Source organism: uncultured Photobacterium sp. (assembly GCF_947502415.1).
In the GTDB taxonomy this organism is placed as follows: Bacteria; Pseudomonadota; Gammaproteobacteria; order Enterobacterales; family Vibrionaceae; genus Photobacterium.
Genome location: NZ_CANMZV010000018.1, coordinates 57,672 through 99,644, shown reverse-complemented (window position 1 = coordinate 99,644; position 41,973 = coordinate 57,672). Strand labels below are relative to the sequence as shown.

The window sequence follows — 41,973 nt, the reverse complement described above, 5'->3', positions numbered from 1 at the left end:
TGAAGATTGTCGATAAGATGGTGCCAGATAAGCTTCAGCAAGCAATGGGGGAGTTTGATGACCTGTTTTCTCGAATTTTAGGAAAGAGCGAAAAAAAATATCCGGCGAAGACAAAACATAATACAGGTAAATCGTCACAGTCAGGTAGAAGTGAGGATACGGCTAATGAGGAAAATGATAAAAAGCCTAAGATATGTGAAATTTGTAAAAGAATTTCAGGTACGAAAAAAGGGCAGTGTAAAGATGCTCTTAAAAATAGAGCAAAAAAGAAATGATTAAAGAATTAGAAGGTATAATTCAGCGTGAAGCAGATTCTTATCTTTTAGCAAGTAAGGCCCTTCGTGAGAATAATCCGTTAAATCTTAAAACAGGAACTTTAGATGCTCACCATATTATTTCTGATATGGTGATTGATAGACTTGCAACTTTTAGACAGTATCAGTTAGAAAGAAAAGGGTGGAATTTAAATCATGGTAAAAACCTTGTATTGCTTTCATCTGATTCGGAGATCTGTTGTTACTATGAAACTCCTCAGCATTCATCGGGACATACAGAGATAGGTATCGAAGATTCATTTTACGGAAGAAAATCTAAAAAAATCACAGATCTGAAAGCAATTAGGCCTGGTGAGGACCGGCATGTTGTTAGCAAAACTAAAGGATATCATAAAGTTGTAGCTATCAAGTTGGCAATGGCTCTTAAACATCTTAACTGTGATACAGAATATAAACTTTATGTAAGTGAAGTCGATAAAGTGTCTGATAATTTGTTAGGTTTCATTTCAAGCTTTAAGTTATTGCTAAAAGCTGATGGACGTAGATTTAAATCGATGAAGGAAGGTTGTGGTGAGTGTTCTTCACGAGATTCTCATTTTGATGCAGGGCATTTTGTCTTTTTTAATAAAAGTTATGACAGAACAGAAACTGAAGTGTACACGAGTGGTAATGAAAAACCAATCATGAAGGTGGAAACTTATGTTAAAAAAGGAAAAGAGTACCAATCATCAGTTAATAAACAAAAGGTTTATGAAAATGTCTATAGAGAAGTATTGCCTAAAGATAAAGTTAGAAAAATGATTTATAATAGTCTCGAATTTCGATTGTTCAATGTAAGTGAACTAAAGAAAAAACTATCTTGAAGGTGTGCGTATGAGTCAGGAACCTTTGGCAATATTCAGTGAGGATATTTTTGCTAATGACATTATGGCTAAAAATGTAGATGCGAGAGAGTATCTTTATTCTCATAATGAAGTAATTCAATTGTCTTCTATTAACCCTATAGTTTGGGATGTTGAAGATACGCTCATTGAAGATATTCCAGATATTTTGGATAAGGGAGATCGTGTTGTCTCAAAAGTGATTATGGAATCTATAATGGCTTGGGATCCATATGGTTTGATTTTTATGCCTGCTGCATTAAAAAGTGAGCGAGGTTTGTCAGAAGCGCGCTATTTGATGTGTGTTAATAACATTATCGATGTTATGGATGAAGACGAGAGTATTGTTTATTGGCGTGACCGTTCAGACTATGACCTGCCTGATGAGCTTGTTGTTAGAGAACTATATATTAGTGAGAGTAAATATAACTTAATTCCGGAATGCAAACGTCATGTTTTTCGAGTGAAAGGCGCAGATGACAAGATTTTTTTCTCGACTGAATTGGTCAATAAAGTTTGGGATATTGCTGTTAGAGCGGGATGTAGGGATTTAGTTCAAGAAGCGTTTCATTTCCATGAAGAGACCCCAGGATATTAATATGAAAAGCGAATATTCCATTTTATCCAAGAGGGTGTTTGATCAGTTCCCATTTCAACAAACTCCTCAGCGTATCGTGCCTTCTGAGCCTGATTTACTACTCGAAATGACGTTTTCTCCAAAACTGTTCATTATCGATGATGTTGCTTCTAAAGTTGAAGCGCTAGTTAAACATGGTGTTGAGTGGTTAGATGCTCGAGTTGATTGTTCGCCAAGTCAGCCAGAAGATGATCAGATTAAAGTTTACGAAAATTTTCGTATGCCATATATTCATCAAACTTATCGTCTTACAAATGAACAAAAACAGTACGGTAAGCTGAATTGGCTAAATCTTGATGAAGTAGAACTGGATTTCTCAATACTTGAAAATGTTCCTCTTGATGAAAGGTTGATGTTTAAACTTGAAGAAGATTTTGGGTATGTGTTTATTCATAATAGTGTGATTGAATTGCTAAAAAATAACGTCAAAGATGTTTGGGTTCGCGATGTCTAATTAGTCTTTTTGTGATTATTTTATAACACCTCCATTAGGAGGTGTTTTTATATCATAGTTATATTTCTCAATATCCACTTCCTGTTTCTCTATATTGTGGTTACGGCGTAACACCTTTGTGTGGCTCAGTGTAGTTCACAAAGATTCTGGCGGCGAAGCAAACACAACGTTGCCCGATGTCTGCTAGTACAAAACCATGGTAACATTTTGATTTAAAGTGATTGTATTGAATTTCCAAGTGTGGTGTTTCCAAAGAGCATTTCTTAAATGCTGATTTGAAGTCTATTTATGCAATTGATTGGGTTCCAGTATCTGTCATAGATAACGAGAACTTTTCATGTTTGAACTTATTTTTATCCTAAACTTAGTCCTTTAAATTGCTCTGAAAATCTTGCAAGAGTTTCAGTTATCTCATTGTTGAACTGTGTTTTTTCTTCAGCAGAAAAGAAGCTCTGTATTTTATTTTGTTTAGAATAATAGTGTTCAAAATCTACGGCTTTTCCGTTGATAATAAGCTCGAAGTGTAGGTGAGGACCTGTTGAACGGCCTGTGTTTCCACTTAAAGCAATAATCTGACCTTGTTGTACGTGATCGTCTTTATTTACCAACCTCTTTGAAAGGTGTAAGTAGCGGGTTACATATCCGTTATCATGTAAAATTACAACATAGTCTCCAGCTACTGGATGGTAGCGAGAGGTGATAACCTTACCTGATGCAACTGTTATAACATCAGTACCAACTGGTGTCAGGTAGTCTGTTCCCAAATGAGCTCCCCTTCGACCTGTTATAGGGTGCTTTCTGCTATAGCAAAATGATGAGCTAATACCATAGCGACGTTTAGTGGGAAGTGATATTAAAGCTCCGTTAAGAGGGTCCCCTAATTCGTTGTAGAAACGCCCGTCACGATGGCGTTTGGCAATGAAAGTATCACTTTTGCCGAAATACGCGAATGTATCTATACGGGCTTTCTTTTCCTTGTCACCAGGCTGTATTCGGACGCCAAACTTGGCATTACTTTCTGGAGTCATTACAAAATTGAAGTGTTTGTTTAATGCAATGACCAAATTATTTACATCATTAGGACTCAATCCTGCTTCAAGAGCGGAGCTGAAAAATGATCCGCGTATAATGCCTGTGTAGTACTTAGATTCTGGTTGTATATCTGTCTTGGTGTCTGAAAAAGCAGCCTTTGTTTCACCAGATACAAAATTTGTATTCTCAGAAAGGAGTGGTATTTTATTTTCCGCTTCATAGTTTGAGAGGGCGCTAATGCAAACAATAACGAGCAGAGCGAATAATAGTGTGATCCATACCAGTCTATGAGCGATGTTTGTTTCACGAAGAAAGCTGTATATGTAGATAAGCTTGTTCATCTTGGTCTGAATTGGTTGATTTTTATCCAAAAACGGCGGTTAACGGCATGATTTCCTAGCCACGTTTCTGATTGTGAGCCCGTATGAATATGATTACAACTAAGAAGGGAAAAAAATACGACCATATTAAAACCTGATTTTCTTATATTTACCTGACGTCATGGTTAAGATAATTAGAAAAATTTACATATATTGGTTATTGCGTGTTTTTTGGTGGTTATTTTAACTAATTGGATGGTTATTTTGCCGCGTTGAGTTTTTTTTATTTGGAAATATAATTCGGTAACCTTTTACTCGATGTTAATACCATGATTTACCAAAACTATAATAAATCAAGGCTTTTCTATATTTTCCTGGCTATGTTTTTAACCTCTTGCGGAGGTGGTGGAGGCGGCGGAGGTGGAAAAGACTCATCTCCTCCTAAACGCAAAATAGGGGGTATTTCCGGTACTGTTTTCGACGCACCTATTTCTGGGGCTACTATATCGGCTTGGGAATATCGAAATGGGCAGTTAGGGCGTCAGCTAGGCCAAGCGAAGACTTCGCCTTCAGGTTATTACTCTATTGAGCTTGAATCGGCCAGTATGCCTGTGCTGATCCAAGCTAAGGGGGGCGCGTATCTGGATCCGCTGACTAATGAAACGGTCTTATCGAGTAATGGTAAAACGCTACGCCTTGATAGTGTAATTAATTATTCTGAAGGTAGTCAGAATACAGTTATGGTGACGCCTTTGTCTTATATGGTCAAAGGTCTGGCAGAGTATAAGATTAAGAAAGGACATTCTGCTCAATCTGCAATTGATGACTCTATTTCAACCATCAGTAATATGTATGGTTTTGATGTTAACACTACCCAACCTGTTGATATCACAAAAGGCGGACAAAGTAGTGAAGTAACTACCGGTCATCAATATGGCGCGTTGTTAACTGCTTACTCTTCGTATTCAAGTGATTTGATTAATCAGTTTGGTGGTGACGAGAGTAAGGATATTTATACATCTATTCACTTAGCAGATATCCAGTATCGCGATATCCGCTCAGATGGTTTGCTGGATGGTCGTGAAGTGGATGATTACTCGGGCCTGGAAAAGAATATCTCATTTGGTCAAATTAGGGTGACCAGTGATGTATACACTCATGCATTTGCACAGCATGTGCTTATTGTGGCGAATGATCCCAAGCTGAATTTCTCTGGCACAACTGGTAGCGATTATCAGGTTTTCAGTAATAAAATAAATAGGCTAGGCGGTGGTTCCGGAAGTGGTGGGGCGATTCCTCCTCGGGATATTACGCCGATTGATACTGCTGCGCCTGAGATGGTTCGCTTGGATAGTGATGTTCTTGCTAAGCGTGATCAAGTTGATGTAAGGGTATCAGATGCCCTTGGTGTAGATGCAATATCTGTGTCTTTGCAATACAAGAATAATGGCAATTGGAGTGATCTGGTTCCATGTCCTCAGCGACCAGCTGCCGATGATGTTTGTTCCCTTGATTATAAAAGTTTTGTATCAGGTGAGCGTCAGGGCGATGTTGTTGTCACAATTGATACTGAATATCTGGACCGCCAAAGCGTTAATATATCGGACCCGAATTTAGCGTCTTCTGTTACCGATGCTCGTTTGGTTGTGAATGCAACAGATGTTATTGGTAATACTTACGGTGCGCAAGACGGATATGGTGTGAATATTCCATTTAAATGGGATAATCATGCACCTGTAATAACTATTGTTTCTGCTGACACTCATAACATTACTTTGGGCCTTCCTTATAAATTGGAATTCAATATTAAAGAAGATTCAACCAAGATTGCAGAGACAACAGTTAGTGTAAACAGAGGTAAAGCTGAACCTGTTGATTGTACTCCGATCAGTACTGATACTGGTCAACATTGTTATTATGCTAAAGAGTATGGTGCAGAGGCATTTAATGGTGTTAATGTTGTTGATTTTGCGATCAAAACTAAAGATGAATATGGTAATGAGGCTGCTAAAACAAGTCGCGTGTTTTCTGATGCTGAGCCTCCGGTTATCACCGAGAGTTATCCTCCAGTAGAAGTCATGATGGACTTTATTGCGGTGAGAAACGGCAATGAAGAACATGAAAGTAAACCGTATACGGCAAGTTCATTTTCTAATATTAAGCAGAACGATCTGTATCTTAAGGTTGCGTATCAGTATGCCAAAGATGGTTTGTTGGCCCATCATTCTGATGTCGATTTCTCCAATTTTGATAAATCAGTATTGGATGAAAATAGAATTCCATACATAACTGTACGTTTAAGTGACAATGAGATCCCTGTTGGTAATGAGATAATCAGTACGAAGCCAGAAGAACTCACATTAAATATCCAGTATCAAGTTATTGAAGATGGTCAGTCTACTCCATTTATCAATCAAATAATTAGTTCAGATAAGACGGTAATTCCTCATCAGAAAGTCGAAGATGGATCAAACAGCATTGTTTATTACATACCGTATGTCAGAGAGTTTTTGGGCTCTAATTTTGTAAATGTTGGCAAAGGTCATACACAGACGCTTACCCTAACCGTAAAGGACAAGTCCGGAAACAGAAGTGCGCCTATAAGCAATATTAACTTCAGAACAACATTTGACCTACCTCGCGTAAAGGTTGTTTCTCCATATATAGGCGCTAAAGCGGAGTTTTATACCATTAAACAGGATGGTAGTTACTTTAATATTGGTAGCTGTGTAACACAAAGAAGTGACTATGAAGATGGAAGTGGAAAGCTTTCCTTTGACGTTGCAAGTTGCTCTAAAGAACTCCCATATACTGCCGAACTAATTCGAGTGGCGCTTGCTAGTGACAATAATACTCATTTTTATGGCTGGAATGAAGGTGAATCATACAGACAGCAGGTTATTCTGCAGGATAAAAAACTGAGTGCAATTTTTGTACTCGATAGTTCTTTAAATGTCTTTATTACTGAATTGGCTGTTTATCAAAGTGGCTTCTTCGATTACCTGTGGTCCAACTACGAAGGAGAGAAAAGTAGTAAAGCAGCCATAAGTGTCTTAAACACTGTAAACAAAGCTCTTGTAGACAATGGCGGCAGCGGTAATTTAACCACCTTTTTTGGGTTTAATCCGGTGCTGACCCGATACGCTACAAATGAAGATCTAGCCAAAGGTTTGCCTGCAATCCCTGATACAACGTATCAGCATCGTTTTTTACTTGAATCAGTTAATTTGCTTTCAGCTAAGAGCCAAATGCAATCAAGCATAGATTATGCCCAAGCATTTTATGATGACTTTAGAGCAGATGGTAAAGCCGATGGTCTTGGGGAAAATGGTCAGAAGCTATCCTTAGAAAATTACGTATTAAGTGCGGATACTTATCGTAAAGAACTTGCTGATTATTACTATCAATATACAACTATAAAACAAAGTATGGATGTGAGCCTTGCTATGGCATGGGCTGACCGCTATGCATTGATTAATCCGGTATTGGTTTCAGGTGATAAGATACTTAATGTTTTTGATAAGCCGGGAATCTCTGTAGATAGTGATGCTCCTGATATCAAATTGACACCTATTGAAGGTCGAAGCGTAGTTGATGAACTCAATAAAACATATGTAGCTGGATTAATTAAGTCGCAGTTATCGATTAAAGATCCATCGGGTATTGATGATTTTGCATCTCCACCGCTTATGATTGCTTCTTGGAGCAACGCGGATGATGTGGAAAATGAAGCTAATGACATTAAGTTCTTGTCAGATCCAATGAACGTCAAGAATAAGTACAGTAAGAAGTATGATTTCACGTTAGATACTCAGTCATATCCGAATATTGTTGAATTTATTCTGGCAGTGAGTACAAAAGACACGAAAGGGAATGCTCATGGCTATGATGGTAATCAGGTACATTATGAGACCTATGCTGTTGACAACAATCCGCCAGAAGTAACTTTCAAGCCTCCTTTTGCATTGTTTAAACCGTCATTACCAGAAGACAGTTACTTAAATACAAATAGTAAGCAAGAGTTGAATTTTTCGGTTCGTGATTTGGTTGGTGATGATAAGGCTTTGCGTAAATTGGTTTTCTCTAAGGCTGGAGAAAACGGGGCATTGACGGTATTGCCAGAGTCTTTTTATTTAAATGATGAAAACCGAATTAAAGTTAACATCTGTAAAAAAGAAGCATGTGAAGGTGAAGGAAGTAAATTTGTCGATCTTGCTGATGGTCAATGGAAATTAGTGGTTGAAGCTACTGATTCGTTAGGTAACGTGCTTTCAGCACTGGATCCTGGTACACCAAAGTTTATTGTAAATGTTGATTCTGTTAGCCCTGAAGTGAATCAGCCGAGTAATCCTCAGGTATTGGGTGGGAACTCGATTTGGGATCCTCGAAACATTGTTATATGGGGAGATGGCGCAGCTGCAAAAGAATTGAATCTTTCGATGACTCCATCAAATGGTTCCAATAGGGTATTGGTTGAGTGTGAAACTCTAAATCAACCAATTTTAGAACCGGCTTGTTTGTTGGGTAAATCTCCTGATTATCGTGTTCAATTGATAGCTGATAATCTTGAGCACAACAAAAATAACGAAATCAAGTTGGAAGCACTTGATGCGGCATACCCATCAAATGTAGGGAAGGGCTCATTTTATTTTCGTGTTGATAAAAAAGGTCCATCTTTCAATTTTGCAGTGCCTGCTTTGACTGATGTAGAGACAGGTTCATCAAAAGTGCTTGGTAAAAAGTTCAATGTTAATTTTGCAAGTGTTGTTGATGACTCTGGAGTTAAACATTTACAGCTATATCAGGCTCTGAGTAATGGTTCATTAATTCCACTTTTGAATGAAGAGTTTGAACCATCTGATTCAACTAAGCCATTTGCTGTCAATTTACTAAGTGCAAATACTGACAAACTTAAAATAGATGATGGGACAGGAGATATTAAGTTGTTGGTTAAAGCAACGGATATCAATGACTTTGTCTCTGAGTCGAACTCTTTAGATGCCATTTTTGACAAGGAAGGGCCTAGCTTATCATTGAGTGGTTACAACAAAGAGAACTATTACAAAGGTAACTATAAGTTTCAGCTGAATGCTGTTGACTATGATAAGGCTGGTTCGATGTCTTCGGATGGTATTGATAGTTCTTCACTTAAGTATTGGGTTTACCCAGGTGATACACCTCCTCAAGATAATGGATATACTCCGACAGATGACGGTAAGGTTTCGTTAAACAATGCCAATAGTGATGTAAATGTAAAAATATATGCCAAAGATATTAGGAAGAATGAGAATAGCTACATTGTTCCAGTTAAAGTCCGAAATGAAGGGCCAACAGTTTCATTAAAGCTATCGTATCTGAGTGGCAGCCCTGTTTCTGATACAACAGTAACTAAAAATGAACCTTTGCTACTTACTTTAGTCGCTAATGATATTAGTGGTGTTTCGTCTGTTAATGCAAATTTAACTTTTGCTGGTACGAAAAAAGAGATTAAGTTAAGTCAAGCCACAGAGTCAGATACATGGACTGCTTTATTAAATACTGATGGTCAGTTGAAAGATGGCGCTTATATAATTAATGCAAAAGCATACAACAATGTGGTTGTTAATGATGGTGAAGAGCGAGTTTCAGGACAGGCAACTTTACCGTTCAATATGCAGCTTCGTGGGGTTGACCTTCAGGTTGTAGAGCCAGAAAATTTCACAGCCCATGTATCGGGAAGTGTATTGAATGTAACATTCAAAAAGCTAAGCGATACAAGGCTGAAAAAAATCGAGTGCTGGTTAAGAGAGAGCTATTCAGGAGATGAAGTGCCTGAAGGTGATACGTACAAGGTGACAACCCTGACACCATCTGAACCTATAACTTGCTCGTTTGATGGTATTAACAAACTAGATAAAAACTTTGTTAAAAACCCAGCGTTAATAACTCGTACAACTATCAGTAATCGTACTGAAAGTATTCAGGCGTTTAACTTTAAGATGATAGATATTGAACCACCATATATCGATCATGTAGGTGGATACAAATTGAACCCTGAAAATGTAGCAACTGTTGAGGGTGTCAAAAAGCTTACCTTACAAGTGAATCTCAAAGACGATGACTCTGGTATTAATTTAGCGGAAAAACCCAAGCTTGTTACTTATGCCGGTGTACAGGTTGAGCCTGTCGGTCAGTGTGAACATGCGCCTGGAAATACAACCAGTGTTACTTGTACGTACTCCTTAGACTATAGTCAGGTTATTAACCCGGTTGATAGTAATCAGTTCGTACGTATCGTTGGTATAACAGATATGGCTGGAAACTCGCCAACGGATTCAAAGATGATTCTTGTAAAACCGAGAGTGGATTTGGGTACAAAGATTACATCACCGAAGATGAATGGTTATATTTATGGGGATAACATTTCGATTGACTTTCGCGTTAAGCACTTGCAAGAAACAAGTTTGTCAAAAGTTCAGATTTTTGTCGGTGGTAAAGAGGTTGAACAAGCTTTTGATCCGTTCGAGGATTGTGTTGTTTGGAAAGAAGTTAACTATGGAAAGGGTTCAGTTGAGGAAAGCGATAAAGGGTATGACTGTTCACGAGTCCGGACCAGGTATGATGATACTGAAGATAATAAACAGGTAAATATTGTTGTTAAGGTAACGGATGTCTGGGGTGTTTATAAAGACGATAATATTTCAGTTCGCTTTGATAACCAACCTCCATATATTGGTGATTCGGTTGATGTGAAAGCATCTCCTGAAAATCCAGGGAAAGTACGATTTACATTTGACATATCGGACTCAGCAAGCGGTATAGATAGTGTTCAATATCAAATTGCAACCCCTCGTTTTTCGGAAACAAAAAGAGGTGATGATAGCTATAACTTTATAGAGTTAGATGCGTCAGAGCTTGAGTCTGTATCTATCCTTAAAGTCAATGTTACGGCTAAGGATAAAGTAGTCGCTCAGCTAGGTTATGTGGGTGAGGTAACGGATAAAGAATTTCAGGTTAACATCACTAAACCTGAATTGATTTTGGAGCTTGAAGGTGAATCAGAGCTTATTGGTAATAAGATTGCCTTTAAAGAACGTAAACAAGACTATACGTTGATCGCTAAACCTGCTCCTTCATCTGTTGTTGGTGTTTCATCCTATCGCATGGTGTTTGATCATGGCGACATGGATATAACCCAGAATGGAGTATTCAACGCCAATACGGCAATTGGCAGTCAGGTGTTCACTGAAGATCAACAAGGATCGTATCAGTTTAAATTAACAGCCACTGATACTATTGGCCGTAAAATCGATAATTTTGCTTATGATAAAAAAATCTATGGTTTTGGCGGCGCTGAAGCTTATGTTGATTATTTAGCTCCAAAAATTACAGGAGTTATGGGGAAAAATATCAGTATGAAGCCTGAGGGGAATAAATATAAATATTCTGTTGAAGCCTTAATAACTGACGCAACCTTAATTCCTAGAACTGTCACAGCAACAATGACGCGGGGGGATCTTATAGAAATCATTCCGCCAAAAGAAAAGGGCAAACCTTACATTTTCAATTTCTTGGCATTACCTGGTGGCGACACTGTAACTATCGAGGCTTCGGATGAGATTGGACGTAAGACTCCTTCATCTGCAAGTGTAAATGTAGATGAAGCAACTGTGCCTGCACTTACTATTTCTTCTACGGCAAAACAAAACATGTTGGGTGGGGGAAAATTAACGATTTTAACGTTTGCTTTTTCAGAAGATGTCCAGAAATTTGATTTTTCAGATGTCACGTTAACTGCTAGTGATGGTGGGGATAGTGGTTCGCTTAATTCTTCAACCTGGACCAAAGTTAGCAATCATGAATGGAATGTTCAGTATACGTCGCCTTTAGACTTGGATAAAAACATCACAGTATCTGTAGAGGAGAATAGCTATGAGAGTATTAACACAATTCCTGGTACAGGAAATAACCTAGCTTTAAGTGTTAAAAGTGTGTTACCTAAGTTATCGCGAGTTGAGTTTGCTCCTTCACAGAGCAAAGTGGGGAAAGAAGTTGAGATCAAGTTATTTTTTGATAAGCCAGTGACTGGCGTTTCAGGTGATCTTGGCGGTGAAAGCTTTACGTTGAGTGATAGTGTAGCTAAGACTGACTGGATAGTTCATAAAAACGTCCCTTCTGTATCAGGCGATAAAGTAGTTCTTACCGTTGAGAATTACACTGATGAACTGGAAAATGTTGGTGAACCTAACTCAGAACATGCTTTGCCATATACGCCAACATTAGCGATTAATGTTGAAAATGGCGGCGTAATAAATAAAGCGCAAGCTCAGAATAATAAATTGTCGGGAACCAGTACTCATTTTTCAGTTGGTCAACCGATAAATTTGAAGTTTGTTCAAAAAGGTACCGAAGTTAGCGCAACCGCTTCGGTTAGTTCAGAAAATACCTGGACGATGGACTCTGGAACAGCAATGACTTCTTTGGCTAACGGACCAATTAAGGTAATTGTAAGTGGAACGAACCAACTTGGCGCAATTGCAGAGTCAGTAACGGAAACATTTGAGTTAGATCTAACTCTTCCTGAAGTAAATCATGTCGATTTGGGTCTTGAGCACGTTGCGCCGAAGACAACACTTGAGTTCAGTGTTGAGTTTACTAAGTCGGTATCTGACCTAGTGGGTTACTTGGGCAGCAGCGAAGTTGAGTGGACTACCTCCGGCTCGTCGCAGTTATGGCAGGGTAAGGTTAAGGTGCCAGAAGACGGATCGGCGACCACGGAAACGGTTACTCTGACCCTGAGTGGGTTCCGCGACGAGGCGGGCAACGAAGGGGATACCGACACCTCGGGTACCTTGAAGCTGACGCCGTCGCTGGAAGTGATGCCGGTGGGTGCGGTTAGCGAGGAAGATGCCAAGTCACTGCCGGTCAGCGGCCAGGCGAAGTATTTTGTTGTAGGAAGCAAGCTGGACGTGGAATTCCGTGATGTAGCCGACAAGCAGGTTACGGTGAAGGCGACGGTTGCTAGTGGCGGCAAGTGGGAGCTGGATCGCCCGGCTGACGTGGCGGGGCTGAAGGATGGTGACATTACGGTCACCGTCAGCGGCACGAATGGCCTGGGTGTAGATGTGAGCGGGTCAGATACTTTTACCCTGATGATAGCGAAGCCGGAAGTTGATGGTGATGTTATTTTAAGAGCCGCGGATGGTGGCGAGGATGAGGCACCGGGACAGGAAGTTGACGTTACCGTGCAATTTACCAAGTCGGTATCTGACCTCGAGGGTTACTTGGGCAGCAGCGAAGTTGAGTGGACTACCTCCGGCTCGTCGCAGTTATGGCAGGGTAAGGTTAAGGTGCCAGAAGACGCATCGGCGACCACGGAAACGGTTACTCTGACCCTGAGTGGGTTCCGCGACGAGGCGGGCAACGAAGGGGATACCGACACCTCGGGTACCTTGAAGCTGACGCCGTCGCTGGAAGTGATGCCGGTGGGTACAGTGAAAGAGGTTGATGCCAAGTCACTGATGGTTAGCGGCAAGGCGATGTATTTTGCCATTGGAAGCCAGCTGGAAGTGGTGTTCCGCGATGAAGGCACCAAGACGGTTGAGGGCCAGGCCATGGTGGCCAGCGGCGGTAGGTGGGAGCTGGATAGCCCGGCTGATGTGGCGTGGTTGAAAAACGGTGAGATTACGGTCACGGTCAGCGGCGAGAACGGACAGAAGGTCACGGCGAGTAAGTCAGGTATCTTTGAATTAGATAAAACGTCGCCAATTATATCAAAGCCTTCTGTGAACTTAGATATAGTTGCTGGTGATGATTTGATTGATAGTCGTGAGTCAATGAGTGTTCTAATCAGCGGAAGTTCAAAAGGGTTTGCTGAAGGGGATACTCTTAAGGTTACGGTTCAGTCTCAAGTGGAACTATCGCAGATGTTTGAGCAAGATGTAGTAGTTGGAAGTGGTGGCAATTGGGTGATCACTGCAGAAGACCTTTCTAGCTGGCAAGATTCTAAGTTAGATGTGATAGTTGAAGGTGCTAACCAGTTCGGTATCTCTGCAGATCGAGCGTTAAAGACAATAGAACTTAACCAAAGAATTGCGTATTTAAATAAGTCTTATAGTCAGAACTTGGCTTTAGCTGCTTAATTGAATCTTATAGTATCGTAGAAAATAAATCCCTTGCTAAAAGGCGAGGGATTTTCTCAATGATTATTTCTATTTAGTTATCTATTGGTTAGGTTCTACATTAGTTGGACAGTTGAATCAGGTAATGTGGGGGCTTATTTTTACTTTTGTTATTAATGGAAAGGCCGTTTTTACGGCCTTTTTTAATATATTCTTCTATGATTGGCTCATATAAATAGCGATTTAGCCTATTGTAATCTCGCCTTTGCGAACCATTTTACAAAAACGGGAGTAGTCGTGGCTGTATACACAAAAAGGAGCGGGCGCTGATGCATCTGCCATGAACTCATCAAATGCTTTACGAGTTTGCTCTGGTAATTCTAAAGGGTCTACGACTTTGAATTGAGTATCAGGAATCGAAAACTCTTTAAGTTCAGGCAGTAACGAGTCTAATTCAGTTGCCATATAACCATCTCCTTCCACTGCTGGTTTAATGATACTTACATCATTATAGTCAACGAAGAATAGAAACTAGCATGCGACCCCAAAGGGGCGCATGGTTTGTGATTTTATAGATTTCGACACAGCGTTCTTTTGTAACCATGTTTTGCTCCAATAAAGAAGGTTGTTTTAATAGCATGACAATCGCTTTTTGTTGCTGGCGTAACCTTTGAATTTCCCGTTCCAGGGCGTTGAACTGGTCATGCAGGATCTGCTCTTGTGTCATGTCATCATGATGGTTAAGGAGAGGTGCTAATTGCGTTATTGGCACACCAAAAGAGCGATAGGCAATGATTGCCTCAAGCCTTTGGTTTCATCATCACCATACCAACGATATCCGTTTTCTGAAGGGCAGCCTGGTAAAAGTAGCCCTGAGCATTCTGAACCCTGAACTTGTAGACGGGTCAACACTAAGTTAGGAAAAAATTTTGTGGGAGTAAAACAGAGCAAAAGCTATTTTTTCATCAGTAAGTAGATGGAAAGGAGCCACTGTTCAATATATCTGGCTTGGTCACATGATGTGATATTAAGGCGAGATAATATGACCGACTATTATTTTTGATCTCATTGAGCGATATTCAGGGGAAGGATTTTCAGTGAATATAACGAACGCAATAGGATGTGTAATATCAACAACTCTTGGTGAGCTTGAAATTATCAAATTTCTGGGTAAAGGCAAATCCGGCTACTCATATTTAGCTCAAAATTTAGAACATCAGTATGTCGTTAAGTTTATGCATTACGAACACTGCGCCTATTACTCTTTTGGAAATGCAAACAAGGTTGAGCTTGAAGTATCTGCGTATGGACAATTAAAGAGAGCTGGAATTAGGGTTCCGGAGCTTCTTGATGCTAATGGTGAAAGGAATTACCTGGTTAAAGAGTACATTGAAGGCGATCTTGTGACAGATTTAATCATAGGTGGTGTACTTCCTGAGTTATGTATTGAGCAGGTCTGCGGTATGTTTCAGGCTCTCAAGCCAATCAGATTAAACATCGATTACTTCCCGGATAATTTTGTCATGAGTAATGGTGTTCTCTATTATGTGGATTATGAGCACAATCCTTATGATGATAATTGGGATTTGGCCAACTGGGGGCTGTTCTACTGGGCTAATCCCCATGGTATGAAAGCGTATAGGCAAACCAAGGACCCTTTACATATTAATGAATCCGCTGAATCGGGTTTACCTATTAAGCAGCCATTTATCGAAACAGTGAATGGCTGGGTTAACGCTTATTGCGGATGACGAACAAAATGTATATTTAAACCATCATGAGGATGCTATGAAAATTACCACCCTGGTTGAAAATACCCGGCTTGAAAATCGACCTGATCTTTCGGTTGAAAAAGGATTGTCTTTTCATGTGAGTGCTATGGGAAAGCAAATATTGTTCGATGCTGGTAACGGTAGCAAGTTTTATGAGAACGCAGCCTTACTGGATGTAAATATTGAGGAGGTTGATGCTGCGGTTGTCTCCCATTGGCATCACGATCATGGTGGTGGCATTAGTCCTTTTCTGAAGAAAAATACTAAGGCAAAAGTGTATTTGCGACAGGCCGATAATCTCGGTTATGCATTTAAAGTGTTTGGATTGAAGTTTGATGTCGGCCTCAATACCAGCATGTTTTCTGAGGCACAGGAGCGATTTGATTACATTTCAAAGTTTACCGAAATTTATCCCAATATCTTCATCGTAACTGATTTGAGTAAAAAACATTCGCAGCCTAAGGGGAACCGATACCTATATACGAGAAATGATTCCGGCTATCAGTTAGATGCATTTGATCATGAGCTGATGATGGTTGTGAAGGAAGATGATGGCTTGGTTATTTTTACCGGCTGTGCGCATAACGGTGTGCTTAATATGCTTGAGACTGCGGTAGAGCTGTTTCCAGATACACGTATAAAGGCGGTGGTCGGTGGATTTCACCTTGTCGGTTTGCCAATGTTCAACACAATAGGTGGAACCAGAGAAGATATAGAGCAGATTGGGAGGCTGTTGATGCGTTTTCCGATTGATAAGCTCTATACCTGCCACTGTACTGGTTTGAAGGCATATGGGATCCTCAAAGATGTTCTTGGTGAGCAGATAGAATACTTACCAACGGGCCGAACAATAGAGATATAAATCAGTTGAGTAAGGTTTTATTAGAAGAGAGACACCTTCTAGGCTGTCCTGATATCATGTGCTTAATGAGATCAGGACAAACATCAATTGGCTCATATCACTGTTGTAAAGATCGTTTTATATTTCAAACGGGCAGTAAACATTGAAAATTTTAATCACAGGAACAGCGGGACGAGTAGGTCGCGCAATCTATATCAAGCTGATGAAGAAACACCAGGTTGTCGGCATTGACAGAACGCCATGTTCGACGGCGGATTATGTCGGCGATATTCGAGACACAGAATTACTGGAGAAAGCATTAGAAGGCGTTGAGGTAATTATTCATACCGCGGCGCTGCATGCGCCTCATGTCGGGTTGGTTTCTGATGATGAATTTGAGCAAATTAATGTTAAAGCGACTGAGCAACTGGCTTTGCAGGGGCTTAAAAAGGGCGTGAAACATTTTGTACTGACAAGTACAACTGCACTGTATGGTTATGCCTCCACACCAGAAGGGATTGCGGGCTGGGTTGATGAAACAACCAGCCCACAACCTAAAACGATTTACCACAGGTCAAAAATCAAAGCTGAAAATACGTTGGAAAGTATTTCTAATTTATTCAATTTACCTGTGACTGTACTTCAAATGTCACGCTGTTTTCCTGAACCAGCAGACTTAATGGCTGTTTATCGTTTAACGCGCGGTGTTGATGCTAGAGATGTTGCTGTTGCTCATGCCTGCGCCGTTGAAAAACGCCCGTCCGGATTCAGACGCTATATTATCTCTGGGCGAACACCTTTCAATAAAAATTGCTGTGAACTGCTTTTTCAGAATGCAGAGAAAGCGATACAGGAGTTTGCTCCGGAACTGGCTGAAGAGTTTACAAAAAGAGGATGGCGGTTACCTCAAATGCTTGATCGTGTTTATGACTCAAGCTTGGCGCAGAATGAGCTGGGCTGGCAGCCTAAATATGGTTATGACAGCGTATTAAGATATCTGGACAATGAAATAGCAGAAGTACTGCCTGTAATGGGTTATACATAATGACAACCCCCACGCTATACATTTTTTCGGGTCTGCCTGCTTCAGGTAAATCAACCTTGGCTCAATATCTGGCACAATACACAAAGGCTGTATATCTGAGGATAGATACGGTTGAGCAGGCACTGAGAGACTTATGCGATTTTAAAGTTGAAGGTGAGGGGGATAGGCTTAGTTATCGCTTGGCATCAGATAACCTAAACCTTGGCAACAGTGTTATCGCGGATTCCTGCAATCCGATTAAACTCACGCGTGATGAGTGGCGTGATGTCGCTTTGTCCGCCAATGTGAGGTATGTCGATATTGAGATTTATTGTTCGGATTCAGAAGAGCACAAAAGCCGTGTAGAGCAGCGCAGAACGGTAGTGAAGAACTTAAGGTTGCCAACTTGGGGACAGGTTAAAAACAGGGAGTATCACCGGTGGAATGATAACGTAATTCGAATTGATACTGCCGGAAAAACACCAGATGAGTCTTTTAAGGAACTGCTTTTTAAACTTGAAAAGCGATATCCCCTTTAATTTGTTCTATGACTTGGGCTGTTGTTTCCGCGCAAGCCTTTCCATTTCCCAAAAACGAAATTCTTCTTTGCCGGACAAAACTTGTCCACTTTCTGCCTGTTGATAATCCAATAACTAGCAAAATAGTCAGTTATGCATAACAAAACGCATTGATATTGGCACTTATATTCATCCTGATGATATTATTGCGTGCGCATTTGGGGAGATCATGGTTGATAGTCATGCTTATGGGTTAAGTAATAAAATTCGAAAGCAGAAGAAGAACTCCTCTCTGACTCTGAATGCAACATAGTTGCGTATTTATAAAAATAACTCACAACAATAAATAGATATTATTGCGTCAATCGCTACAAATGGAGTAAAAATGAAATTTAAGGCATTACTAATGTCATTGTGTTTTTTTGTCTTTCCACAGTTGGTTTTGGCTGAGAATACAACTGATACATCTGAAGCAGATGACTACTATGAGTGGGCAAGAAATGTATGGAACTCTCTTGAACGTCAGACTGGCGAGATCAAATTATCTGGTGCCACAGCAACATTAAACATACCAGAAGATTTTTATTACCTTTCATCAAGTGATGCTGAAACTGTTTTGGTTGATGTATGGGGCAATCCTCCAGGCCAAAATACTTTGGGTATGATCTTCCCGGCAGATATGACTCCTTTTGATAATGATTCATGGGCAGTAACCATCCGATACGAAGAAGATGGCTATGTTTCTGATGATGATGCTAACGACATTGATTACACGGAGCTTTTGAATCAGATGAAATCTGATACCAGAGAGGAAAGTGAGGCTCGTGTCAGTCAGGGCTATGAGGCTATAGAGCTGGTAGGTTGGGCAGCAGCGCCATATTATGATGCTCAGACTCATAAGCTGCACTGGGCGAAAGAGATTAAGTTTGGTGAAGATGATGTCAACACGCTAAATTACAATATTCGAGTTTTAGGTCGTCAAGGTGTGTTGGTTCTTAATTTCATTGCTAATATGGATCAAAAAGATATCATCGAATCAAAGCTGGAGTCTGTATTGGCACTTGCTGAATTCGAGCAGGGATCCAAATATACAGATTTCGATTCAAGCACCGATAAAATGGCGGCTTATGGTTTGGGAGCGCTGGTGGCAGGTAAAGTTGCTGCAAAGACCGGATTTCTGGCTGCTGCAATTCTGTTTCTGAAGAAGTTCGGCGTGATTATTTTTGTTGGTATTGGCGCCTTTTTCAAAAAGTTTTTCAAAAAAAAGAAAGCTGATTAATTAGACTTCAAGCGGCTTTAGTTACATTTTTATGTTACTGAAGTCGCTTTAACCTACCTTCATCTTATCCAAGCTACTTTCTTCATTAAATTCTATTTTCATTAAACAGCTTGTTGATTTAGTTTTAACTTAATGTCATAAGTTGTATTGCGTTAATGATATTACGGTTGTTTTTTTATATGGCGCTGTCTGGAATAGAAAAAGTCATCAACTTTCCATCATATCATCTTCTATGGGGCAATCAATGAAGCAAGAGAAAATTGAAACCAATCGGTTAATACTCAGAGCTTTTGAACTTAGTGACGCTGAGCGAGTTGCCATATTAGTTGGTGATAAGCGTGTTTCAGATATGACAGCCAATATCCCTTATCCTTATTCACTAGAAATGGCTGCTGAATGGATAAGTCTTCATAAGGATGTTTATGTCCAAAAAATCGCACTTGTTTATGCAATTGAACTGAAGGACAGTGGCGAACTTATTGGCGCGATTAGCTTTCCATCGTGGACTGATGATGAAGCGGTTCTCGGCTACTGGTTAGGGGTCGAATATTGGGGGAAAGGTTATATGGCAGAGGCTGGTACAGCGCTAATTGATTTTGCTACTGCTCAACTTGGTATCAGGAAAATAACAGCGCTGCATTTTGTCGAAAACGAACAGTCTCGTTCAGTCATTAAAAAACTAGGTCTTTCATATATTGAAAATCGATTTGATATTATCGGTGGTGAACGACGGGAAGTGTGTTGTTATGAAGGCCAAACAGAAAGAGTTGTATGAAAGATTATTAAATCTCAATAGCTTTCAGTTTTAAAGGTAATGCAAATCGGCTAACCGCGTCATAAGTGTGGTATTGATTAATTAGATCAAGGAGTGTTATATGAACATACTTATTGAGCAGGAAATAGCCCTGCATCAGCATGACATTCGCTCAAATAAAGTAAAAGCTGAAAGGTTTTTACATCCGGATTTTCGCGAAGTTGGAATATCGGGCATGTGTTTTGACTACAACAGTATTATGGCGATGATGGGAGAAGAAGAACCATCTTCACTGCGCATTCATTCTCAGGATTTTGAGTGTGTTGAGTTAGAACCAACTGTAATCTTGTTACTTTATAAATCAGCATTTATCGATGATTCAGGCGATTACAATCATTTTGCGAAGCGTTCTTCAATCTGGGTTTTAAACGGGCAGCAATGGCAAATGAAGTATCATCAGGGTACTGTGTGTGAGCCTTTTGAGATAAAAACAGAGTAGTTTAATTGCAGCCCTCGATGGTTAACTGAGTGTTCTGTGCTATAAGTTTTCACTATATTTACCCACATCCAAATATGACGTCTCCATTGTTGCCTTGCCATTTGGGATGTTGGACCATTGCTTTTGAATATAATGGGGTTTGATAATGCTTGGTAAGCCAGCGTTGGAGGTTTGGATATGGGGCTTTTAAGTACCATTTTCTGTCAACTCGGGAAAATTGACGAATAAAGGGGAGTATAGCGTAGTCTGCCAGGCTTGGGTGATTACCCATCAAGTAATCATTTTCAGTTAACCGTTGTTCTAAATGATAAGTAAACGGTTCACATTGCTGTCGGTAATTAATTTCGGCGTTGTCGTGATAACGCGCTGCAGCTTTATATTTTTCCAGCCGCGGGATGAATTCATTATCATTACGTGTTATCAGGTTTAACATACCAGGAAGCGCATTAGGCTGTTCTTGTAAAAGTAAGTTGTGTGGGTCATTCTGCTTTAGTGCCCAGATTATAATGTCTATGCTCTCATCTATTACTGATGAATCATTAAGTAGCAGTACAGGTACTGTTCCTTTGGGGGATATGGCTAACATTTCTGGAGGTATGTTGCTTATAACAACTTCTCGAAGTATTACCGGCTGTTTAGCTAGCAATAATACTAATCTTGCCCGTATGCAATAAGGACATCGCTGTAGAGAATATAGTATTGGTAGTGACATGAATTAAACCTAGAATAGTTATGACCTTAATGCCTGGGTAGTTTGAACTACGTTTATTGTGATATGGAACTTAGTTGTCTGAGATAAATAATATTAGTTGTAGGAGTATTTGGTGAAAAATGAAAGGATAAAGTTGGTTCCGCCTTCATTAGAGCTCGTTAATCAGATGCTCGAAGCTATTCTTGAGAGCCAGATGGAGCTGGAGCAATATCTTACCTGGGTTCCCAATACATTGACGTTGGAAGGTGCAACCCAAAGCATGGAAGAAGCAATTGATAATTTTACGCATTTTAATGCCTCGCTCCGTTTTTTTATCATCCATCAAGTAACCGGACGCTTGTTGGGCGCGGTTGGTTTAATTATCCGCGATAAATCGGTGCCATATTTTGAGGTTGGCTACTGGTTGAGAACTTCTGAGTTGGGTAATGGCTACGTTACAGAGGCTATCGTTCTACTTGAAAAGTATGCTTTTGATGAACTGGAAGCAATTGTAATGAATGAGCGCAGGTTGCCATCTGGTCAGTTAAGTAATACTGCTGTTTATCGTAAACTCAGTTTAGACTTGCATCAGTAAATTTCACAATTAGGAGAAAATAGTGGTTGTCAGACTTGAAACAGAACGCTTGGTTTTGCGGCAATGGAGGTTGTCTGATTACGCACCATTTGCAGCAATGACTGCAAACCCTAAAGTAATGAGGTTCTTTCCATCTGTTTTATCAAGGGAAGAAAGTGATCAAGTTGCGAATAAAATTGAATCTTTAATAGCCCAAAAAGGTTGGGGATTTTGGGCTGTTGAGCTTAAAAAAACGTCAGAGTTTATAGGCTTTGTTGGATTGCATTATCAAGATCAAGCTATACCTGATGCCCCTTTTGTCGAGATTGGCTGGCGACTTTCCGAAAAACATTGGGGGTTAGGGTATGCACCGGAAGCGGCAAACGAAGCGATGAGGTTTGCGTTTGATATACTCAATGAGTCCGCAGTTTATGCGTTTACAACACTTCAAAATGTGCCGTCCCGGAAGGTTATGTCGAAGATAGGTATGATGGATACTAATATGAACTTCAATCATCCGGCTTTGGACGCCGAACATCCATTGAGCCGCCACTGCTTGTACAAAATCACAGATGATATGTGGCGAAAATCAATGTCAGGTAGTTTGGCGAATGAATAAGATACTTGCGTCTGGATCCTCCTTTGAGCATAGAAAGGAGAACTTAGAGTAAAAAAACGCCTTGTAACAGTAACAAGGCGGTTTTTATTTTCAGCGTTAAATTAGAAGAAGCATCAAGCTATTTTTATCCAAGGGCCCCATTGGCCTGATTTTTCAGGATCGTCACCCTTTGTCCAATGTTTTGCTTCATAGGTAACCCCGTTGACGACAACACGATCACCAGTGTTATACGGTTTATTCGCGTCCCAGCTGTTTGGGTTCGGATTTGGGTTTGGACCTGGAGTCGGTTCAACTTTATCTACAACACGCACCTCAGGCCACCCAGGGTGAGACTCATAGACATTGGTTATACATTTCTCGTAGTCACCCGGAATCAATGCAGAATAAGCAGTTTGGTAGGCAACCAGCTTACATTCAAACGACTTACCTTCAGGACGATCAGCATGATGTGTCCAGTCACCATCCCAGTTGGTGTATAGAACATCTGTGGCACCTTCAAGGTTCAGGCTTCCATACGGCGTTTGTTGCCAGCAAGTGTTCTTTTCGTCGGCTTCAATCGGGATCTGATAGTGAGCCGCTAAGCCTTCCCAGTAACGGATACGGTTAACGGGCTGTCCTTTATTCTTGTTGTGTTCACCACACTCGATACCACCGTTAATGATGTTAATGGTGGTGCCAAAGCCATAACCTATACCAGCATCGATTTCACGCTGCGAAGGTTTCCAGGTTCTATCTATTACATGTAGCATGGCAGGTTTTGGTGCCTGAGGAGTCAGGAAGAACCAGATAGCAGAAGCAAGGTTCAGCCAGGAATCGGCTACACGGCCTGGATCGTTCAGCAATACTGATGCGTCGCCATCGAACATGACCTCAGAGAAAGGCCCGTAGTTGAAGTGATAAGATAGCTGCTTCGCACCTCGGCCAAAATAGCCCTGACCGGCAGCACAAGGCCAACGTTTGTTTTGCCAGTCATTCTGACCGCAGCCTGTTGTATAACCAACCTGACCTTCAGACCAACCCATTTCGCGAACGTGTACCAGTGCCTGTTGCCATTCCTCTAAACCTAACGGGTTATCCCATACGTTATCCTTCGCTATATGACCACCTGTTTCCTGTGCGAAATGCGCAAATGCAGTGACGATAGATTTTTTACAGATTGCATCGGAATCCCTGCCATCGGTGTACTCGCCGCAGAATGCCGGGAATTTACCGATGGCGCGCAGAAAGCGAGTATATGTGTATTCCGGCGCTGCCATTTGAGTCAAGAAGTCCCACTCTGATTGGGAAAAGACTCGTTCAGCGCGTTTAACGTTATTTGGGTTGCTTGCAAGGCCTGGTTCAATGGCTTCAACAACACTGTTTGGACTAGTTACCAGGGCTTTTGCCCAGATCGCATACATAGGGTCGGAAGTTTTAGCTTTTTCTGAGGCTTCAACGTCAGCGCGTGAAACTATGTATCCAGTGGGGTTTTGAGGATCTGGTTGGGGATTCATTGCAAAGCTGTTGGCAGCTAAGGTGCAACCTATCAGTGTTGTTAGTACTCCTAGCTTAAACATGAGAGAAACTCCTTGTTATTTTGAGGTTTCCGGCAATCTGCCAGAATTCAGATGTCCCACGCTTTGACAGTACAATGCCAACTTAAGAAAGCCGCTAGAGGCAGTGATATACGAAGGAGTATGATGTATCCCAGCTCAGTAAATGGTTACAGATAAAGGGAAAAACCATCGTATTTTGCACAATAGCCATTGTTGTCAGCGAAACTGTCTAACAAAAACCAGCGCAGCAGGTTGACTATAAAATGTTCGTCAAGGTTGGCTCAACGATAATTTCTCAGAGAGAATTATCTATTTAATCAACAAGATCTAGTTTAATCATCTGATTTCTTCATATTATTGGAGCTTAAACTTATTCTTGGTCTGTATGGATCGTAAATTCAGGATTAAAATCTAAATTGTAGCCTGATGAGAAGTGAAAGTATCTGCGAGGCACTTCAAAGCATTGAAGTAACTATCTCAGGGGGAGGTTATATTCCTGGAAGATATATAACGATTTAAAATATAAAATAAAGAGTTTGAAAGTTTGCTAATTGGAGAAAATGAAAATAACGATTAGTTATTGTATTTAAATTAGTGATCTACGACAAGGATGAAATATATGAATGGGGCAGTTTTTTATTTTCAGGAAGAATAGAATGGAATCTATAGTATATATAATAGAGTTCAGGGACCTGGCTTGAGATGAAAAGAGTTATCCAGTTTCTGCTTTTATTTTTCGCTCTGGTAACAGGTTGTGGAGCGTACTTCAAAACTGAGCTGACACAGCTTTATCATACGGTTCGTTTATTTGATGAAGATGTGATTGTCAGTAATTTTTCCAACATGCAAAAAATTGCTCCGACTAAAACCGTCAAGCGTTCTGGTGATGTATCTAAATTTGGCCAGCAACACCGCTTATTACCCCCTTATTTTTCTTATAACGGTAAATATGTAGAAACCGATCGCTGGCTGAAAGAGACAAACACAACAGCAATGATAGTGCTTAAAGCTAATGATATCAGCTATGAAGAGTATTACCTGGGGACTGGTGAATTTGATTATCGGATTTCATGGTCAGTAGCTAAGTCATTTCTGAGTGCCATTTTTGGTATTGCGGTAGATGAGGGGGTGATTGCAGATCTTGATACTCCGGTAACTGATTTTGTTCCAGAACTCATTGGCTCGGGTTATGAAGGTGTTAGTATCAAGAACGTGTTACAGATGTCGAGTGGCATTTACTTCAATGAAGATTATGGAGACTTCTTTAGTGATATTAACCGGATGGGACGTATTCTTGCTCTTGGTGGCAGCTTCGACGAGTTTGCGACAACTCTAACCCGATACCATGAGCAGGGGACATACATGCACTATGTCAGTATCGATACACATGTACTTGGTATGGTGTTGCGAGCGGCGACAGGTCGTGAGTTCGTTGATTACTTTAATGAAAAGTTATGGTCGAAGCTCAAGACAGAGCGGGATGCCATCTATATTACAGATAGTGTGGGCGAACCTATGGTACTGGGCGGACTTAATCTAATCAGCCGTGACTACCTGCGACTGGGTAAGCTGTATCGCGATGATGGCAGTCTGGACGGAAAACAGATTATTCCCGCACATTGGATTGAGGAGAGTATTACCCCGGATGCGCCACATCTAATACCTGGCCCGAGGAATAATGCTAAAACCCATTTTGGTTACGGCTACCAGTGGTGGATCCCTGAAAATGCTGATGAAGAATTCATGGCAATTGGTATTTATGGGCAATATATCTACATCAATCGAAAAGCTGATGTTGTGATTGTAAAAAACAGCGCAGATCTTCGCTTCATGGAAAATAATTATGAAAGCATGGATTATGCGGTTGCTGCTTTCAGGGGAATAGCTTACTCAGTAGCTGAAAATGCAACGACTAACTAACCTTTTAGTAATACTGTGTTTGCGATTAAGAGCGCCGTTCTTATTTTCCTGAGAATCCACTGAATAAGCCGGAATATCGTATTACACTTTGCTGATATATTTTATTAGCCGTAATCGAGAATCCCAATGAAAAAAATAACAAGTTTACTTGTTGAGCTAGATAAGCTTAAGTCTGTTTATCGGATGACTTACCTTTCGGATATCTCCCGAACTGAAAACTCTGCAGAGCATAGCTGGCACCTGGCGGTCGCTCTTATGGCACTGAAGGATTTTATACCTGAAACCGTCGATATTGATCACGCGATTAAAATGGCTTTGTTGCACGATGTGTGCGAAATCGGAGCCGGAGACATTTCTGTTTATGACCCGAAGCGTGGTGAAAAAGCAAAAGAAGAAGCTGAGTTTATGCAGGCTTTTGCGGAACGTCATGATGCCTTTGGTAAAGAAGCGTCTGCAATGTGGTATGAATATGAAGAACAGGTGACGGCAGAAAGTCGCTGGGTGAAGGTGGTCGACCGCTTATTGCCTTTTATTCTGAATCTGGCAACCGAAGGTAAGCGCTGGCAGGAGCAGGGCATTGCACGCAGTCAGGTGTTGGGTATTAATCACTGTATTGAAGAAATTGCACCTGAGTTATTTGAATGGATGAAGCGTGAGATTGATGAGGCTGTTAAAAACGGCTGGCTGAAAGATGCCTGATCACAGTACCAGAGTAAGGGAACTCATCTTTGCTTTTCTTTTACAGATGATATGTTATTGATTCTAATTAACTTAAGGTGAAACCTGAGGACGATCGCAAATCTCATCTGCTCTTTCTTGAGCAAAGCAATTAAAAGTAATAAGTCAGTCTGAATGCTGTACATTGAGGCTGAAAAAGAAAGGCTCACAAAAAATAAGAAGGATGAAATGTATAAGAAGGCGTTGACGTTGGCTGTCATAGTAGCACTTGCAGGTTGTGATACGCCTGCAGATCAAAAACTCACAAATAGTGACGTTCAGGAGCGTCAGGTTCAGGAAAATCTGACTCAGGAAAAGATAGGGCAGGCTCTGAAATACCCGACAACAAAACAAGTTGAGGTGGTTGATGAGTACTTCGGCACTAAAGTTGCGGATCCGTATCGTTGGCTTGAAGACGATATGAGCGAGGAAACAGCGAAATGGGTTGAGTCACAAAACAAAGTCACATTCGATTATCTGTCACACATTCCTTACCGCGAGCAGATTGAAGCACGCCTCACAAAGTTGATGGATTACGAAAAGGTCGGCCAGCCGTTTAAAGAAGGTAAGTATACCTATTTCTATAAAAATGACGGGCTGCAAAACCAGTATGTGCTTTATCGTCAGCTCGGTGATGGTAAAGAGGAGGTTTTCCTGGATCCGAATTTATTCAGCGAAGACGGAACGACGTCTTTGGCCGGAACCAGTTTCTCGAAAGATGGCTTCCTGATGGCTTATCAGATATCGGAAGGAGGTAGTGACTGGCGTAAAGTTATTGTGTTGGATACTGAAACTAAAAAGCAGGTCGGAGAAGTGCTGGTTGACGTCAAATTCAGCGAACTTTCCTGGCTGGGCAATGAAGGATTCTATTATTCCAGTTATGACAAACCGCAAGGCAGTGAACTGTCGGCAAAGACTGATCAGCATAAGCTTTATTATCACAAGTTAGGTACTCGCCAGAGTGAAGATAAGCTGATTTTTGGCGGTACTGAAGAGCAGAAGCACCGCTACGTGCAGGGATACACAAGTGAAGATGATCGTTATCTGGCAATATCGGCAAGTGTTTCGACTTCCGGTAATAAGTTGTATCTGAAAGATCTGAACAAACCGGATAGCCCGCTGATCACTGTGCTTGATGATACGAAGTCTGATACTTATGTGGTTGAAAATCAGGATTCAAAATTGTATCTGGTCACTAACCTGGATTCACCATATAAGCGACTGGTTAGTGTCGACGCCACGACCCCGACACCGGATAACTGGCAGGATGTTATTCCTGAAACTGATAGTGTGTTGAATGTTTCTACCGCTGGCGGTTATTTCTTTGCTCAGTATGAAGTCGATGCTGTTTCCAAAGTGAAGCAGTATGACATGGACGGTAAGCTGATCCGAGAGATTCAGTTGCCAGGTTTGGGGACTGCCAGCGGTTTTTATGGTGAGAAAGAAGACAAAGAGATTTACTACACTTTCACGAACTTCAAGACTCCGGGAACAACTTACAGTCTCGATGTAAATAATGGTGAAAGTCAGGTTTACTATAAGTCAGCAGCACCGTTCAATGCTGACGACTACCAGTCTCAACAGGTTTTCTATGCCTCAAAAGACGGTACGAAAGTACCGATGACGCTCACCTATAAGAAAGGCACGCCTCTGGACGGCACTACACCAACCATACTGTACGGCTATGGTGGCTTTAATGTCAGCCTGACACCATGGTTCAGTCCGACACGTGCCGCATGGATGGAGATGGGAGGTATCTATGCTGTTGCGAATATCCGTGGTGGTGGTGAATACGGTAAAGAGTGGCATAAAGCAGGTACTCAGCTGCATAAACAGAATGTCTTTGATGATTTTATTGCGGCAGCGCAGTATTTGATTGCTGAGGGGTATACTTCCAGTGAGAAGCTGGCAATTAACGGTGGTTCTAATGGTGGCTTACTGGTGGGAGCGGCGATGACGCAGCGTCCGGATTTGTTTAAGGTCGCCATTCCTTCTGTCGGTGTACTGGATATGCTTCGTTACCATACCTTCACTGCTGGTGCAGGCTGGGCCTATGACTATGGTACAGCTGAACAGAGTAAAGAGATGTTTGGTTACCTCAAAGCTTATTCACCTGTTCATAATGTAAAAGCTGGGATCCAATATCCTGCAACGCTTGTAACAACAGGCGATCATGATGACCGTGTAGTTCCTGCACATTCATATAAGTTTGCTGCTGAGCTGCAATCGAAACAAGCGGGGATTAATCCGACATTGATTCGTATCGAAACCAATGCAGGTCACGGCGCAGGCACGCCTACCAGTAAGATTATCGAACAATATGCCGATATATACAGCTTTACGTTGTATAACATGGGTGTTCAAAAGATTTAATATTTTCGAGTAATTTAATAATTAAGCGCAGCCAACAGGCTGCGCTTTTTTAGTGAATTTTTGATAAATGTAAACCTGAATCGCATTTTGATGTTATTTCAGTCAGTTTCATTGACTCACCTATGAATCGTCAGTAAATTGACGTCGATTAGAGTTATTACTCGAGGTTGTGCCTGGTGAAAAGAAACGGATTTACATTAATAGAGCTGGTTGTAGTGATCGTTGTGCTGGGTATTTTAGCGGTTACGGGGGCTCCTCGATTTTTAAACTTGCAAAGTGATGCGCGTAATTCGGCTTTAAAAGGATTGAAAGGTGCCGTCAAAGCCGGCCTCGAGGTGGGGTACGGAAAAATGACCATGGCTGGTTTAGAGAGTGTTCCTTACATTATTAATAAAGGTCAGGGCGAGCATGCGGATGCTGTGAGAGTAATTCCGATTAAGGGGTGCGAAGGAAACGCGAAACACTTATGTATTTTCCGCTACGGTTATCCTGAAGCAAATTTCTATACGATTACCACATTAGTTGATGGTATTAACAAAAACTATCAGCAAGATAAAGATTGGGGTATAACGAAGGTAACAGCCGAAGATAATGTAATTATTATCACGGATACATCGAACCTTGATTACACCAGTGAACCTCCGAAACTGGTGAATAATAACTGTTACCTCCGCTATACAGATGCGACTCTAAATAGTCATACTTACCGTGTCGATATTATTCCATGTCAATAATCTAGAATGCTCTTCAGGTGCGGCTTTGAATCGTTATTTATATGAGCACTCAAATTGATACAAAGGAGTTCCCGTTTTGAAGGGCCTTTTGCTAGTGAAAAACTTTTCTCCTTCCTTCTTCGTTCTCTCGCATGAATAAATATCTGATTGAAGTTATGGTTTTGTTTTGATGTTTTACCCATTTTAGTCAAGTAATAAATGACATTTAGGTTTACACTCAAAGTAGATGTTATGTGCTCTTAGTAACTAGTGATGGTGTATAACTCATGGCTAATACTGGCATTAAGCGTATTCCCAATATATTAACGACGATGCGGATGTTTCTGACAATACCGATATGTTGGTTCATCCTGGAAGAACGCTACGGGATTGTTTTAGTACTTGCTTTTATCGCCGGGATTAGCGATGGACTTGATGGCTGGCTGGCACGCAAACTCAATGCTCCGAGCGTCTATGGTTCGATTGCTGATCCGGCTTCCGATAAGGTCATGCTGGTCACTACTTATGTTACTTTCGCTTATGTGGGCCTGCTGTCTTGGTGGATCGCTGTAGTTGTTGTTATAAGGGATCTGGTTATTGTCAGTGGTGCTGTGACTTATTATTTTCTGTTTGGTCGATATGAAATGGCTCCTAGTTTTTGGGGTAAAGCCAGTACCGGTGTGCAGATCGTTTTTGCTTTGATGCTGTTGACCCAACAGGTCTTTCCTGTATTTCCTTCTTTTAGCTTACAAGCAGGGCTGTGGCTTGTGATCGTCCTGGCATGTATCAGCGGTGGTCATTATGTTTATGTGTGGAGTAGGAAGGCTCTGGTAGCGAAAAGGAAATAATGCCTTTGCTCATGCATTTGAGCTAAATTTGTACCTTGCTCGCATTGTTTGAGTGCAAGAGAGGTGTTGCTATTTATTTCTGGAAGTGCTGTTGTAAATATTGTTTTATATTAAATGATTAGGTACTGCTGAAATTATTCATACTACAATTGACTTTGCCAATTGATAGTTAAAAAAGGATGAAAACGATGAATAATATTGCTGGTGGCTGGACGCCTTATTCCACAAATATTGATGACGAGATGCGACATGTTTTCGACCAGGCAATGGAAGGATTGTTGGGTGTTAGTTACGAACCTTTCGCTGCATCTACCCAGATTGTTGCCGGCGTAAATTACCACTTCTTATGTAATGCAAAAGTGGCTGATCGTGAGGGTACAGAGTACGCAGTTATGGTTAGTATTTGCGAGCTGATTAACGCCAAACCGGTCATTAATGAAATTCACAAAATTTAGCTGAAACGTATTTTGTATATTTGTATATGGAGTGAGGCTGAGTAACAAAAAGTTACTCAGCCTTTTTTAGTTATGCTTGTCCTGGTTTCGTTCTGGTTGGGTTCCAGCCCATTGCATTGTAAACATGGTAGCGCGCGATACCGATATATTCATGAACTGCAAAATCGGTAATGGCGATGTTATAGGAAAGCGGCAATGTTGACGGGATGGCGTCAAGGTAATCAGCGCGTACCGCGATTGGGTTGATACCAAAGTGAGCGAAGTAAATCAGGCTTCGGCGCAAATGGATACCGGAAGATACCAAAACAACCTTATCGGCTTTTTCCTGTCGTAGCATTGTGCTGGTAAATTGAGCATTTTGCCATGTGTTCATGCTGTTAGGTTCAGGGATGATGTCATCTTTTAAAATACCCAGTTGAACCAATGTCTCTTGGTAAATCAGAGCCTCTGGAGAGCCGTTATATTTAGCATCACCGCCACTGATGATGATCTTACAATTAGCACCGGATTTCTTACAATCGTTATAAAGAGCGGCGGATTCGAAAAGGCGACCGAATGAAAACATTCCGGGTTCGATATTCTCTGTCTGGGCAATTTTTTCAGTACCGGCACCAAGTAGGACAATGGCGTTTTGTTTGCTCCATTGAATGGTTGGTTTCTTGTCATAGGGTGATTGTAGGTTATCTAACAGATAAGCCGGTACAAAGCCACAGCCTACAGCCAGAAAGAAAAGGGCTGATAAGGTGTACAACGTGGTACTTGTTTTACGCCATTTAAGTAAGCTGAAGGCTGTTGCAATGGTGATCACAAGAATAAGAAAGGTGATAATCATATGGTTTCTCGGGATTTATTATTTTGTTATTTATTTTAAGGGCGCGACAATAGCAAATCTGCTACTTAGAGGCGACTTTTAGTCATTTGAGCAACGGGAAGACAGACCAGTTTCAAGGTGTGTTCTATTTAAAAAGGAGTGAAGTTTTGGAACCAAGGATTAGTATTATTACGTTGGGTGTACGTGACTTAGAAAAGTCGTATCAGTTTTATAAGAACTTGGGTTTTCCGACAACGCGTAAACCTGAATCTGGTATTGTGTTTTTTCAAACGAGTGGCGTGTGCCTTGCTTTGTATCCTATTGAAGAGTTAGCCAAGGATGTCTCACCGGATATGTCTTTAGCTCGTAGTCAATTTTCAGGAATCACTCTGGCGCATAATACAAAGCGAAAAGATGAAGTGGATGAAATCCTTCAGTTAGCAGAGAAGGTGGGTGGAGTGATTGAGAAACAGGCGCAAGATGTATTTTGGGGTGGTTATAGTGGATATTTTTCTGATCCGGATGGTTATCTCTGGGAAGTGGCGTATGCGGATTGCTGGAAGTTTAACCCTGACGGCAGTCTCGTTATTGAGTAGCAAATCGATAGTGCTAAATTGATCCTATGCTTAAACAATTGAAGATACGTAACTGTATCGGTTTGTTTATGTCAATCGAGATAGGTAAGTATTCAGATAATGCTTAGTAACAGGTAATTTTACCAAGCACGATTGTTTAGATACTTATACTGGTTGGTATTGGATAGGAGATGAGTATGATCCACCATCTGGCTTTGCTATTGATGGCCCCGGTGTTTGTTGTCCAGGGCCAGTATGTCCGCAGAAATACGCCTAAGTTGGAAGAAGCCTGGGGGCCTAGAAGTGGTAGCATAGGCCAGGGGAAGCCCCTTCGATTATTGCTTATTGGTGATTCTGCGGCTGCTGGTGTGGGAGTGGAACATCAGTCTCAAGCTTTGTCCGGTCACTTAGTCAATGAGTTGGCTGATAGTTTCCAGTTGGAGTGGAATTTGGTCGCCGAGTCTGGAATGACGACAAAAGCCATGAGCCAGCAATTGGTATATCAACCCCGGTTACCTTATGACATCGTGATTGCTTCCCTTGGTGTTAATGATGTCACTCAACCAATTAGTTCAATGAAATGGATAGAGCAGCAAAAGGTGTTGGTCAATCAGCTTCGCCAGCGTTTTTCTTGCCAGCAAATTATTCTGACTAAAATTCCCCCGATGGAAAAGTTTCCGGCTTTGCCGCACCCGTTAGGATGGTACTTGGGAAATAAAGCAAAAAGCTTTAATCGCCAATTAGCACAATGGGTGATTAAGGAGAAGGATTGCGATTTGATTGATATTAACCACCAGTTAGGTGCACATCATATGGCAACAGATGGCTTTCATCCGGGGCCTGCTATCTACCAATACTGGGGGGAGGCTATCGCTCAGGTAATAAAATCACGTTGGATGTTGGAAGGTTAAATCGCCAGCAGGGATAGAGGTTTATCAGGTTGTTTAGTGAGGGCTGTCTATACTAATGAATAACATTTTTGTTAGGAGAAACTTATGACTGCCAAACCCTCGAAACAATATATCAAGATTAAGGAAAGACATCCTGATTTCGTCGATGCCGTGGAATTATTAGGTAAGGCGGTCAAGAAAGAAGGACCTTTAGACGAGAAAACAGCACAATTGATCCAATTGGCAGCAGCGGCTGCAATTCGCTCGGAAGGGGCTGTTCATAGCCACGCAAGAAGAGCATTTGAAGCAGGAGCCAGTGTAGAAGAAATTCGTCATGTCTTGCTGCTTCTAACAAGTACTATCGGTTTCCCCGGTGTTATGGCTGCGATTAGCTGGGTAGATGACAAGCTGGAATCTCTCAAACAGGCTAAAGCTGGCGAAGACTGGGAAGTGTAGGGTATTTTTTTAGTTCGTAGGCACGAAAATAATGAAACCCGCAATATCGGCGGGTTTCTGAATTACTTATCAAATTGACAGGAGTATGAAAAGCGCGTCGAGAGTTAGCTCATACAGGGTTCTGCTTCTCTCTCGTTGACCACGCTACAAGCCCAGAAACTTGCGTGGTTGCTACTCTTTCCCCTCATCTCAAAAGCTCTATTGGCAGAAAGATACGCTTTTCATTAACTAGTATAGATCAGCTTCCGAGGTCGTCCAGTTAATGGGAAGAAAAAGTCAACAGAAAGTGCGCATTTTAATCTTTGGGTGCTTTTGTAATTAAGGTATTGATAATAGAGATAATTTTATATAGTTGATGTGTCTCACGGCCTGTGAAGAAAGTTGTTGGTATTGTTCTTTTCTTTAAAGGGATTACTGGCTAGCACCATGAAAATTAAAACAATTTTATCTTTAATCGCCGTTATGACTGTGTTGCCGGGCTGTTCGTCTCGGATGGGGAAGCCTTATCTTCACGATATAACAACCTACCCGGAGAGAACCAAGGTAAGCCAAGAAAATTGGGATGAAGTTGTAAAAGTGAGTTATCTTGCCAATGCCCTTATGGAAAGTGATAACCGAGCTGATATTGTTGAAAGGGTTACAAAGTCTGATGTCGTTGGGGAGTGGAATGCTTTTCAGACATCAACTGTTGCGCAGATGTCGACAGATTTGGCGGTAGGTCAGTTTGATTCTGCCGCAGGGCATAGTGTAGGGGCTGCTGTATTAGCGGCTGATTTGCTTTTTGGCGAAATGTTTGACGGCAGCGAAGATGTTGCCACCAGCGCATGGCTGCCTGATACATACAACGGTCAAAAACTGGAGACAGAAGAGCAGGCGCAGGCTGCTTTAATTGATTTAACCTTAAATCAGGCTCAGAAAGTCGCGGATACGTTGGGGTGGGATGCAAGTTGCATCTATGGTTGTAGTGTAGGAACAGATTCAAAGCGCTTAGTTATCTATTTTAAAAACATCAAGCAGCGCTCGCTTCATGCAGACTACATATATAAACCTGCTGAGTTTGCAATGCAGATTTCGTTTAATTCATTAGTTAGGGTTGAGAAAGAAGATCCTGTCCACGCTTTATTAGGAGAACAGATCGGCTGGAAGACGCGTGGCCATAACTCTTATTATGTTGGTGTGTATTCGCACCTCATACATAACGGCAATGGCGAAGTTAAGCTGAATATTGACGAAGAAAGTGGAAAAAAATATGTTGCGGCTTATCGAGACATGGCTGAAACCCATCTTGGCCGCGATATTATGCGTACTTTTCACAACACACCATATACCTTGTTTGGCTCAAGTGCTGTTTATCCGAGAGTAATTTACTACCGTGGTGTTGCTTATACTTTCATAAGTAATAGCAATAGCATTATATCGGATCGTTTCCTTGATGAGCGATATTTGCTTGATGGCAAAGCGCCTGTTACCACGCCAATAGAGCTTCAGACTCCAGTTGTTGATGGTTCGTAACCAGACACACTATGAATAGACAGTTCTATGTCCGCATGTTTAAAGCCGTATCTTTGATATCAGTCATTCGATGGTGTCGGAATAATTTTAAGATTTTAGTGTTATTTTTATTTAATTTGAAAAAGGAATATCGCATGGCAAATATTCGAACAACTTCAGGTCACCCAAATGGTTTTTGTGGCTTACCTTGGTATGAGATTAGAGAAAACTTAATATATCCTACTGTAGCACATCCTCGTGGATGGAGTGGTTATGCATGGTTTGAAGTAAGAGAGGACAATAAAATATTCGCAACCGTTAATCATCCGGAAGGGCCATCAGAGTTGCCGTGGTTTGAGCTTGATAAGAAATACATTAGTTGCACAATAAATCATCCCAAAGGCTGGCATGGAATTCCATGGTACGAGATCGTTTAATTAAAAGTTTAATCTTCTAATGCTGTAAAAGCAGGGCAAAATAAATTTGCCCTGTCGGGTTTTTCAAATAGGCTCAGTCCAAATGCTGGCTTTACTTTAATCATTCATAGGCTGCTTCGGAGGGATTTTTGTACATGGAATTGAAAAGCAATGGAGCTGGAATATTTTACCAAGAAGAATAGTTTCGTATTAATTAATTGGGTATCAAGTGCTGAGCTTAACTATCTTTGGAGTGGGCCAGTTTTTGATTTTCCGTTGACAGCGCAACAGATTGCTTCACATATCGCCACACCGGAAGTGATTCCGTTTATATTAAGAAATGAAGGTAAGCCATTAGGCTATATTGAGCTTGTTCGCGAGTCTACGACTAAATACAGAATGTGTCGGGTCTTGATAGGTGATGAGTCTTATCGAGGAAAAGGTTATGGAAAAGGACTTGTTAAACTGGCGGTCCGGTATGCATGTGAAGTATTAAACGCAAAAGTCGTAACTCTGGCTGTTTTTGAAAATAACCCGGTAGCATTGCGATGTTACCAGTCATTGGGTTTTACGATCACAGGGAAAGAAATGAATATTCGGACATTCAATGGCGAAAGCTGGACGCTGCTTTACATGGAAAAGAAGATCGCAGCCTGAATCATTAATCATATTTCGTAACATATGTATGTTCTCGACTATTATGGAGGTAGATACGTAGCCGGTTTTCCCGGCTTAGCTTAAAGTCGGGAATCGTTTTTATGCTAGAGATTGATGCCGCTAAAGCTGTTGAAGCGATTGAACAGTATGTTTCTGATTTGCTAGATGAGAGAAACAAAAACTGTATTGTTATGGGGCTTAGTGGTGGTATAGATTCTGCGGTATTAATAACGCTTGCAGTTCGTGCTGTTGGTGCTAAGAGGGTGAAAGCTTTTTTCCTGAAAGATCGTGACAGTGAAAATGATTCAGAGATTAAAGCCAGAGTTATGGCCGACTGGCTTGGTATTGAATTGCAGGTACAGGATATCTCGTCAAAAATGAAGAGCAAAGGGGTTTATGACCCTTTTATTATGCGAGTCAGTAAGCTGTCAGGAGTAATGAAACGTTTTCTCTTAGCCTTATATTCATTCATTTTTCGAGAAACGGTGCACCTTTCCACGATAAAAGGAGGTTGTGGGCAGTTAGGCAGAAACCCCCTTAAAAAACTGATTTATTACTTTTTTATTGTCCCGCTGGTGCAAAGTTTTAATACTAGGCACATTTATCGGCGAACACTCATTGAGAAAGAGGCTGATAAGCTCAATGGTGTTGTGATTGGCGCTGCTAACTATACTGAAGCGCAGGCTGGCTGGTTTGTAAAAGAAGGGATTGATGATATGCCAATTCAGCCAATGGCAGGCCTTTTCAAAACTCAAATATGGCAACTCGCTGAATATTTAGGCCTTCCTTTGAATATTCGACAACAGCTACCTTCGCCAGATATGGTACAGGGGGTTACTTCGGAAATCAGTATTGGTATTGCTTACCGTCGTTTTGACATAATCTTTGATTATATTGAACGTGGAATCATGGAGAGTGAGATTATTGCCAAAGGAGTGTCGGAAGAGGAGCTTGATCATGTTAGGGATATCCAGCGTTTTTCTGCCTGGATGCGAGAGTCTCCTCACGAACCACCACCGATAACCGGGAAAGTCGGCAGCCCATATCGAACGGATTTATGTATTCCTGAATAATTTCCGGTCTTTTCTTATTTACCAGTGATATAACTCGATTATTGTCATTATTATGACACTGTTTATGCTTCTCATCGTATAGTATCTGAATCAACAGGTGTTAATGAATTAGGTGGACGTTATGGATAATAATCAGAAAGGGTTAATTTTTCTTGGTATATTTTTGGCGATTGGATTGAGTATCGCAGGATATTTTATTAGTCAGACAATATATAACTCCAAGGTTGCTTTAAATACCGCAGAGGCTAAAGGGTTGGCCGAGCGCCGTGTACGCGCAGATACTGCAACTTGGGAGTTGGTATTTAGTGTTACCGGAAAAAGCAAAGGGGAATTACCTAAGTTATATGCAGAAGCTGAACAACGACAGAAAGTAATTATTGACCTATTAAAAGAAAAGGGCTTTAAAGAGAGTGAAATTGAAATTGGTGTCATAGATTACTACCCTGAAGAATACAGAGATGATAAACAAAATTTAGTTGATCAAAAGCATTCATTGATTGGTTCAATTGTTGTAAATACCCATGATGTTGAGCTTGTTTCAAAAGTCAGGGCAAATGTGAATACCCTTATTGCACAGGGCATTGATATTGAAAACAGAGCGCCAGCTTATTTGTTTACCAAGCTAAATGACATCAAGCCTGAAATGTTGCGGGAAGCAACTAAAAACGCACGTGTTGCCGCCAATGAGTTTGCCCAGAATGCGGGCGTTAACGTTGGTGGGATCCGTAGTGCCCGTCAGGGAAGTTTCTTTATCAAAGATGCAGGCAATAGCTATGGTGATACGGAAAAAATTGAAAAAGATGTTCGTGTTGTAACAACGATTACCTTCTATCTAACCGATTAAGCACGGTTGCTCATAATAGGCACAAATCGACGTAATGGAGTGGCTCTTTTGTTTGCGCCACTTCTAACTGATCTTTTATCATTTTCCACCCCTTTATTTTGATAATGCGAACTATTCCGGATAATGGTTTTCTTGTCGGATGCAGGTTTGAGTATCTGGCAAAAAAATAATAAAAACCACATTTATAGACAAGGCTAAAATCTTACGCGTAAAATACGCCCCCTTGAAATAAAGTAAAATAGACAAGTGGGTTATGTCGCTATGAGAAACAAGTTTGAGTTATTGGCACCAGGTGGCGATATTGAGTCTATAAAAGCTGCGATTGTTGCAGGTGCAGATGCAATATATTGCGGACTTGATAACTTTAATGCCAGGAATCGCGCTACAAACTTAACATTTGATAACTTGAATGGTGTAGTCAGACTTGCTCACAAACACAACTGCAAAATATTTCTAACACTGAACATTATAATCTTGGAGAGTGAGATCCCGGCCATTGTTCGCTTATTGAATAAGTTGGTTAATACCAAGATTGATGGGGTTATTGTTCAGGATCTAGGTCTGTTTTATATCCTGAAAGAGCATTTTAAAGATCTAGATGTTCATGCTTCTACACAGGTTAATACCCACAATGTAGGGCAGATCTGTTTTTTCAGTAAGTTGACAGCTAGCCGCGTTAACTTATCACGTGAGTTAAACATCGATGAAATCAAACACTTGTCATATTTTGGCCTTGACCATAATGTGCTGACGGAAGTGTTTGTGCATGGCTCTTATTGTATCGGCTTTTCTGGCCTTTGTTACATCAGTTCAGTACGCAATGGCAGTTCAGGCAACCGTGGACGTTGTAGCCAACCATGCCGGGATCAATATCAAACCACGGCGGCAGGCAAGGACTATCCACTTAACATGAAGGATAATTCAGCGTTCTTCGATATGAAAGTGCTGGCCGATGCCGGCGTCTATTCATTTAAGGTAGAAGGCCGGATCAAAAAGTCTCACTATGTGTATACGGCAGTTGATAACTGGAATAAACAACTTAATAGTTATTGTAATAATGAAGAGCTGCTATCGGATAATACTGAGCTGTATACCGTGTTTAACCGTGATTTTTCAAATGGTTATTTGATGGGGGATATCAATAAGAATATGTTTATTGATAATCCTCGTGACAATTCGGCGAAACATTTTTCCAAGGTACACAACTGCACCAGTGAAGAAGACCTGAAGCAGGTTAAGAAAAAACTGTACGATGATAAAACGGATATCATTAAGACCGTCGAAGAGAAGATCCAAGACTTAAGTATCGATAAGCAACCGCTGACTGTTAGTTTGTCAGGTCAGTCGGATAGCAAGTTGAAGGTTACGGTTTCTTCGCCTGAGCATACTTTCGATGTTTATTCTGAGTCTGTTTTGTTCACTTCAGGCAAATACACAATTGATAATACATGTGATGAAAAATGGCTCAACTGTTTGAATAACGCTGAGTACTATATTGAATCATTCATCATTGACCCATCAGTTAGCCACCTGTTTGTACCTTTTAACGAGCTGGCGGCGATGAAGGAGCAGATTGCCATTATCATGAATGGCAATAAGCCGGTTATTGCGCCGATTGATACACCCGTGTTGGACAAAACAGGAAGCTTGGATACTAATCCGACATTGTCGGTACTGGTTTCATCGAAGGAAGATGTTGCACTGTGTGATTCGACAACAGCAGATATTTATTACCAGCTTCCTGAAGCTATGCAAGCTGAGTTGTCTCCGATGGTTGAGTTGTTTGCGCAAAATGAAACATTGATCCCATGGTTTCCGGCTATCTTGATAGGTGAAAACTATGAGGCTGCTGTTGAATTCTTAGCGTTGGTGAAACCTAAACTGATTGTGACAAACAATACAGGTGTCGCCTATGCGGCATATGAAAAAGGAATTGACTGGATTGCAGGCCCGCAGCTTAATGTCACGAATTCATTTAGCCTCAAGTGTATGAAAGAAGAGTTCAACTGCTGCGGCTCGTTTATCTCTAATGAAATAAAGAAGCTGCAGGTTAAGAACATCGTTAGGCCTGATAGCTTCAAGCTGTTTTACAGTATCTATCACCCACTTATGTTGCTGACCAGTCGCCAGTGCCTGTTTCACCAGACTGTAGGGTGTAAGAAGAAGCGCTTCGATCATAAATGCCTGAGAAAATGTGATAAATCAGCATCGATTTTAAGTTTGAAAGAAGCTTCGTTTGTGGTTGATAAACAAAAAGGCAGCCACAATACTATGTATAGTGAGCATAACTATCTCAATATGGATATCCTGTCGGATCTGCCAGGGAAGTTTTCGAGCTATTTCATTGATTTGAGAGATATTCAAACTCAGACCAATATTGGCTTGGATAAGGTTGGGGTTATTGGGTTGTTCCAGCAGCTATTAAATGGGGAACCGAATGCCAAAGCGGATATCGAATCGGTGATATCACCGACTATCAAGGCTCAATACATCAAAGGGCTGTAATTTCGAATATCGAACACCGAGCGCCGGATAGCAATATCCGGCGCTTTTTTTTGTACTTAAAGTGCAAACCTCTACGCAGTAATAGGGAGGCCTAACAGACACCTGTCGCTATAGGGTGTACTGTTTATTGCGATCAGCTGCATATAAATTGATCATCTTGTGATTGTATCAAATGGAACAAAATTGGCATCCGACATGGAGGTAGAATGGCTTATTTCTCGCTGACCAAAGCACTTTTAGATACCGAGCATATCTGCTGTGCTTTTTCGGATAAAAAATGTGCGGAAGGTTATCAATTAAAGAAAAATTGGTTAGCGAAAGAATTCGATAACGGTTATCGCTTCATTCGTTTGGATGAGCGAGCAAAGGTATTTATTGAATATGGTCCGGCTGAGGCGGGCTGGGTGCCGGTATCAGCGCCAAATTACTTGCTGATAAATTGCTTTTGGGTTTCCGGAAAATACAAAGGGCATGGTCATGGTAAAGCATTGCTTAACATGGCTATTAATGATGCCAGAGCGCAAGGCAAGGACGGTCTGGTGACGGTCGTCGGCGCAAAAAAATGTCACTTCATGAGCGATGGAAAGTGGCTATTACGACAAGGCATTGAAGTGTGTGCGACCACAGATCAGGGGTTCAACCTTTTGGTTCTGAAGATTAACCCTGAAGCCCCGACACCTAGTTTTAATGATAACGCGAGTGTGGGGAATAGCCTTGTTAGCGAAGACACAGAAACAGGCAATGAAGGCGAAGATAATAAAGGGATCGTTGTTTATTACTCTAATCGATGCCCGTTTACTGAGTACCATGTATCGACATCGTTGGTGGAAACTGCAAGTAACCGCGGTTTGCCTCTTAAGGTTATTAAGTTTGAAACAGCCGAGCAGGCGCAGTTATCACCGACACCGGCGACTATTTTTAGCCTTTTCTATAACGGGCAGTTTGTGACGACGGATGTTAGTGTTTGCATGGATAGTCGGTTCGACAAAGCGATCTCTAAAATTAAGCGGTCCTAAACATTCTTTCTACTTGTTTGGCGATTTGCCGCATTGGTAGGGGGGGGGGCAGGTTGTCAGAGTAACTGCATGATTTATAGGTAAAAATATACCAATTCATTGTCCGTAAGGATTTCTTTCGAAGTGTTTTATTTGTATGATAAAAGCTTGGTTCATATTTTTCTGCTTTGTTGATGTTTGATAATAGCGCTAACAATATCGAATTTTTTTGAAAGTCTACTAGGGCATCTTGTTCTTCTGAATTGCTACTACATGATAATTACTTATTGACTAACGATAAGTAATTACTGTTTAATGCTTTCAAAAGTTGAACTGTTTAGTACAAAACATGACAAATAAGTACAAAGAACATTTGTCGGTTTAGGCATAGTTTCGCTTCGATAGTCCGGTTGATGTCTGGTGGCTATT

Annotated in this window: 33 protein-coding genes and 3 pseudogenes; 30 read left to right on the top strand and 6 right to left on the bottom strand. The window is 41.0% G+C overall.

What is annotated here, in order from left to right:
• From Q0852_RS17585 to Q0852_RS17570, 4 genes and pseudogenes are all read left to right on the top strand, one after another.
• Positions 1-275: pseudogene (locus tag Q0852_RS17585) on the top strand (hypothetical protein); the annotation flags it as partial.
• A complete protein-coding gene (locus Q0852_RS17580) occupies positions 272-1,138 on the top strand; it encodes an AHH domain-containing protein (RefSeq protein WP_299020139.1) in 867 nt (288 codons plus the stop codon). The pseudogene Q0852_RS17585 and the gene Q0852_RS17580, both read left to right, overlap by 4 nt.
• 10 nt (positions 1,139-1,148) lie before the next feature.
• The gene (locus tag Q0852_RS17575; RefSeq protein ID WP_299020137.1) at positions 1,149-1,754 is read left to right on the top strand and encodes a DUF1629 domain-containing protein; all 606 of its coding nucleotides are present in this window, start codon (positions 1,149-1,151) and stop codon (positions 1,752-1,754) included.
• A 1-nt stretch (position 1,755) separates the two neighbouring features.
• On the top strand, positions 1,756-2,247 hold the full coding sequence (locus tag Q0852_RS17570; RefSeq protein WP_299020135.1) for a hypothetical protein: 492 nt from the start codon (positions 1,756-1,758) through the stop codon (positions 2,245-2,247).
• Between the two features lie 353 nt (positions 2,248-2,600).
• On the opposite strand, the gene Q0852_RS17565 is transcribed toward Q0852_RS17570, so the two are convergent.
• On the bottom strand, positions 2,601-3,620 hold the full coding sequence (locus tag Q0852_RS17565; protein ID WP_299020133.1) for a peptidoglycan DD-metalloendopeptidase family protein: 1,020 nt from the start codon (positions 3,618-3,620) through the stop codon (positions 2,601-2,603).
• Between the two features lie 308 nt (positions 3,621-3,928).
• On the opposite strand from Q0852_RS17565, the gene Q0852_RS17560 reads away from it, so the two are divergent.
• A complete protein-coding gene (locus Q0852_RS17560) occupies positions 3,929-13,720 on the top strand; it encodes a tandem large repeat (protein ID WP_299020131.1) in 9,792 nt (3,263 codons plus the stop codon).
• A gap of 222 nt (positions 13,721-13,942) precedes the next feature.
• On the opposite strand, the gene Q0852_RS17555 is transcribed toward Q0852_RS17560, so the two are convergent.
• Together Q0852_RS17555 and Q0852_RS23975 are read right to left on the bottom strand one after the other, a co-directional pair.
• A complete protein-coding gene (locus tag Q0852_RS17555) occupies positions 13,943-14,164 on the bottom strand; it encodes a hypothetical protein (RefSeq protein WP_299020130.1) in 222 nt (73 codons plus the stop codon).
• Between the two features lie 103 nt (positions 14,165-14,267).
• A pseudogene (locus Q0852_RS23975) lies at positions 14,268-14,581 on the bottom strand (MerR family transcriptional regulator); the annotation flags it as partial.
• Between the two features lie 215 nt (positions 14,582-14,796).
• Between Q0852_RS23975 and Q0852_RS17545 the strand changes: the two are divergent.
• The 7 genes from Q0852_RS17545 to Q0852_RS17515 all read left to right on the top strand — a co-directional run bounded on the left by Q0852_RS17545 (position 14,797) and on the right by Q0852_RS17515 (position 20,386).
• Positions 14,797-15,450 (top strand): serine/threonine-protein kinase, encoded by a 654-nt coding sequence (locus Q0852_RS17545; protein WP_299020126.1) that lies wholly within the window; start codon positions 14,797-14,799, stop codon positions 15,448-15,450.
• A gap of 37 nt (positions 15,451-15,487) precedes the next feature.
• Positions 15,488-16,333 carry an MBL fold metallo-hydrolase gene (locus Q0852_RS17540; RefSeq protein WP_299020144.1) on the top strand — a complete coding sequence of 282 codons (846 nt, stop codon included), beginning with the start codon at positions 15,488-15,490 and terminating at the stop codon, positions 16,331-16,333.
• A gap of 142 nt (positions 16,334-16,475) precedes the next feature.
• The gene (locus Q0852_RS17535) at positions 16,476-17,357 is read left to right on the top strand and encodes an NAD(P)-dependent oxidoreductase (RefSeq protein ID WP_299020124.1); all 882 of its coding nucleotides are present in this window, start codon (positions 16,476-16,478) and stop codon (positions 17,355-17,357) included.
• A complete protein-coding gene (locus Q0852_RS17530; RefSeq protein ID WP_299020122.1) occupies positions 17,357-17,875 on the top strand; it encodes an AAA family ATPase in 519 nt (172 codons plus the stop codon). The genes Q0852_RS17535 and Q0852_RS17530 overlap by 1 nt, the downstream gene beginning before the upstream one ends.
• 364 nt (positions 17,876-18,239) lie before the next feature.
• Positions 18,240-19,133: a DUF2167 domain-containing protein gene (locus Q0852_RS17525; RefSeq protein ID WP_299020120.1), complete on the top strand. Its 894-nt coding sequence runs from the start codon at positions 18,240-18,242 to the stop codon at positions 19,131-19,133.
• Positions 19,134-19,377: 244 nt separating this feature from the next.
• Positions 19,378-19,908 (top strand): GNAT family N-acetyltransferase, encoded by a 531-nt coding sequence (locus tag Q0852_RS17520; protein ID WP_299020118.1) that lies wholly within the window; start codon positions 19,378-19,380, stop codon positions 19,906-19,908.
• Between the two features lie 100 nt (positions 19,909-20,008).
• On the top strand, positions 20,009-20,386 hold the full coding sequence (locus Q0852_RS17515; protein ID WP_299020116.1) for a nuclear transport factor 2 family protein: 378 nt from the start codon (positions 20,009-20,011) through the stop codon (positions 20,384-20,386).
• Between the two features lie 58 nt (positions 20,387-20,444).
• Here Q0852_RS17515 and Q0852_RS17510 read toward each other — a convergent pair whose 3' ends face one another.
• Entirely contained in the window at positions 20,445-21,098 is a 654-nt protein-coding gene (locus Q0852_RS17510; protein ID WP_299020114.1) for a glutathione S-transferase, read from the bottom strand.
• Positions 21,099-21,210: 112 nt separating this feature from the next.
• Here Q0852_RS17510 and Q0852_RS17505 point away from each other — a divergent pair, with 112 nt between their 5' ends.
• Together Q0852_RS17505 and Q0852_RS17500 are read left to right on the top strand one after the other, a co-directional pair.
• Positions 21,211-21,672 (top strand): GNAT family N-acetyltransferase, encoded by a 462-nt coding sequence (locus Q0852_RS17505; protein WP_299020112.1) that lies wholly within the window; start codon positions 21,211-21,213, stop codon positions 21,670-21,672.
• 22 nt (positions 21,673-21,694) lie between these two features.
• Positions 21,695-22,270 carry a GNAT family N-acetyltransferase gene (locus Q0852_RS17500; RefSeq protein ID WP_299020110.1) on the top strand — a complete coding sequence of 192 codons (576 nt, stop codon included), beginning with the start codon at positions 21,695-21,697 and terminating at the stop codon, positions 22,268-22,270.
• A gap of 116 nt (positions 22,271-22,386) precedes the next feature.
• Here the strand turns inward: Q0852_RS17500 and Q0852_RS17495 are convergent.
• A pseudogene (locus Q0852_RS17495) lies at positions 22,387-23,826 on the bottom strand (chitinase); the annotation flags it as partial.
• A gap of 681 nt (positions 23,827-24,507) precedes the next feature.
• Here Q0852_RS17495 and Q0852_RS17490 point away from each other — a divergent pair.
• From Q0852_RS17490 to Q0852_RS17465, 6 genes are all read left to right on the top strand, one after another.
• Positions 24,508-25,725, top strand: a complete 1,218-nt coding sequence (locus tag Q0852_RS17490; protein ID WP_299020108.1) for a serine hydrolase — start codon at positions 24,508-24,510, stop codon at positions 25,723-25,725.
• 126 nt (positions 25,726-25,851) lie between these two features.
• Positions 25,852-26,424 (top strand): HD family hydrolase, encoded by a 573-nt coding sequence (locus Q0852_RS17485; RefSeq protein ID WP_299020106.1) that lies wholly within the window; start codon positions 25,852-25,854, stop codon positions 26,422-26,424.
• A 207-nt stretch (positions 26,425-26,631) separates the two neighbouring features.
• A complete protein-coding gene (locus Q0852_RS17480; RefSeq protein ID WP_299020104.1) occupies positions 26,632-28,815 on the top strand; it encodes a prolyl oligopeptidase family serine peptidase in 2,184 nt (727 codons plus the stop codon).
• Positions 28,816-28,991: 176 nt separating this feature from the next.
• Positions 28,992-29,549, top strand: a complete 558-nt coding sequence (locus Q0852_RS17475; protein ID WP_299020103.1) for a prepilin-type N-terminal cleavage/methylation domain-containing protein — start codon at positions 28,992-28,994, stop codon at positions 29,547-29,549.
• A 266-nt stretch (positions 29,550-29,815) separates the two neighbouring features.
• Complete coding sequence (locus Q0852_RS17470) at positions 29,816-30,376, top strand: CDP-alcohol phosphatidyltransferase family protein (RefSeq protein ID WP_299020101.1); 561 nt, start codon at positions 29,816-29,818, stop codon at positions 30,374-30,376.
• A 188-nt stretch (positions 30,377-30,564) separates the two neighbouring features.
• Positions 30,565-30,831, top strand: coding sequence for a hypothetical protein (locus Q0852_RS17465; RefSeq protein ID WP_299020099.1), 267 nt, complete (start codon positions 30,565-30,567; stop codon positions 30,829-30,831).
• A 70-nt stretch (positions 30,832-30,901) separates the two neighbouring features.
• Here the strand turns inward: Q0852_RS17465 and Q0852_RS17460 are convergent, their stop codons facing one another.
• Entirely contained in the window at positions 30,902-31,663 is a 762-nt protein-coding gene (locus Q0852_RS17460) for a YdcF family protein (RefSeq protein WP_299020097.1), read from the bottom strand.
• Positions 31,664-31,809: 146 nt separating this feature from the next.
• On the opposite strand from Q0852_RS17460, the gene Q0852_RS17455 reads away from it, so the two are divergent.
• The 10 genes from Q0852_RS17455 (at position 31,810) to Q0852_RS17410 (ending at position 41,565) form a co-directional block, all read left to right on the top strand.
• A complete protein-coding gene (locus tag Q0852_RS17455; RefSeq protein WP_299020095.1) occupies positions 31,810-32,238 on the top strand; it encodes a VOC family protein in 429 nt (142 codons plus the stop codon).
• A gap of 176 nt (positions 32,239-32,414) precedes the next feature.
• Positions 32,415-33,128: an SGNH/GDSL hydrolase family protein gene (locus tag Q0852_RS17450; protein WP_299020093.1), complete on the top strand. Its 714-nt coding sequence runs from the start codon at positions 32,415-32,417 to the stop codon at positions 33,126-33,128.
• An 84-nt stretch (positions 33,129-33,212) separates the two neighbouring features.
• Positions 33,213-33,563, top strand: coding sequence for a carboxymuconolactone decarboxylase family protein (locus Q0852_RS17445; RefSeq protein ID WP_299020092.1), 351 nt, complete (start codon positions 33,213-33,215; stop codon positions 33,561-33,563).
• Positions 33,564-33,989: 426 nt separating this feature from the next.
• Positions 33,990-35,075 (top strand): hypothetical protein, encoded by a 1,086-nt coding sequence (locus Q0852_RS17440; RefSeq protein WP_299020091.1) that lies wholly within the window; start codon positions 33,990-33,992, stop codon positions 35,073-35,075.
• Between the two features lie 134 nt (positions 35,076-35,209).
• Complete coding sequence (locus Q0852_RS17435) at positions 35,210-35,491, top strand: hypothetical protein (protein ID WP_299020089.1); 282 nt, start codon at positions 35,210-35,212, stop codon at positions 35,489-35,491.
• Between the two features lie 150 nt (positions 35,492-35,641).
• Positions 35,642-36,127, top strand: a complete 486-nt coding sequence (locus tag Q0852_RS17430) for a GNAT family protein (RefSeq protein WP_299020087.1) — start codon at positions 35,642-35,644, stop codon at positions 36,125-36,127.
• Positions 36,128-36,228: 101 nt separating this feature from the next.
• Positions 36,229-37,200 carry a hypothetical protein gene (locus Q0852_RS17425; protein WP_299020085.1) on the top strand — a complete coding sequence of 324 codons (972 nt, stop codon included), beginning with the start codon at positions 36,229-36,231 and terminating at the stop codon, positions 37,198-37,200.
• Between the two features lie 121 nt (positions 37,201-37,321).
• Complete coding sequence (locus Q0852_RS17420) at positions 37,322-38,044, top strand: SIMPL domain-containing protein (RefSeq protein ID WP_299020083.1); 723 nt, start codon at positions 37,322-37,324, stop codon at positions 38,042-38,044.
• Positions 38,045-38,305: 261 nt separating this feature from the next.
• Complete coding sequence (locus Q0852_RS17415; RefSeq protein WP_299020081.1) at positions 38,306-40,549, top strand: peptidase U32 family protein; 2,244 nt, start codon at positions 38,306-38,308, stop codon at positions 40,547-40,549.
• Between the two features lie 206 nt (positions 40,550-40,755).
• Entirely contained in the window at positions 40,756-41,565 is an 810-nt protein-coding gene (locus tag Q0852_RS17410) for an N-acetyltransferase (RefSeq protein ID WP_299020079.1), read from the top strand.
• Positions 41,566-41,973 lie beyond the last annotated feature (408 nt).

Bases quoted from the DNA above. Each gene is read 5' to 3' on its own strand.
- Q0852_RS17580 (WP_299020139.1), top strand. From the start codon at position 272: ATGATTAAAGAATTAGAAGGTATAATTCAGCGTGAAGCAGATTCTTAT.
- Q0852_RS17575 (WP_299020137.1), top strand. From the start codon at position 1,149: ATGAGTCAGGAACCTTTGGCAATATTCAGTGAGGATATTTTTGCTAAT.
- Q0852_RS17570 (WP_299020135.1), top strand. From the start codon at position 1,756: ATGAAAAGCGAATATTCCATTTTATCCAAGAGGGTGTTTGATCAGTTC.
- Q0852_RS17565 (WP_299020133.1), bottom strand. From the start codon at position 3,620: ATGAACAAGCTTATCTACATATACAGCTTTCTTCGTGAAACAAACATC.
- Q0852_RS17560 (WP_299020131.1), top strand. From the start codon at position 3,929: ATGATTTACCAAAACTATAATAAATCAAGGCTTTTCTATATTTTCCTG.
- Q0852_RS17555 (WP_299020130.1), bottom strand. From the start codon at position 14,164: ATGGCAACTGAATTAGACTCGTTACTGCCTGAACTTAAAGAGTTTTCG.
- Q0852_RS17540 (WP_299020144.1), top strand. From the start codon at position 15,488: ATGAAAATTACCACCCTGGTTGAAAATACCCGGCTTGAAAATCGACCT.
- Q0852_RS17530 (WP_299020122.1), top strand. From the start codon at position 17,357: ATGACAACCCCCACGCTATACATTTTTTCGGGTCTGCCTGCTTCAGGT.
- Q0852_RS17525 (WP_299020120.1), top strand. From the start codon at position 18,240: ATGAAATTTAAGGCATTACTAATGTCATTGTGTTTTTTTGTCTTTCCA.
- Q0852_RS17520 (WP_299020118.1), top strand. From the start codon at position 19,378: ATGAAGCAAGAGAAAATTGAAACCAATCGGTTAATACTCAGAGCTTTT.
- Q0852_RS17515 (WP_299020116.1), top strand. From the start codon at position 20,009: ATGAACATACTTATTGAGCAGGAAATAGCCCTGCATCAGCATGACATT.
- Q0852_RS17510 (WP_299020114.1), bottom strand. From the start codon at position 21,098: ATGTCACTACCAATACTATATTCTCTACAGCGATGTCCTTATTGCATA.
- Q0852_RS17490 (WP_299020108.1), top strand. From the start codon at position 24,508: ATGAAAAGAGTTATCCAGTTTCTGCTTTTATTTTTCGCTCTGGTAACA.
- Q0852_RS17485 (WP_299020106.1), top strand. From the start codon at position 25,852: ATGAAAAAAATAACAAGTTTACTTGTTGAGCTAGATAAGCTTAAGTCT.
- Q0852_RS17480 (WP_299020104.1), top strand. From the start codon at position 26,632: ATGTATAAGAAGGCGTTGACGTTGGCTGTCATAGTAGCACTTGCAGGT.
- Q0852_RS17470 (WP_299020101.1), top strand. From the start codon at position 29,816: ATGGCTAATACTGGCATTAAGCGTATTCCCAATATATTAACGACGATG.
- Q0852_RS17465 (WP_299020099.1), top strand. From the start codon at position 30,565: ATGAATAATATTGCTGGTGGCTGGACGCCTTATTCCACAAATATTGAT.
- Q0852_RS17460 (WP_299020097.1), bottom strand. From the start codon at position 31,663: ATGATTATCACCTTTCTTATTCTTGTGATCACCATTGCAACAGCCTTC.
- Q0852_RS17450 (WP_299020093.1), top strand. From the start codon at position 32,415: ATGATCCACCATCTGGCTTTGCTATTGATGGCCCCGGTGTTTGTTGTC.
- Q0852_RS17445 (WP_299020092.1), top strand. From the start codon at position 33,213: ATGACTGCCAAACCCTCGAAACAATATATCAAGATTAAGGAAAGACAT.
- Q0852_RS17440 (WP_299020091.1), top strand. From the start codon at position 33,990: ATGAAAATTAAAACAATTTTATCTTTAATCGCCGTTATGACTGTGTTG.
- Q0852_RS17435 (WP_299020089.1), top strand. From the start codon at position 35,210: ATGGCAAATATTCGAACAACTTCAGGTCACCCAAATGGTTTTTGTGGC.
- Q0852_RS17430 (WP_299020087.1), top strand. From the start codon at position 35,642: ATGGAGCTGGAATATTTTACCAAGAAGAATAGTTTCGTATTAATTAAT.
- Q0852_RS17425 (WP_299020085.1), top strand. From the start codon at position 36,229: ATGCTAGAGATTGATGCCGCTAAAGCTGTTGAAGCGATTGAACAGTAT.
- Q0852_RS17420 (WP_299020083.1), top strand. From the start codon at position 37,322: ATGGATAATAATCAGAAAGGGTTAATTTTTCTTGGTATATTTTTGGCG.
- Q0852_RS17415 (WP_299020081.1), top strand. From the start codon at position 38,306: ATGAGAAACAAGTTTGAGTTATTGGCACCAGGTGGCGATATTGAGTCT.
- Q0852_RS17410 (WP_299020079.1), top strand. From the start codon at position 40,756: ATGGCTTATTTCTCGCTGACCAAAGCACTTTTAGATACCGAGCATATC.